Here is a 45,979-nt window from a genome sequence, read left to right as displayed (position 1 = left end):
CCTAGAACCTAGAACCTAGAACCTAGAACCTAGAACCTAGAACCTAGAACCTAGAACCTAGAACCTAGAACCTAGAACCTAGAACCTAGAGAGACACAGCACCAAACACCCACACCGCGCAGCTGACGGCTGAAAGCTGATAGCTCTGTGTTGGGTTTCGCTTCGCTCTACCCAACCTACGCAATATTTCCAAACTTTACTCTTTCAACTTTCCCCTCGCTAACGTTACTCTTGCTAACTCACTACTCCCGTTTATAACACTTATTCCCCTTGCCTTTGCTCTGCTTTGGCAAGCTGAATGTATTTTGTTTCGACTAGTTGTGAGAGGGGAACAAGTTCGAAGCCTTGTTGTTGTAGTTTAGGGAGTGCTTGCTGAAGAAATGCAACGGTTTCTGGGTAGGGGTGGGCGATTGCGATTGCGTAGTTGAAGTGTTCAGCTTTGGATTTTAGTTCTTCAAGTTGATGTTGTAGCTGGCTTTGGGCGACATTGTTATCAAGAAATACATGGCGAGATACGTTTGCAACACCATATAGGTTAGCAACGTTTTGTGCTTCACTTTGGCTCGTTGTACGGCTGTCTAGGAAGTACAAACCACGTTTCTTTAAAACTTCCATCGTCCATTTCATTGGCTCTGTAAGCTGTGTTAGCTCAGATCCCATGTGGTTATTGACCCCTTTTACTTGTGGTAAAGAGGCTAACGCGTGACCAAGGGTTGTTTGTAACTCTGACTTAGTCATGGTGTCCGTGAGTGCACCAGGACCAAGCGCCTTAGTTTTATCAAGCGCTTGCATTGGTACATGTAAAAGTAATTCTTTATGAGTTTTACTGGCACGTTCAGCAAATATTTGTGAATAGGGAGTATGGGGCAAGATAGAGAAAGTCACTTGCCCTGGTAAGTTTAATATTTCAAGATCGCGCTGATGATTGCCTATATCATCGATTACTATAGCTATTTGCTTTGCTTGGCAAAATAGCGGTAGGCAACATACTGCGAGTAATAAGCCTGTTTTTAGATTCACTTTTTGTAATTATTATATCCGTTGTGAGCATTTACTTACTGCATAATAACGAGTTGCTTTGCTGTAAGTTGCTTTTTGTCTTGTCTATCTAGAAGTGAGCTAAAAAGCGCCAATTCTTGGATGTTTTTTATTATAACGCCTTGGTCAATTTCTGAAAGCATTGTTTGATTAATACTCACATCTGGGGTGATCCCTTTCCCATCGATAGATTGACCCGAAGGTGTGTAATAACGTGCGGTAGTCAGTTTTAATGCGGTATTACCGTTACCTAATGGTATCAACGATTGCACTGAGCCTTTACCAAATGAGGTTTCGCCAATTAACACCGCCCGTTGATTATCTCTCAGTGCTGCTGCAAGTATTTCAGCCGCAGAGGCTGAGTTTTCGTTAATCAGAACAGCAATAGGCGCGCCACTGAGTATGTCGCCCTTGTGAGCTTGGTATTTCTGATTAGCTTCATTGAAGCGACCTTTGGTTGATACTATGGTGCCGTTATCTAAAAACAGATCGGCGACTTCAACGGCCCCTTGCAATGTACCGCCGGGGTTATCGCGTAAATCAATAATTAAACCTGAAAGTGGGAAGCTATTGGTGATTTGCATTTTCGCAATTTCGCGAGCAACATCATGCAATGTGTGATTGTTAAATGCGTTGATACTGATAAGCGCAACGCCTGTATCTGCTAAATGGCCACGCACGCTTTCTAGGTTAATTTGCTGACGCTTAATAGAGAAGTTTAACTCGGTTTCTTTCTCTCTTTTAACAGCAACATCAACAGCGCTTTGACCGCTTTGACGAATTAACTTGGCCACTTCTTCGATGCTTTTGTCCAAAATAGGCTGTTGATTGATCGCTATGACTTCATCATTCACTTGAAGGCCCGCAAGCGCTGCCGGTGAATTATTTATAGTATTCACAATATATACACGACCCTCTTCGACTTTTACCTCTATACCGAGCCCGGTGTATCTACCATTTGTGCTACTGAAAATAGCATCGAGCTCCGTTTCATCCAGATACTTTGAGTATGGGTCAAGGCGTGAAAATAACGCTTCAACTTGTAAGTTATCTGGCTGAGTTACAAATGAGTTTTGCAGCTTAAGATCATCAACATAGTAGGTGTGAATATTAAACAGGATTTCGTTTAATTGCTGATGCTGTAGTGACTTTAACGAGGGTTTTGCAATAGCTTGAAACGATTGCAGCATCAGCCATAGCAAGCCGACAAGTAATATAAAAGACAGCTGAGTGACATACTTAGCTGGGGATAAATGCGCTTTGTAAGAGTAAGTTGTGTTTAGCATCAGCTGCTCCTCATTGGGTGCAGCTATTTAATCAATTAAATGCGTCTGCACCATTTTACAGGATTTACTGCGCGTCCTTTGTGGCGTATTTCAAAGTATAGACCAGGATCGGGTTGTCCGCCGCTTTGACCGACTAAAGCTATCGTTTCGCCTTCTCTAACAAGGTCGCCAACATCGCGAAGCAACGTTTGAGCGTGGCCGTACAAGCTCATGAAGCCATCGCCATGATCAATAGCGATAACCCAACCAAAGCCATTTAGCCAATCAGCGTAAACTACTTGGCCGTTCTGAACACTTTTAACATTACTGCCTTCTTTTGCACTGATCAGCACGCCTTTCCAATCTAGGTTGCCGTGTTTACGTTGCCCAAAACGATGGCGCAAATCACCTTTGGTTGGCCAGTCGAGTTTACCTTTGCTACTTTGTAAACCGAGTAACTCAACTTTTTCATTTCGCTCTTGTTCAAGCTCTTCGATGGCGGTAATTAGGGTTTGCTCATTTTCTTTTAAGTAATCAATTGAGCTCTTCGTTTCTTTTAACGCTGACTGGAGTTTATTAAGGTTAGTTTTACGTTCTTGTTGTGCATTGACTAAAGCTTGCTGACGTCTATTTTGTTCGTCGTATAGGGCTAGTAGGCGTTGTTTGGTTTTCTCAAGTTCAGCTTGATTATCCGCAATTTCTTGCTGTAGTGCTTTGAGCTCTTCGATTTGTTCGATTCGCGCTTTATTGAGGTAATTGTAATAACTTAGTGTGCGCTCAATTTTGGCCGTGTCTTGCTGGCTAAGTAGCATCTTTGAGTAATCGTGGCTACCTGCCATGTAGGCACTTTTTAGTTGTGCAGCTAATAAGGTCTGTCGCTGTGCTTGCTGCTCTTTAAGTTGTTCAGCTTTAGCTTGTTGTTCGCGTTGTTGTTGTTCGTTTTCTTTAACTGACTGTGCTGCCAAATTTAATGCTTTGGCATTTTTAGCGATGTCGAGTTCATGAGCGCGCAGATCTTTGCGCATCTGGGCAATAGACTTGCGTTGACCTTTAAGTTCAGCCTCTGTTTTTTGTAAAGCTGATTGAATATCAGATAAGTCTTTTTTGGTTTGATCTTCATTAGCAACAACTGATGTTGCTGCTAATGAAGTCAGTATTAAACCAGTTTTAAGGAAGTGGTTAATACATTTACTCATAGCTTATTTCAGCGTCATGATTGGTTTACCAGTCATTTCACTTGGCTGCTCTAAGCCGAGTAGGTGAAGCATGGTTGGTGCTACATCACTTAATGTTTTACCGTCATGTGGTGTTGCATCACGGCCAACATAAATAAATGGCACTGGCTCACTTGTGTGTGCGGTATGTGCTTGCCCTGTAGCCGGGTTAGCCATTTGTTCGGCATTACCATGATCGGCTGTGATCAGCGCTTCACCGCCATGTTCTTCAAGTGCAGCAATCACTCGACCAATACAGTGATCGACTGCCTCACATGCTTTCACTGCAGCTTCGAATACCCCTGAGTGACCTACCATGTCTCCGTTAGGGTAGTTACAGATGATGGCATCGTATTTACCGCTAGCGATTGCTTCAACAAGTTTATCGGTTAGCATTTCTGAGTTCATTTCTGGTTGCAGATCATATGTTGCAACTTGAGGTGAAGGGATAAGTTCGCGCGTTTCACCAACAAATTCATCTTCACGGCCACCACTAAAGAAAAAGGTCACGTGTGCGTATTTTTCTGTTTCAGAAATACGTAGCTGTGTTTTACCTTGTTTCTCTAACCATTCGCCTAATACATTTGTTAGAGGTTCTGGTGCAAACGCAATCGGTGCTTTGATGTCTGCTGCATACTCAGTCATCATTACAAATGCGCTTAACTGTGGTGATTTTTTCTTATCAAAACCACTGAAGTCAGCATCAACAAAGGCACGAGTCATTTCACGTGCTCGGTCTGCTCTAAAGTTAGCAAAGATAACAGTGTCGCCGTCATTGATCTCGGCTGCTGTTTGGCCTTCTGGTATTACTGTTGTTGCAGCAACAAATTCATCATTCTCGTCACGTGCATAAGCAGCTTCTAGTGCGGTTACACCATCTGTGTAGCTATATTCAGCAATGCCACTTACCATAACGTCATAAGCAAGCTCGACACGATTCCAACGATTATCGCGGTCCATTGCATAATAACGACCAACAAGCGTTGCTAAACGGCCACAGCCAAGTTCAGCAAATACAGCTTCGATACGCTCAATTGAGGCTTTTGCACTGCGTGGTGGCGTGTCTCGACCGTCTAAGAAACCATGGAAGTAAACTTCTTTTGCACCGCGCTTAGCAGCTAGTTCGATCGTCGCAACAATGTGGTCTTCGTGACTATGAACGCCACCTGGGCTTAAAAGGCCCATGATATGCACGGCTTTACCTGCATTTACTGCTTTGTCGATATTATCAACAAGTGCTGGGTTGCTATCGAACTCACCATCATCAATGGCTTTAGTGATACGCGTGAAATCTTGATAAACGATACGGCCAGCACCTAAATTTACGTGGCCTACTTCAGAGTTACCCATTTGTCCTGCAGGTAAACCAACATCAAGTCCCGAACCTGAAATTAATGTATGTGGACGCGTTGCCCAAAGGTTGTCGAGTACTGGGGTATTAGCAGCAAGTATGGCGTTACTTTCTGTGTCTTCACGGTATCCCCAACCGTCTAAGATCATTAATACCAATGGTTTTTTATGCTCTGTCATTATAGCTCCTGAAGATTGGCACTTATATATCACTAGCATACCGTGTTTTATGGTTTTGATCAGCTATCAATATGTCATATTAAAATATTTCACGCCCTAGCATTTTCAATTCAAGCACGTATACTTGCGTGGCAAATTTTAATTAACCCATGGCTATGCGCTGTGGTACCTAATTTCTTAGTGGAAAACGCATGGATCAATATATTGAATTTATCTCAAATCATCCGGTTCTGAGTATTATCTGGCTAGCATTAGTTGCAATGCTGATCAGCAGTTGGTTTAAAAGTAAATTTTCGGCTATTCGTCAAATCAACCCACAGCAACTTACCTTGCTAATTAATCGTGAAGATGGTCAAGTGGTTGATATGCGTGCACAAAAAGAGTTTAACTCTGGCCGTATTGCTGGTGCTACTCACTTAAATCCAGAAAAAGCAAAACAATCTGATTTTTCAAGCCTTGAAAAGTTTAAGAGTAAACCCATTATACTAGTATGTACCACGGGCATGACTGCCTCAGGTATCGCAACTGCAATGCATAAAGCAGGTTTTGAGCGTGTTTATGTATTAGCGGGCGGCATGGGTGCTTGGCAATCAGCTAGCTTACCTACAACAACCGGTCGTTAATCAACACTGCTAACAGCCCGATAGAGGAATTATTATGAGTAATGTTGTTCTTTACACAAAAGCATATTGTCCATACTGCCAACGCGCTTTGGCTTTATTAGATAGCAAAGGTGTAGACTACACGAATATCGATATTGGTGTTCACCCTGAGCGTCGTGATGAAATGATCGACAAAGCAAATGGTGGTTACACGGTTCCGCAAATTTTCATTAATGATGAACATATCGGCGGTTGTGACGACATGATGGCAATTGAAGCGCAAGGCCTTTTAGACGCAAAGCTTAACGCTTAATAAATTAAATTATAAAAACGAATACAAGTTAGGAATTACAATGAACGAAGAAATCCAAAACGCAGCAGCAGAACAACAAGCAGGCGCTCAATTCTCAATCCAACGCATTTATACTAAAGATGTTTCTTTTGAGACGCCTAATTCACCTGCTATTTTCCAAAAAGAATGGACACCAGAAGTTAAACTTGACTTAGATACTCGTTCTAACAAATTAGAAGAAGGTGTGTTTGAAGTTGTTCTTGCGTTAACCGTAACGGCTTCAATCGGTGAAGAAACTGCATTCCTTTGTGAAATCCAACAAGCAGGTATCTTCACTATCGGTGAAGTAGAAGAAATTCAACTTGCGCACATGTTAGGTGCTTTCTGCCCGAACGTACTTTTCCCTTACGCTCGTGAAGCTGTATCAAACTTAGTTAACCGTGGTACTTTCCCACAATTAAACTTAGCGCCAGTTAACTTTGACGCACTATTTGCTCAATACATGCAACAACGTGCTGCTCAAGACCAACAGGCAACTGCAGACGCATAAGCTATGAGTACAGCACAATCAGCTGTTACAGTATTAGGGGCGGGGTCTTATGGCACCGCCCTTGCTATTTGCTTTGCCAGAAATGGCCACCCAGTTACTTTGTGGGGCCGCAATAGCGATGACGTTGCCACGCTTGCAGCTGAGCGAAAGAATCAACGTTATGTTCCTGATGTCAGCTTTCCTGACACGCTTCAACTAGAAGCTGATTTAGAAACGGCAGTTAAAGCAAGCAAGATCATTCTTGTTGTTGTGCCAAGTCATGCTTTTGCTGGCACACTTGAAAAAATTAAACCTTGGTTGTTAGAAGGCGCCGAAGTTGCGTGGGCGACAAAGGGTTTAGAACCTAATACTGGCCGTTTACTGCAAGAAGTAGCAGTGCAAGAGTTAGGGGATGATATTCCACTGGCTGTGCTTTCTGGGCCTACTTTTGCCAAAGAAATGGCAATGGGTTTACCAACCGCTATTTCAGTATCGTCGACCTCGAAAGATTTTGCTAAACAGCTGGCTGACCTTTTACACTGTGGTCGTTCATTTAGGGTGTATAACAATGATGATTTCATTGGTATACAGCTTGGTGGTGCAGTTAAAAATGTTATTGCGATTGGCGCAGGCATGTCTGACGGCTTTGGCTTTGGTGCCAACGCTCGTACAGCGTTGATCACACGCGGTTTAGCTGAGCTGTGTCGTTTAGGTTGTGCATTGGGTGCTCGTTCAGATACCTTCATGGGTATGGCTGGCCTCGGTGACTTGATCTTAACCTGTACAGATAACCAATCTCGTAACCGTCGTTTTGGCCTTGCTCTTGGCAAAGGTGAAGGCGTAGAAGCCGCGATTGAATCTATTGGTCAGGTTGTCGAAGGCTATAGAAATACTAAAGAAGTGTATTTACTTGCTGAACGTACTGGTATTGAAATGCCAATAACGGAGCAAATTTACAAAGTGCTTTATGAAAATAAAGATGTAAAAGAAGCTGCGATGGCACTACTTGGCCGTGAGCAAAAATCTGAATAATTTAGATTGTGCACTGTTAAATAAAAAACGCGATTTATTAATCGCGTTTTTTATTTAATGTACAGTTGCAACCACTAGCTAGACTGCTGCTTTTCAAGCGTATCATTAATAAATTCGCTGACTTGCTCAGCTTTTAGTGGTTTACAGTAATAATAACCTTGTTGAAAATGACAGCCCATAATATGCAGCATGTAGGCTTGCTCTTCAGTTTCTACTCCTTCAGCTACCACATTAATATCCAAATATTTAGCTAGCCGTACTATGGTGGCGGTGATGTTGCGATCTTGCTCATTCTTATCGATATCTTTTACGAAGGACTTGTCAATTTTTAGCGTATCGATCGGAAAACGCTTTAAGTAACTGAGTGATGAATGACCCGTACCAAAGTCATCCAACGCGATGTTCACACCAATTGATTTAATGCGCTTCATTTGCTGCTCTGCAAATTCAGGGTTATCCATCATGGCGCTTTCTGTGATCTCAAGCTCTAAGCAATGTGCCGGTACGTCAAATTTTGCTAAGTTGTCGATGAGTGTTTCAATAAGACTACTTTGCTGAAAGTGTAAGGCTGAAATATTAATTGCGACATTACCAAACGAAATGTTTTGTTTGCGCCACTGTGCTAGTTGATTAAGCAGCTGCTCCATTAGTAACTGGGTCAGCGGAATAATGGCACCATTTTGTTCGGCTAGCGGAATGAACTCATCGGGGTTAATCACACTGCCATCTTCTTGAGGCCAGCGAACTAAGGCTTCAAAGCCGTATAGCTGATTATGCTGGGCATCAAACTTAGGCTGAAAATAAAGCTCAAACTCATTGTTGGTAATAGCTCTAAATAAAGCGCTTTCTTTGGTTAACTCGGTTGGGTCGAGGGTATGACGGTCTTTATCAAAAAATTGATATGTGTTACGACCCATTTTCTTCGCATGATTCAAAGCGCTATTTGCACTGCGCATTAAGTTTTCGCAGTTGTAGGCGTTGTCTGGGTAGATAGCAAGGCCGCAGCAAGCTGATAGCGAGGTCTCAAAACCATCTAACATAAAAGGGGTTTTAAACTGCTGAAGCACGATGTCAGCGGTCTTTTTGGCGAAGAACACCGTTTTGCCTGAATAAAGATAGGGCGGCACGAGTACCGCAAATTCATCTGCACCGAGTCTTGCAATGGTAAAGCCTGAATTTAGTGAGTCAGTTAAACGACATGCCACTTCTTTTAGTAGTACATCACCAACTGTGTGACCCAGGGAGTCGTTAATCTTTTTGAAATTGTCTATGTCGATAAAGATGATCAACAGGCTAGGGTAAGTGTCGTTACAGGCTTTAATTGCTTTTTCAAGTGACTCTATAAAAATAGCGCGGTTTGATAATCCCGTGACACTGTCTTTGGTGGTGAGCTTGAGCATAGTTCGCTCATTATTCTTACGTGCAGTGACATCAGAAAACATGCCAACGTAACGTACAGAGCTTTTTGCAAAGCGTGGTGTGGTTACTTTTGTTATACATAAATCAATGGCGTAAGGTTGCCCATCTTTGCGTAAATTCCAAATTTCGCCAGACCAATAACCGTCGTTACTTAGCTCTTGTTGAATGATTTCTTCAAGTTGTTTATCGCGACCAGCTTGCGTTAATGCTTTGAATTTTTTGCCAAGTACGTCGGCTTTTTTATACCCCGATATTTCACTAAATGCGTTATTGATTTCGATAATCCGAAACTGTTCATCGGTGACCCAAATACCATCTTTAGATTGAGAAAGTAGGGCATCCATCAGCGTCATCTTTTGGTTTCTTTGATAATAGATAACCGCACCAATGAGGATGACAATTGCTAAAAGGAGCAGCAGTAACAGGGGCGTTGTATTGGGGGCTTGCGAGGTAGAGGAATTCTGCACAGCAGCAGAAGCAGCACTAGAAAAGTACTGCATCAGCAAAATAATACTGTATACTCGGGCGAAAAAGCGCATTAAAATCCATCTTTAGGAACAAACTCACCTATTTAGGTTAGTCCATAAAAAATGGTCGTGCTAAACAATTAGTAAATATTTATTACAAGCGCTTTTTCAATGAGTTATTGGCCGTTCACAAACCCCAGCTGACGCCAAGATTCATAAACAAATACAGCAACTGAGTTAGATAAGTTCATACTACGGCTGTCTTTTTGCATTGGAATGCGTACACGTTGTTCTTTCGGCAACGATTGAATGAGTTCATCAGGTAAGCCACGTGTTTCAGGGCCAAACACTAAACAATCGCCGGGTTGGTATTGTGCTTGATGATGAAATTGACTGCCCTTGGTGGTGCAAGCATAGACTTTTTTCGGTTGGCATTTTTCAAGATATGCTTCAAACGAGGCATGGCGCTGTACATGGCTAAACTCATGATAATCAAGACCTGCACGTTTTACGCGTTTATCATCCCACTCAAAACCAAGTGGTTCAATTAGGTGTAACGCATAACCTGTGTTTGCGCATAAGCGAATGATATTACCCGTGTTTGGTGGAATTTCTGGTTGGTACAACACAATATCAAGCATGTGAATCTCATTTAAAAGGATTTTATCTGCTGCTGAGTATACACGAACTAGAATTAAAAGATGATATACTCAACACAGTTACTCACTAAAGGTAAGTTGTTGTGCAGCATCGTAGTTATGAGTTTTGGGTTAAAATAGCCAGCCTAGTCACCATTGTTATGGTGAGTTTAATGATTGCGGCAAAAAGCTGGGCATGGCTTGCATCTGGCTCGGCGTCAATGCTGGGTTCATTGACTGATTCGTTAATGGATATCACCGCATCGCTGATGAGTTTTTTAGTGCTTGGCTATGCACTGCGTCCTGCTGATGACGACCATCGCTTTGGTCACGGAAAAGCTGAAGCGTTAGCTGGGCTTGCACAGGCCGCTTTTATAGCAGGCTCAGGTTGTTTCTTAGCGTTTCATGGGATTGAGCGCTTATTTAATCCGGTAACCTTAAAGCATTCTGATCTTGGTATTTGGGTTAGTATCTTTGCTATTGTTTGTACGCTCGTGGTGGTCTTTGTACAAACTAAGGTGATCAACCACACCGAATCAATCGCCATTAAAGCTGACTCGATTCACTATAAAGGCGATCTAATCTTAAATTTGGCCGTACTACTGGCAATTGTGTTAGCGAAGTACGGTGTCGCTTATGCCGATCCATTGTTTGCTATAGGTGTGGCTGTTTATTTACTTTATAACAGCTGGGATATTGCCCGCGAAAGTGCTGATCACTTAATGGATAAAGAGCTTCCTGATGAAGAGAAACAACAAATACTGGCCATTGTGAATAGTCATCAAGACGTATTTGGTGCCCATGATATTCGTACTCGCCAGGGTGGTAAAATTAAGTTTATTCAGATGCATTTAGAGTTAGAAGATTCTCTATCTTTGATAAGAGCCCATCAAGTTGCAGATGAAGTAGAAGCATTAATTCAAACGCATTTTGATTGTGAAATGGATGTTCTGATGCACCTAGACCCACTTTCTGTGGTTAAGAAAACACGTCAAAGTTCTGCACAAAATTGATAAAAATCGCTGAGTACTGCTTTTCTAATTTCGTCGCGTTCACACAATAACTCGTGGCGAGCGCCCGCATAGGTTTTCAGTTGTGCTTTTTGCCTATGGCTAAGTGCAAATTGTGCAGCGTTATCGACTACAGTATCTTGCTCGGCGCTGGCGATAAATAAAGGAATATCGACTTTTTTATCGACTAAAGAAGCAATAAAATCAAATGATGCATTAAGCCAACCATAGGTTACGCCACCTAGCTGTAAATCAGCTTCTGCTGCATACAGCTCTCTAAACAATTTATAACGAATTTCACTACTGGTTAGCTCATTGGCTGCAAAGTCGACTGGTAAATAATCGCGTTGGCCAAATGCGTAGCTGCGGCCGAGACCAAGTAAGGATGCAATTTTAGCAGCCAGTTTTGCTACAGGTTTAGGTGTCCCTTTGGTATAGATATCAAACATCGGCGCTGATAAAAAAGCCCCTGCAAATTGATGTTGATAACGCGACAGGTAATCATAGGCAATGGCACTGCCCATTGAGTGACCAAGCAAAATCTGCTTTCCCTGCCAGTGCTGTTGCACCACTTTTTCTATAAATACAGCAAAGTCATCAGCGTAATCAGTAAAGCGGTTTACATAGCCCTTATGAGCGTTTTTTAAATGACGATAAGAGCGACCTTGCCCCTGGTGATCAACACTAAAAACAGCAAAGCCATTTTGATATAGCTCCCATAGCAACTCTTTGTATTTAATCAGAGACTCAATTCGGCCACTACTGATGACGATAGCCGTTTTTGCTTGCTGAGGGATCGCATAGCCGTAAAAAAGCTTACCATGAGCAGTGCTCAGAAAGTCTTGCTGTAATTGCTCAGAGAAAAACTGATTAATATTAGGTAGGTTACTGACAAGACTTACTTCGCTACTGTAAAACATTTACTCACTCTTAAAAGGTAGACGGATGTTTACGCACAATCCGCCATGTTCTTGGTTTTCAAGTGTTAGTGTACCATCATGTGCAGAGATAGCATTCTTTGCAATCGCAAGACCTAAGCCCGTGCCCCCGGTGTTTCTATCACGAGCATGCTCTTGGCGAAAAAAAGGTTCACAGAGCCTTGCAAGATTTGCCTCATCAACGCCTTTACCATCGTCACAAACGGTGATGTAAATAGCGTCTGATTCAACTAGGCCTATTGAGATTGAATGTTCAGCGTATTTAATGGCATTACGTAGTACATTCTCAAGCGCGCTGGCAATTAAGGTTTCGTCACACTTCAAATCGGCTGTTAGTGTACCATTTATAATAAGTTCTTTATTACTTTGCTTAGCTTCAAATTGAGCATCGTTGAGTACATGATCAACAATCACTTGTAAAGATTGTGTGCTTAACGCCAGAGTCTGGCTTTTGGCTTCTAAACGTGAAACTTGAAGGACATCGGCAATCATTTTATCGAGCTGATTAGCCTCTTTTTCAATACGCTCTAAATAAGCGTGTTGAGCGTCATCGGCTTGCATTTGTGCAAGGCCTGTTGCCATTTTTAAGCGCGTTAATGGTGAGCGTAGTTCATGGGAAATATCTGCTAGTAATCGTTTTTGAGCGCTAATAAGCTGCTCAAGTTGTACTGCCATAGTATTAAAGTCACGACCAAGTACACCTAACTCATCTTGACGCGTAGGAGATACATCGGCACGGGCAGTTAAGTCACCATGAGCCAGTTTTTTTGCAGTTTCTTTTAAACTATTAATGGGAGCTATTAAGTTACGACTAAAGAAGAAACTCAGCATTAATGAGGCGATTAAAGCAATAAGTAGCTTTAGCCAAATTGGCATTAGCCATAAGCTGACAAAAAACGGCTTTTTACGTTTTTCATCAATCTCATAAAGATAAAACTTACCCTCTGGCACATTCAAAACGACAGGTCCATAAGCTTGGTATTCGTCGGTAAAAATAATTTGTGGGCGCATATATTTGGTGAAGTTAAGCAAGCTTAAATCAATCTCTTTGGATACTGGTTGGCTGAGCATTTCAACGCCATGCACCTCACCATTCAAGTACAGCAACTTATGTTTAGATAAGCGTGGGTGTGACAGTACATCTTGCGTTGAGCCACCGTGTTTAGCAACAATACGCTCAATACTTTTAGCAGTGTACTCTAGGTTCTTAAGCATGGGTCCTCGCAGCTCATCATTACCCACGTTACTCGTTAGTTGGCTTAAAAATACCAATAGTGTGATAGTGGCGATAACGGTGACCCAAAACCAAGCAAATATTTTTAAAAATAAATAGTGGCGGGGATGCTTCAACCAGCTTGGAGTTTGCATATTATTCGCCTTGTATTAATACATAACCACTGCCACGCATGGTTTTGATTCGTTCATTACTAACGTGTTCTGCAATCTTTTTACGGATGTTGCTGACATGCATATCGATTGAACGGTCAAAAGGGGCAAGGCGTCTACCAAGGACTTGCTCACTTATTTGTTCTTTGCTGATCACTTCACCGGCATGTTGTACTAGCATGGCAAGGATCTCATACTCAGTGCCGGTTAGACTAAGTACATTGTCTTTAACAGAAGCTTCTCGCGTGGCAAAATTAACATTGATGCTGTTGACACTCAATGAGCTGGCCTGTTGGCTCGATAAGCTATTGATATGTTCGATGCGACGGGTAATTGCTTTAACGCGAGCTAGTAGTTCTCTGTGGTTAAATGGCTTAGGAATATAATCATCTGCGCCTAGTTCTAAACCAAAGATACGATCAAAGTCTTCGCCTTTCGCGGTTAGCATGATCACTGGAGTAAGCTTATGTTGTCTTAACTGCTTTAGCACCTCAAAGCCATCCATAGAGGGTAGCATCACATCGAGCAATATAAGCTCGTAGTTATGCTTTATAGCTTGTTTTAGGCCTTCAGCGCCATCATGAACACACTCTACTGTAAAACCTTGTGCTGATAAGTACTCGCTGAGTAATTCGCACAATCCTGTATCGTCGTCGATCATTAATAGTTTCATTCTGACACCTAGCTATTTATTTCTTTAAGGTTATTTTACTCAGTAAATTGTGTAAAAGTGAATCTTTACACAACCTTTACACTGGTTTGCGTTCCTTTGCATTGAATTAGTTATAGTTAACCCATCAGTCGGAAACGACAACAGAGCACAACCCAACAAAAGGTAATGATTATGACTATTTCAAATAAGCTTTCTAAATTCGTACTTGTTTGTGGTTTAGCAGCAGCCAGTGTAGGTGCTACTTCAGCAATGGCGAAAGGTGACTTCAACCGTGGTATGAATCCACAGGCTCGTTTTTTACTTTCTGAGCGTGGTATTGATAAATTACAACTTACCGAAGATCAGCAAACGCAACTTAAAGCGATTTTTGCACAGCAGAAAACACAATTTGAAGCACTGCGTGGCGATAAAGGTGCTATGAAAGCCGCTCGTGCAGCACATAAAGACAAGATGGATGCATTATTAACAGCGAAATCATTCGATGAAACTGCAGCATTAGAACTGATTAAAGCGCGTCAAGAAAAAGGCGAGCAGTTTGCAATGCTAAAAATGAAATCTGACCATGCGATTTGGCAGGTTTTGAATGCTGAACAGCGCGAAAGTTATCAAGAGATTAAAAAGCACCTTCGTAAAAAAGGTCACAAAAAGGGCCACCATGGTCCACGTGGCGAGCAAGGAGATGAAAGCTCAGAAGGTTAAAAGCGAATTGGTATTACTATTAAAAAATGCGGCAAATGCCGCATTTTTTATTGTTCCGCTTTATTCTTTGAAGAATGAATCATCGTTTTTCGCCAGCATCGCTTCGATATCCTCAATCATATCTTGGCTCAGATCATTAGCATTGCTAATTGGGCTAGAAATTTTATTGTTTTCAAACGACCACTCGCCTAAATCTATCAGCTGGCAGCGTTTTGAGCAAAATGGACGATGCGGACTTTGCTCTGACCATTCAACTTTGGCTTTGCATGTTGGGCAGTTTACAACTGTTGGCATGATATCACTCTCAAATAAGCACTTTTGTCAGATCTTACTGAACAGCTGGCTGATAATCCAGTCACGAATTTGTATTAGAAACTCGTTACTCGGTTTATTTCTGCCAGTGAAGTAACACCATCAGCGGCTTTCTTCAGGCCAGATAAACGCAGGTTATTAAAACCTGAACGAAGTGATACTTCAGCGATTTCGAGTGAGTTACCACCACGCATGATAATTTGTGCTATTTCAGGGGTAATCTGCATGACTTCGTAAATACCCACTCGACCTTTATAGCCTTCAGTACAGCTATCACAACCTTTTGGTGCAAACAGTTGTATCTCGCTAAGCTTGTCTTTATCAAAGCCTTGGCGAATAAGTTCTTCATCAGGTAGTTTTTCTGGCGTTTTACACTTAGGACAAAGTCGTCTTGCAAGACGCTGCGCAATAATAAGACTGATTGAACTTGCTACGTTGTAAGCAGGAACACCCATATTTAAAAGACGGGTAAGAGTTTCTGGCGCTGAGTTGGTATGCAGGGTTGATAAAACTAAGTGACCCGTTTGCGCCGCTTTAATTGCTATTTCAGCGGTTTCAAGGTCACGGATCTCACCCACCATAACCACATCAGGATCTTGTCGTAAGAAAGCCTTTAATGCATTGGCAAAGGTCATATCTGCCTTTGGATTAATTTGTACTTGGTTAATCCCTTCAAGGTTGATCTCTACTGGATCCTCGGCAGTACTGATATTACGCTCTGGTTGGTTAAGAATATTTAAACCCGTATAAAGTGATACCGTTTTACCAGAGCCCGTTGGACCGGTTACTAAGATCATGCCTTGCGGTTGATCAAGTGCATCCATGTAAAGCTTTTTCTGCTCTGGCTCATAGCCAAGTACATCGATACCAAGCATAGCACTTGATGAGTCGAGAATACGCATAACGATTTTCTCGCCCCAAAGAGTAGGCAAGGTACTAACACGGAAGTCGATACTTTTACGTTCAGTGATTTTAAGCTTAATACGGCCGTCTTGAGGTTTTCGCTTTTCTGCTATATCTAGTCGTGACATAACTTTTATACGCGCTGATAAGCGGCTCGCTAAGCTATTCGGTGGACTTGCCATTTCATGCAAAATACCATCGATACGAAAACGTACGCGGTAACGATGTTCATAAGGCTCAAAGTGTAGATCCGAGGCACCTTTTTTTATCGCATCCATCAAAATTTTATTGATGTAGACAATAATAGGGGCATCGTCTTTGTCTTCATCTTTGCTGGCTAAGTCACGAGGTGCTTCTGTTTCAAGCTCACCCAGTTCTTTAAACTCATCTTCACTTAAATGTAAGCCACCTGCGGCATCAAGTAATTGCTCGATTTTGTTTTCAAGTTGCGTGTAATCAACAACGACCACTTCACATGAAAGGCCCGTACTAAATTCAAAGTTTTCAAAGGCACCGTAGTCGGTTGGATCTGAGGCGGCAATGTAAAGCTTACGGCCTTTTTTAACGAGAGGTAGAATGTGGTGCTCACGAATGAGTTTGTCTTTAACAAGTTCTTCGCTAATGTTCGCAACGTCAAAGTCTTTGATGTCAAAATAAGGCACACGAAAAAGATCTGTACATTGCTCTGCGAGCTCATGTCCAGCCATTCCACATGTTTTAGAAATAAGCTCTGCTGTAGAGTTATATTCGCGCTGCTTTGATTTTACGGTCTCTGCATCAATGCGACCGAGTGTAATAAATTTTCGAAGTAGCGGTGAGTTTATATTCATTGCGCACCTAGATTGATCCTTTATTGCCACAATCTAACAGAAAAAGTAAGGCTATTACATCAGTCTTGTCTGATTTTAGGAAAATTGCAAAATAAATTCACCTAAAACTCAGTTGTTTAGAATGCGGTTTGGTACTTTTGTATTGGTTTTTATGGGTTCTAATTTATGAGAATCTATAAATAAAATTAATACCTAGTGAGAGTGCATTAGGTACTTTTTGTGCAGCTTTTGCACATCAGCTTTTACTTCTTCAAGAGGGCGGTTGTTATCCAAAATATCACACGCTTTTTGTTTTTTATCAGCTCTGCTCATTTGTGAGGCTATGATTTGCTTGGCTAATTCATCAGATACGTTATCTCGGGCTGTTGTTCTTGTTATTTGTACATCAACCGGAACATCAATTAGTAAGGTATGATTGCAGTATTTTTCTAAGCCGTTTTCAAAAAGTAAGGGAGCAACTAAGATGACATAGTGGCTGGTGGCCAGCTTTAATTGGCTCAGCATTGTTTCTCGAATAAGTGGGTGCAATAAGTTATTAAGCCATTGCTTTTGTGATTCATCAGCAAAGATAATTGCTCTTAGTTTTGCGCGATCAAGCGTGCCGTTACTCGTGAGTATCTCATCACCAAAATATTCAGTAATTTTTTTAAGGCCAAGTGAGCCAGGCTCGACGACTTCTCTGGCTACAATATCGGCATCAACCACCTGAATGCCAAACTCTTCAAACATGGCGCTTACCGCACTTTTACCTGAACCAATACCGCCAGTTAGCCCTAAAACCCAGTTTGCCATAATTAGTAACCTAAATAGTTAAAGTAATAGCTTTGAATTTGCTCACCCCAAAGTAAGGTTAGCCATCCAGCGATGGCAAGGTAGGGCCCAAATGGGATTGGCGTAGTTTTGTCTTTACCTTGAATGATGATTTGTGCAATGCCGATGATGGCACCTACGACACTTGATAACAGCACGATAGTTAAAATATCTTGCCAGCCAAGTAGTGCACCAAATACGGCTAAAAGTTTAAAGTCGCCATAACCCATGCCTTCTTTACCCGTAGCAAGCTTAAACAACCAGTAAACACTCCATAAACTCAGGTAGCCAACCGCAGCGCCGATAATTGCATCGCTCGGCGCAATAGTAATATCCATAGTGGCCGCAATCAGCGCAAGCCAAACGAGTGGCAGGGTGAGTTGGTCGGGCAGTAACATATGATCTATATCGATAAAGGTTAAAGCGACTAAAACCCAAGTAATCAATATATAAAGAAGAGCTAGCTTAGTTGGTCCAAAAACAGCAGCGACAACTAAACTTAAAACTGCTGTAAGCATTTCAACAATAGGGTAGCGCACAGAAATCGGTGTCTGACAATTTGCACAGCGACCTTTTAGCAGTAGCCAACTTATCACAGGAATATTTTGCCAAGCTTTAATCGGTGCTTTGCATTTAGGGCAGGTCGAATTAGGTTTTACTAAATTAAAGGGAGCTTGTTCTGTTTGCTGTTTTGAATTGAGCTCATCGGCCAATACAATACGACACTCAGTTTGCCATTCTCTTTTCATCATCAGTGGCAAACGAAAAATCACCACATTCAAAAAGCTACCAATACACAGGCTTACTAAGCCCACAGTCAAAAAATAAAACCACTGCTGACTTTGCATCGCAGTGGTTATATCAAGAAAAAAGTTTTCCATTAAAATACCTAACTTCTGGCCATTTCAAGGCCGATTTTATTTCGCTGTATTGAACTATTCTTATTATTTATTTTATGTTTCAAGCTATCAACTAGTGTTTGGAATTTAACTTGCAAGTTGCAACTTACAACAATGTTTAAATCACCGAACCTAATTGGAATATAGGCAAGTACATAGCAACAATTAAACCACCAACAAGCACACCTAAAACCGCCATAATCAGTGGCTCAAGTAAGCTTGATAAACCATCTACGGCATCATCGACTTCTTGCTCATATATCGTTGCCACCTTAGCAAGCATGCCATCAAGTGAACCAGACTCTTCACCTATGGCCACCATTTGCACCACCATATCAGGAAAGATCTTAGAGTTTTTCATCGCCCAGTTCATTAAGTTACCTGAACTTACTTCAGCCTTTATTTCTAAAATTGCATAACGATACACCGCATTACCAGAAGCGCCTGCAGCAGAGTCTAGGGCATCGACGAGGGGCACGCCAGCAGCAAAAGTAGTTGAGAGAGTTCGAGCATAGCGAGCAACCGCCGCTTTATTCAAAATCATACCAATAACAGGCAGTTTTAATATGGCTCTATCGTTGGCATCTCTAAGTTTTTTGCTTCTAAGTAAAGCTTCTTTGTATGCATAGCCTGCAGCGATAATCGCAATCAGCATCATCCACCAGTATTCTTGCATAAAATCAGAAATACCAATCACCATCAAAGTAAATGCAGGTAACTCAGCACCAAAGCCATTAAAAATATCTTGAAATTGTGGTACTACAAATATAAGAAGAATAGATGTCACAATAACTGCAACAACCAAAACAGCAATCGGATAAAACATAGCTTTTTTAATTTTTGATTTTAAAGCCTCTGCTTTTTCTTTATAAAGCGCAACACGGTCAAAAATTTTATCAAGGGCGCCTGACTGCTCACCTGAGGCCACTAAGTCGCAATATAAATCATCAAAATAGCGAGGGTGCTTTCTTAGGCTTTGTGATAAGGGCATACCAGATTTAACATCATCACCAATACTTTCCATTAGTTTAGCGACACTTTTATTTTTTGCACCTGAGCCGATCATTTCTATTGATTGAATTAGTGGCACACCAGCCAATAGCATAGTTGCTATTTGGCGGGTTATTAAAGCAATATCTTTAGGTGTTATTTTTTGAACTCTTGAGCCAAATAGGGGTTTCGCTTTACGTTTGACTTTAGAGGGAGTAATACCTTGCTTTCTGAGTTGTGCTTTGACTAAAGCAATGCTTTGACCTGACAGTTCACCTTCAAGCTTTTTACCTCGAGAGTTAACACCTATCCACTGAAAGGTATCTAAGCTTTGATTGTTTTGTTGTTTAGTCATTAGAAGTCCTAAAAAGAAAAATTGCAATACTCTATGGAAAACTGACCATGCGCCCAATAATTTGGCCCCAAGAAGCTATTATCTTTACATTTATAGGTTATAAAAGCAGAAGCTAAGTATATTATCAGTGTTGATGTAAGTATAATCTTCAACCAATAACTTCCGGTAAAAAAAATATCACTTCTAGAACCCGCATTTTCCGAGTTACTAATCAGTACGCCAAGAAATATTAGCATAAATGTTTGTGGAATAGGCATAACAATCACACCGGAAAAAAAAGAAAGAGTGAGCATACTTAAAAGTGCAAGTAGGCAAGTTTCGTGTTCTGGCGAAATTTCACCATCTTTATTTTTTTTTATATTTTTGTAGATTACTCTTAATACAAATCCCACAATGGTAAATGCAGGAATGGCACCTAATTCATACACCAATTGAAGAATGCTATTGTGAGGGTGTCGAACACCAAAGTTATAATTTATATAGCTACCGATGCCATTACCTAAAAAAATTTCCTTTACACTCAAGTTTCTTAATAAATTTAACCAGATTTCGATGCGAGAAGAGCTTGATGTTCTAAACGTATAACCTATTGTTTGATTTGATTCTATAAAAAGACTGTACAGGAAGAATAGTATTAATGCTGATAGTGTGGCTTTTAATATAATCTTAAAATTATCTCGGTTAATTATTTTTAAGTTAATACCTAATAAGGTTGTTATCATACAAGATATAATGGCGCCTCTTGCACCTGTTATGAATAAGAATGTGATGTTTAACAATAAAATGATAAAGGCTATTCGAGAAAGCTTGTTGTTGTTTAAATAATATATTAGTACAGGAAAAGATAGAGCTTGAAATTGGTTGAAAAATCTAATGTTATTAAATCCATAAATAATGTCATCAGCTTTAACGGTATTATCAAAAAATGCGTATATGGATAAATTTAGAATAGAACATGAAATTATTAATAAGTTTAAAAATAATATACTTAAGAAGGTTGTTTTTAACTTTTTTTTTATCTTATAACCTAAAATTATTAAGCTAAAGAGAAGGGTGTAATGTAATAAATATAAAAGAGTTTCAATGGTGAAATTTTTAATTGATAGAATGGCGAAAGTTAAGAGAAATGTTGTAAGATAAAGGTTGTTTTTGGACAGCTTTAAAGGGCTGAAGATAAAGATTGTAGTTATGGTGAGTAAAAAAAATATTTGAATAATTCGCTTAGAGTCGTACAAAGCTGGGGAATGTAACGAAAATAAGAATATACATAAAGAGAATAATGCAGGAGTTAAACTTAACAGCTCAATGGAGTTGTCAGGGGCTTTGTGAAAGCCCCTGTATTTAAAACTAGCTACCACGGCAGTTAGAAGGTAGGTACTTAGCATCTACAGTGCCAGCGTTACAGGTCCATTTTATAGAACCAGTGCCCGCAACACTTGGTGTAAATACAACAGTTTTTCCACTTTCAACTTTATCGTTGTAAGTCACAGTGATTACTCCGTCATCAACTTCTACACTTGTAACCGCATTACCTGTGATTGTTGTAGAAACAGGCATTCCTGCAGCAGCATTATCAGCAGGCCAACCTGCTTCAGAAACATAATACTCAGTTACAGCTGCTTTTGCTGAAGCACCAAGTGTAATACCTTCACTGACGTGTGCACGTTTTGTGTAGTCTTGATAAGCAGGCAGTGCTACCGCTGCCAAGATACCGATGATTGCAACTACAATCATTAATTCAATTAGGGTGAAACCCTGTTGCTTTTGTTGTGTCATTTGTTCCTCTCCTAAAGGATATGATGATTTAGTAAGTTTAGCTGTAACTTAAGCGTTGTAAAACCATTGCTTAATTTACAGGATAAATCTTACAGTTTTACTTAAAACAACTTTTATTAACGCTTAAATGTTAACAAAGTAGTAAAAACCTTACTGGTTAAGCGTGTATAAATTTACTTTAGCATCAATAAATGTTTTTGGAAGCTATTTTCCTGTTCAGTAAGCAGTTTTTCAGAACTTTCCTACCTTTGTTTGATGTAAAATAAGCTTAGTTACACATATTTGTACTATTTATAGACACCGCATCCTTGCAGGAACTTATTGAATTGATTGCAATCTTGTGTAGGTTCAGGACGTGCGTATACAAAATAGTCAAAAGCGCTAAAAAGATATTGATTTTTTGTTATCTGTTCAGGCTTTTTACGTATTTAATGCTTTTTTTATTTTCTTGTCAACGAATTAGGTAAAACATTAAATACGTATAAAAGAATTTTTAGCCGTTAAATCGCATTGAAAGATCGATTGATTGTAAATTTTTTGTAAGTGCGCCACTTGAAATAAAGTCAACACCGGCCTGTGAATAGGCTTTTAAAGTTTCAAGTGTCATGTTGCCTGATACTTCAAGCTTTGCTCGCTTATCTGTAAGCACAACTGCTTGTTGAATTTGCTCTACTGTAAAGTTATCAAGCATGATGATATCAGCCCCCGCAGTGATCGCTTGTTCAAGTTCATCAAGTGATTCTACTTCTACTTCAACTGGCTTGGCAGGATGGTTTATTTTAGCTTGAGCGACGGCTTTATCAATACCCCCGCAGGCTGCAATGTGGTTTTCTTTAATTAAAAAGGCATCAAAAAGGCCGATACGATGATTCGCGCCACCACCACATTTTACTGCGTATTTTTGAAGTGCACGTAAACCTGGAATTGTTTTACGCGTGTCGAGTAGCTGCGTAGTCGTGCCCTCAAGCTCTTTTACATAATGAGCAGTTGTTGTTGCTGTACCAGAGAGGGTTTGTACAAAGTTAAGAGCTGTGCGCTCTGCGGTTAAAATTGCGCGAGCTGAGCCTGATGCTGTAAATAGTGTGCTATTTGCAGCTACTTTGTCACCGTCATTTACGACTACGTCAACTTCAACTGAAGGATCAACTTGCTTAAATACTTCTAAAATAATGTCTTTACCACAAAATACACAGTCTTCACGAGTAATTACCTTAGCATTAGCTAGCTCATTTTCTGGAATTAGTTGCGCGGTAATATCACCGTCATTTGCGCTTTGGTAATCTAAATCTTCATCAAGGGCGAGTTTTACCAGTTGGCTAATTAAAGTGTGAGGGACTGACATGTCGAAAGCTCATTGTTTATTAATAAATTGGCGAAATTTTACTATGTTTAACCCCTTAATAGAAGACAAAGATCGGTCATAGTAAAGTATCCTTACCCTTACTTTAAGTGATTGAATCAAAGCAACTAGACCCTAAGATTTTAACCCTTTACACTATTTAACTTTATTGTCATCGTTAGTTTTTAATATGCATATAAATGAATTGGGCCAATTAAACAATGTGTTACTAAGGCACTGTACACATTATGATGAGCGCCCTGAGGGCGAGGTGTCATTACTTGTTATTCATAATATTTCATTGCCAGCAGGGCAGTTTGCAACGCCTTATGTGGATGATTTATTTATGGGGACGATTGATTGTGCAGCGCACGAAAGCTTTACTGATTTAAAAGGCTTAAGAGTCTCTGCGCATTGCTTTATTCGCCGCACTGGTGAAGTTATTCAGTACGTGCCCTTTGAAAAACGAGCTTGGCATGCTGGTATCTCAATGTTTGAAGGTCGAGAGCGCTGCAATGATTTTAGTGTGGGCATTGAGCTAGAAGGTACCGACACCTTGGCGTATACCCAAGCTCAGTATAATGCATTACACTTAGTTACTAAGGCGTTGATGGCAAAGTACCCTGAGATAAACCGTTCGCGCATTGTTGGCCATTGTGATATTGCACCGGGCAGAAAAACTGACCCTGGAGCGAGTTTTGATTGGCAATACTATTTTGATTTAGTGTTTTAGTTAAAGGATATAGGTAAAAGCATGATCTTAATTTCAATAATTATTGCTTTGGTAATTGAGCGTTTAGGGGCTCGAGCTAACTACTGGCAAATCGGTTTTTATGCCAATACCTATCTTAAGCACTCGCAAAAACAACTCTCAGAAAAAGGCTTATTTAATTCGCCAATTGGTTTTTTGATTTGGTTAATGTTGCCTGTCGTGGCTGTTGCATTAATTTATCAACTATCCGAATTTATTATCTGGCAACTGGCTGTGAATGTTGCTGTACTGCTGGTTTGTTTTGGCTGTGCTAAGCAACGTGCTTTATATAAGTCTTACTTAAATGCGTTAACCCGCAACGACCAAGAGGCTGCAACCCTATTTGCGTTACAAATGGGCCAAAAGAAGACTGAAGATGATCCTCATGGTGAAACTTTTGGCCAAACTTTAGCTTGGTTAAATTTTCGCTTTTATTGTGCAGTTATTTTTTGGTTTGTGGTCTTAGGTGTACCTGGCGCGGTGCTTTACGCATTAGTTCGTACTTTTGCTGACAAAGTAAGGGATGATCACAGTGTTGCTTATGCTAAGCGTTTTAAACTAGTACATAGCTTATTGTTCTGGCTCGATTGGTTACCAGCTCGGGTTGCAAGCTTTGGTTATTTAGTGATCGGTAACTTTAATAAAGGTACCAGTTGTTGGCTGAAGTATGTGCTCGACTTTTCAGTGAGTAACCGAAAAGTAGTTACGCAAACTGCACTTGCCGCTGAGCAAATTGAGCAGCAACATTTTGGCTGTACTTATGAAGCCACCTGTATGATGAAACTTGTAAAAAGAAATGTATTGTTCTTTTTAGTGATCATCGCAGCACTTACTTTATTTGGTGGCTTGGCGTAGCGTGTAAAGTTAGCAAGTTACAAGAGTAAAGCTTGTTGTATAACTTTATTCATTAATCGCTCTACTAATGCACTTCGATTGAGTTTTAATTTTTCAGCACTGAAGTGCATCCTACTTCGAATTCAATTCAACGATGCGAGGTAAACCCGCTGCTACAAAGCTACTCAATTCATCTAACATCTAATACCTGACCACTAAAAGCTCTGTCGTTCAATCTGGTCTGACCATTTCTTTTTTATTGTTTTTTCCTTCAGAAAAAGCCACTTTAATCCATACTGTTTAATCTTTAGTCGAATTACGTTAGGGTGTAACTAGGCGCTGAACGTAGTGAAATTGACAGAAATACGGGTTTTTGATAACTTATGCGACAAATTTGGTATGACCAATTTACCTTTTTGGTCAAAGCACAAGGCTAAATACCCGATATTTATGGGGTTAGCGCATAACAATGCGGACGTTAATAAATGTCTTTAAAGATTAAAGCAGCAAAATTATCTGATGTAATTTTACAACAACTTGAGAATATGATTCTTGAGGGGTCGTTAGCGCCAGGCGAAAAGCTGCCTCCGGAACGTGAATTAGCGAAACAATTTGAAGTATCGCGACCTTCACTGCGTGAGGCGATTCAAAAGCTAGAAGCCAAGGGGTTAGTAACGCGTCGCCAAGGAGGCGGAACGTTCGTAAAAAATCAGCTTGAAGAGGGGCTCACTGATCCGCTTTTTGATTTGATTAGTAAGCATCCAGAGTCACAATTTGATTTACTCGAATTTCGTCATGCCCTTGAAGGAATTGCAGCATATTATGCAGCTATGCGCGGCACGACGAATGATTTCAAAAAAGTAAAACAAAGCTTTGACAACATTGCGCTCGTTAATGACGACATTGTGCAAAAAGCAAAAGCAATAAATGCATTTCATTTTAGTGTGGCAGAAGCGTCTCATAACGTTGTATTGCTACATTTAGTGCGTGGTATGCAGGCCTTGCTAGAGCAAAATGTATTACAGAATTTAACTGTACTGTTAAAAAAACCACAGATCAGCCAGCAGCTCGCAGAACATAGACGACTGTTGATGGATGCGGTTATTGAAGGAAACCCAGAGCAAGCACGTCTTGCTAGTAATGCTCACTTAGCCTTTATCGAAGAAGCCTTACTTGAGGCTGGCAAGGAGCATTCGCGGATTGAACGTAGTTTAAGACGCACCAAACAACATTAAGCAAGTGATTAGCTAAGTTTAGTTAACTACTTAACTTTAAGATTTATTAAAATAATTAGTATTTTAAACATAAGGAAACCTCCATATGTCTGAAGTCAATAAAATTGACGTAGACGCGCTAGAAACACAAGAGTGGTTACAAGCCCTTGAGTCTGTTGTGCGTGAAGAAGGTGTTGAACGTGCTCAATTCTTACTTGAGCAAGTGTTAGAGCAAGCCCGTTTAGACGGTGTTGATATGCCTACTGGCACAACCACTAACTACGTTAATACCATTCCGGTAGATCAAGAACCTGCTTACCCAGGTGACGTAAACATTGAACGTCGAATTCGTTCAATCATCCGTTGGAATGCGATCATGATCGTATTACGTGCGTCGAAAAAAGATCTAGACTTAGGCGGCCATATGGCGTCTTACCAGTCTTCAGCGGCATTCTATGAAGTATGTTTTAACCACTTCTTCAAAGCACCAAACGATGTAGACGGCGGTGACTTAGTGTATTACCAAGGCCACATTTCACCAGGTATCTATGCACGTGCATTTGTTGAAGGTCGTTTAACTGCTGAGCAACTTGATAACTTCCGTCAAGAAGTTGATGGTAAAGGTCTTCCTTCATACCCACACCCTAAATTAATGCCTGAATTCTGGCAGTTCCCTACGGTATCTATGGGTCTTGGTCCAATTGCCTCAATCTACCAAGCTCGTTTCTTAAAATACCTAGATGGCCGTGGCTTAAAAGACACTAAAAACCAACGTGTGTACGCTTTCTTAGGCGACGGTGAGATGGATGAGCCAGAATCACGTGGTGCAATTTCATTCGCTGCGCGTGAGAAGCTAGATAACCTATGTTACCTAATCAACTGTAACCTACAGCGTTTAGATGGCCCAGTAATGGGTAACGGTAAGATCATTCAAGAGCTTGAAGGCCTATTCAAAGGCGCTGGCTGGAACGTGATTAAAGTTGTATGGGGTAGTGGTTGGGATATCCTACTTGCTAAAGATACAACAGGTAAATTACTGCAGTTAATGAACGAAACGATTGACGGTGATTACCAAACTTATAAAGCAAAAGATGGTGCATACGTTCGTGAACACTTCTTTGGTCGTTACCCAGAAACAGCAGCGCTTGTTGCTGATATGACTGATGAAGAGATCTTCGCACTTAAGCGTGGTGGTCATGAGCCTTCAAAACTTTACGCTGCATTCAAAAAAGCGGAAGAAACCAAAGACCGTCCAACTGTAATCCTTGCTAAAACTGTAAAAGGTTACGGCATGGGTGAAGCGGCTGAAGGTAAAAACATTGCACACCAAGTTAAGAAAATGGACATGACTCACGTAGCACACCTACGTTCACGTCTAGGTTTACAAGATCTTGTCTCTGATGACCAGTTAGCTGATCTACCATACTTAACGCTTGAAGAAGGTTCAGAAGAGCACAAGTACCTTCACGCTCGCCGTGAAGCACTACAAGGTTACACGCCTAAGCGTATTCCTAACTTCTCTGAAAAATTAGTATTACCAGAAGTTGACGCGTTCAAGCCGTTACTTGAAGAGCAAAAACGTGACATCTCTACAACAATGGGCTTTGTTCGTGCACTTAACGTGTTACTAAAAGACAAAGGCATTGGTAAAAACATCGTGCCTATCATTGCCGATGAAGCGCGTACATTTGGTATGGAAGGTTTATTCCGTCAAATCGGTATTTATAACCCACATGGCCAAAACTATACGCCGCAAGACCGCGACATCGTTTCTTACTATAAAGAAGCAACATCAGGTCAGGTACTACAAGAAGGTATCAATGAGTTAGGTGCAATGTCATCATGGGTTGCTGCTGCAACATCATACAGCACTAACGATTTACCGATGATCCCATTCTACATCTACTACTCAATGTTTGGTTTCCAACGTGTAGGTGATATGGCGTGGATGGCTGGTGACCAGCAAGCACGTGGTTTCTTATTAGGTGCTACAGCAGGTCGTACTACACTAAACGGTGAAGGTTTACAGCACGAAGATGGTCACAGCCACATTCTTGCTAACACAGTACCTAACTGTATCTCTTATGACCCAACATTCGCATACGAAGTAGCGGTAATCATGCAAGACGGTATTCGTCGCATGTACGGTGAAGACCAAGAAAACGTGTTCTACTACCTAACGCTAATGAACGAAAACTACCATCAACCAGCAATGCCAGAAGGCGCTGAAGAAGGTATTCGTAAAGGTATCTACAAACTTGAAACTGTTGCTGGCGAGAAAGCGAAAGTACAGTTACTTGGTTCAGGTACTATCATGATGGAAGTGCGTAAAGCGGCACAAATCCTAAGCGAAGAGTATGGCATTGGTTCAGATGTATTCTCTGTAACATCATTCAACGAGTTAACACGTGACGGTCAAGATGTTGAACGTTTCAACATGCTTAACCCTGAAGCAGAGCAAAAGACTGCTTACATCACAAATGCATTAACAGATGCAGTGACTGTTGCTGCAACAGACTACATGAAGAACTACGCAGAACAAGTTCGTTCATTTGTACCAAGCAGCAACTATAAAGTGTTGGGTACTGATGGTTATGGTCGTTCTGATAGCCGTGAAAACTTACGTCGTCACTTCGAAGTTAATGCGGGCTATGTTGTGGTTGCAACATTATCTGAGCTTGCTAAACGTGGTGAAGTTGAGAAGTCAGTGGTTGTTGAAGCAATCAAGAAATTCGACATCGACACAAACAAAGTTAACCCGCTATACGCATAAGAGGTTCCAATGAGTATTGAAATTAAAGTACCAGATATCGGTGGCGATGACGTTGAAGTAACCGAAATCCTTGTTAGCGTTGGTGATAAGGTTGAGGTTGACCAATCGTTATTAACGGTTGAAGGCGACAAAGCATCAATGGAAGTACCTGCTGCACAAGCAGGTACGGTTAAAGAAATTAAAGTAGCTGAAGGTGATACGGTAACGACGGGTTCACTTATCATGATCTTCGAAGGTGAAGAACAAGCTGCTGCGCCAGCACAAGCGAAAGAAGAAGCACCTGCTCCAGCAGCTGCATCTTCAGCTTCTGCTACACAGGAAGTGACTGTACCAGATATCGGCGATGATGAAGTTGAAGTAACTGAAATCATGGTTGCGGTAGGTGACACGGTTGAAGAAGAGCAATCTTTATTAAGCGTTGAAGGCGATAAAGCATCAATGGAAGTACCTGCACCATTTGCTGGTACTGTTAAAGAGATCAAAATCGCGACTGGCGATAAAGTGAAAACTGGCTCTTTAATCTTCGTTTTTGAAACAGCATCAAGCGGCTCTGAAGCACCTGCAACAGAAGCAGCGCCAGCTGAAGCGGCTCCGGCAGCAACGGCATCTGGTACTAAAGAAGTAAACGTGCCTGATATCGGTGGTGATGAAGTTGAAGTAACCGAAGTGATGGTTGCTGTTGGCGATAAGGTTGAAGAAGATCAATCAATCTTAAACGTTGAAGGCGATAAAGCATCAATGGAAGTACCTGCACCATTTGCCGGTACTGTTAAAGAAATCAAAGTAGCAGCTGGCGATAAAGTATCAACTGGCTCACTTATCTTTGTATTTGAAGTAGCTGGTAGTGCACCAGCTGCAGCGGCACCTGCTCCTGCAAAAACTGAAGCAGCGCCTGCACCTGCAGCAAAAGCGCCAGCGGCTGAAAAGCCAGCGTCAGCACCTGCAAGCAACGAAGGTTTTGCAGATAACAAAGCCTATGCACATGCATCGCCAGTTGTACGTCGTTTAGCGCGTGAGTTTGGTATTAACCTAGCGAACGTAAAAGGCACTGGTCGTAAGAATCGTGTCGTGAAAGAAGACGTACAAAACTACGTGAAAGACCTTGTGAAGAAAGTTGAGTCAGGTCAACTATCTGCAGGTAAAGGTAATGCCGGTGGCGGCGAGCTAGGACTTATTCCTTGGCCTAAGGTTGATTTTGCTAAGTTTGGTGAAATCGAAGAGAAAAAACTTTCTCGTATTCAAAAGCTATCAGGCGCTAACTTACACCGTAACTGGGTGCAAATCCCGCATGTTACACAGTTTGACGAAGCTGATATCACAAGCCTTGAAGTATTCCGTAAAGAGCAAAATGCGCTTGCTGAGAAGAAAAAGTTGGGTGTTAAAATCACGCCACTTGTGTTTGTGATGAAAGCAGCGGCGAAAGCACTTGCTGAATTCCCAACGTTTAACTCTTCACTGTCTGAAGATGGCGAAAGCTTAATCTTGAAGAAGTACATCAATATCGGTGTTGCTGTTGATACGCCAAACGGTTTGGTTGTTCCAGTATTCAAAGATGTAGATAAGAAAGGCATCATTGAGCTTTCTCGTGAGTTAATGGAAATTTCTGCGAAAGCACGTGACGGCAAGCTAACGTCATCTGATATGCAAGGCGGTTGTTTCACAATCTCAAGCCTTGGTGGTATCGGTGGTACAGCGTTCACGCCAATTGTGAATGCGCCTGAAGTTGCTATCTTAGGTGTATCTAAGTCAGAAATGAAACCTAAGTGGAATGGCAAAGAGTTTGAACCTAAATTAATGGTTCCATTATCAATGTCATACGACCATAGGGTTATTGACGGTGCCCTAGCAGCACGCTTTACTGTGACGCTAGCAAGCTACATGAGCGATATTCGTCAACTAGTGATGTAATCGTCTCGTAAATTATAAGAATCAAATCCCAGCAAGGTGTTTTTTGCTGGGATTTTTACCATTGGCAATGATACAATCTTTGCCATAGAACAATCTTGGTATAGATATCTGCTCTCCCTTTCTGCCTTGCAGAAACATGGCAGTTAAACATAGGGGCAGTGTCCCGTTCAAACATTTAAGGTAATAGCATGAGCAACGAATTAAAAACTCAAGTTGTTGTACTAGGCGGTGGTCCTGGTGGTTATTCTGCGGCTTTCCGTGCTGCTGACTTGGGCTTAGAAGTAACATTGGTAGAATCTCGCAACACATTAGGCGGTGTATGTCTAAATGTGGGTTGTATTCCTTCAAAAGCACTTTTACACGTAGCTAAAGTGATCGATGACGCTGCAGAAATGTCATCTCACGGCGTTACTTTTGGCAAGCCTGAAATCGACCTAGACAAAATCCGTTCTTGGAAAGAGTCTGTAATCGGTCAATTAACTGGCGGCCTAGACGGCATGGCTAAAATGCGTAAAGTGAAAGTTGTTAACGGTTACGGTAAATTCACAGGCAGCAACACAATTGCTGTTGAAGGTACTGACGGTACAACAACAATCACTTTTGACAATGCTATTATTGCAGCAGGTTCTCAACCTGTTAACTTACCTTTCATCCCTGAAGATGACCGTGTAATTGACTCAACAGGTGCACTAGAGCTTAAAGACGTTCCTGAGAAACTACTTGTTTTAGGTGGTGGTATCATCGGTCTTGAGATGGGTACTGTATACCGTGCGCTAGGTTCTGAAATTGACGTAGTTGAGTTTGCTGATCAATTAGTTCCAGCAGCTGATAAAGACGTTATTAAAATCTACCAACGTTACGTTAAAGACAAGTTCAACGTAATGCTTTCTACTAAAGTTGTTGGTGTTGAAGCGAAAGAAGACGGTCTATACGTTTCATTCGAAGGTAAAAATGCACCAGCTGACGCAGTACGTTACGACAAAGTACTTGTTGCAGTAGGTCGTACACCTAACGGTAAGCTTGTTGATGCTGATAAAGCAGGCGTTAATGTTGATGAGCGTGGTTTCATCAATGTTGATAAGCAGCTTAAAACAAACGTTGGTCACATCTTCGCTATCGGTGATATCGTTGGTCAACCAATGCTTGCACATAAAGCGGTTCACGAAGGTCATGTTGCTGCAGAAGTTATCTCTGGTCAGAAACACTTCTTCGATCCTAAGTGCATCCCTTCAATCGCATACACAGATCCAGAAATCGCATGGGTTGGTGTAACTGAGAAAGAAGCTAAAGAGCAAGGCTTAAGCATCGAAACTGCTGTATTCCCTTGGGCTGCTTCTGGTCGTGCAATCGCTTCAGCACGTACTGAAGGTCAAACTAAGCTAATCTTCGATAAAGACTCAGGTCGTGTTATCGGTGGTGCTATGGTTGGTATCAACGCAGGTGAAATGCTAGGTGAAATCGGCTTAGCAGTTGAAATGGGCGCAGACGGTGAAGACCTAGCGTTAACTATTCACGCTCACCCAACATTAAACGAATCAATCGGTCTAGCTGCTGAAATCTTCGAAGGTTCAATCACTGACCTTCCAAACAAAAAAGCAGTTAAAAAGAAGTAAGTTCTTTTGACTAATCGTTTTAAAAACCCAGCTTTGGCTGGGTTTTTGTTTTCTTAGAGGTTAGATATCAGATGTCAGTCGTTAGTTGATCGAGAGAGTTGTTTTATTTTTTGCAATTGAACAAAAGCTTGTTATACATGAAATGAATTATACTTGTTTAACCACTAACCACTAACCACTAACCACTAACCACTAACCACTAACCACTAACCACTAACCACTTAGATTAATATCTATTCCCCATATTTTTAGCTACAATACGCGCCGTTTAATTTTCTGGTAAATACAGTGGCTACTATCTCAAATAATTCCGTGTTAGTGCTTCGCACTCAACAAATGGCTGAGTCTCGTCGTGAATTTAAAGCGCGAGGAGCAAAACTAACACGTTGTGAGCGATGTTTATTAGCCGAGCACTATTGTATTTGTGAAGGCGTTGAGCAGGCAAAGTGCGATGCCGCAGTCTGTTTACTTATGTATCACAATGAGAGTTTTAAGCCGTCAAATACTGGCCGTTTAATTGCTGAAATCGTGCCAGAAAACTATGCCTTTAAATGGGATCGAACGAATCCTGATGATGCCTTACTGAGCTTGTTGGCAGATCCTCAGTATCAACCTATGGTTATTTTCCCTGCCAGCGATGTTGACGACGAAGAGCGGGTGATCACCGAAGTAACTCCTGTTGAAGGTAAGCGTCCGTTGTTTATCTTCTTAGATGGTACTTGGCGCGAAGCAAAGAAAATGATCCGTAAAAGTCCTTATCTGGATAATTTACCTGTGCTTTCAATCACACCTGAAAAACTTTCGGATTATCGATTACGTGTTGCTCCACACGAACATCAACTTGGCACCGCTGAGGTGGCTATTATGGTACTTGCGCTTGCGGGTGAGAAAGACGCTACTCAAAAGCTAGAACAACATTTTATTAAGTTCAGAGATGCCTACCTGCTAGGTAAGCGAAATAAGGGGCGACCGGAGTAATAGTACCAATCCGCAATAATACTTAATCATTTTGAGGGATTAAACCTGTCGCTACCTGCGTTAAAAATTACTGATTTAGAACAACTAAATAACGAAATTTTTGCCTTGTTATCGACGAGGTTTTATTGCCTCAAAATAGACCACTTAATTAAGCGAATTGGTATAACTCTTTACTAAATTATAGGCAAAAGAAAAGCGCGTACTATCACTAGTCGCGCTTGCGGAATCTTCTTAATTTTTTGCATCCTGCAATTGAATCTAATCAACTCCCTAAACTTTGCCAATCCATGCGATTACACTTTACTTATTGGTTCTGTGCAATATAAGGCAATCCAGCCTTGTTTCCTTATTAGTCCTTTACATCCTTGCTGGTAATTACTTTACCATTCCCTTACGTGCCATCCTGACACTATCCCTTTACTTGCAAATCCATTGCGATGCCCTAACGGCCTGTCCTTTATTCCACTTTTTGAACTTCCTGTATAACAACGTCCTGCTGTTATGCCATTCCACATCATCCTGATGTTGTCCGTAGGTTGTCACTCCATTGCGTTACTCTTCCTGAGCCTGTCCTTGATTCCTTATTCTCCTAATGAACCTTATTCCGCGGTTTTATGAGTAATGCTTCCTTATCCATCTACTCATTAAGCTTCTTGCTTAGTTGATGTAAGTAATTATAGAGAAATAGGAAGCGCTGAGTAGGTCAAAATCTTGTTTAAACTGCTGGTTATTTTATTGTCATTTAAACTAAGTTGTTTTATTTCAAATGGTTATGGTTTTTTGTGCAGTGTTTGCTGGTGCTTTTTACTCAATAACTGCCATGCGGGTGAGATATGTCTTACATGTAAATTCCCAAATGGCAGCTTGGTTAGTTTATTTATGAGTTTAAACGGGTGCACTTTGCCCTAACTCTAGGTAAAATATTTTGATAATTGTTATTATTTAGGTGTAATAAAATGAAAAAAACAGCCTTTGTATTACTTAGCGCATTTTTAACTGCGCCAGCATTTGCTGCTGATGTAGTAAATATTTACTCGTTTCGCCAACCGTTCTTAATTCAACCTATTTTGGACGATTTCACCAAGCAAACAGGCATTAAAACTAATGTGGTATTTGCAAAAAAAGGGCTGATTGAGCGTGTTAAGCGCGAAGGTAAACACAGTAAGGCTGATTTAGTATTAACTTCAAATTTTAGTGCACTTATTCAACTAGAAGATTTAGGTTTAACGCAGTCAATCAATAGTGATGTGGTAAACGCGAATGTGCCAAGCACCTTTCGCGATGCAGATGGTCAGTGGATAGCACTTACTAAACGCGTACGTAATGTTTACTCTTCAAAAGAGCGCGTTGGTGCACTTGCAGAGCTAACTTACGAAGATTTAGCGGACCCAAAATACAAAGGTAAAATCTGTACTCGCTCTGGCAAACATCCATACAATTTAGGTTTAGTTGCTTCTATGGTCGCTCACCATGGCGAAGCAAAAACTAAGCAATGGCTTGAGGGGGTTAAAGCCAATTTAGCACGTAAGCCGCAAGGGAATGACAGAGCGCAAGTCAAAGCAGTAAAAGAAGGTTTATGTGATCTGGCGTTAGGTAACAGCTACTATTTTGGTAAAATGATGCAAGATGAGCAGCAAAAATCATGGGCTGAAGCGGTTTATATTAACTTTCCTAACCAAACAAACCGAGGTTCTCATATCAATGTATCGGGCGTTGTTATGACCCGTTATGCTAAAAACCCTGAAAATGCCTTGAAACTGATTGAGTATATGACCGACAATAAGGCGCAAAATATGTATGCTTCAGTGAATATGGAATACCCTGTAAAGCAAGGGGTTGCATTATCTGAGATGGTTGCATCATGGGGTGAGTTTAAAGAAGACAGTCTTCCTCTTGATGAGATAAGCAAATATCGCCCTGTGGCACTGAAGCTGATTGATGAAGTAAAGTTTGATTTATAACGAGAACATTCCTCGTTACACAATTTTATAAAAGCTGTTTTTTAACAGCTTTTATTTTATCTGGTATTAATCCACTTATGCATGTGAAGTTTTCGCTGTCGCGTTGGCAGCTTACAGCCTGGCTTATTGGCCTGTTGCTTGTTACGCCATTAGGCTTTTTGTTATTTGAATCTCTGCAAGGGGATTCAGATGTATTTCAGCACCTTTTCGATACGGTGCTGTGGGATTATACCCGTAATACGCTAATTCTCATTGCAGGGGTAGGGCTGTTAAGCTGTATAATTGCATTGCCGCTAGCTTGGTTAACTGCATACTGTGACTTTCCCGGGCGTAAGCAATTTGAATGGGCGTTAATGCTGCCTTTAGCAATGCCAACTTATCTTATCGCCTACGTGTATACCGACTTACTTGATTACGCAGGGCCTGTACAGATCGCACTCAGAGACTGGTTTGGTTGGCAATCACCAGACGATTACTGGTTTTTTGATATTCGTACATTGACTGGGGCTATTTTTATGATTGCCTTGGTACTCTATCCTTACTTATACCTAATTTTTAAAACTGCACTCAGAGAGCAGTCTTTTAAACTAGTACAAGCTAGTCAGCTGATGGGTTTATCGCCATTACAGAGTTTTTTGCGCGTTAGTCTGCCTCTTGGTCGTGGGGCGATTGTGGCAGGGGTTACATTGATCAGTATGGAAGCTATGGCTGATTTTGCTACTGTTAACTACTTTGCTGTGAGCACACTGACGACCGCTGTTTACGATACATGGCTTGGCTATTACTCATTAACTGCTGCGGCGAAAATCTCAGGTATCATGTTACTGATTTTGTTTTTAACCATCATGGTTGAACGCTTTAGTCGTCGCAATCAAGCCGTGTATGAACGTCAGTCAAGCGTAAACAGCGCAACCTTGTATCGCTTAAAAGGCGGTGCGGCGTGGGCTGCAAGCTTTGCTTGTACAGTTGTGCTGGTATTGGCTTTTATCCTACCGGTTGGGGTGTTAGTTAAATACGCCATTGTCTATGCAGATGAAGCATGGAATGGGGCATTTTTTAATTACGCTTGGCAAAGTTTTAAAGTGGCTGTTGTGGTGAGCATTGCAACTATCCTATTGAGCTTATTAGTATTGTTTTATCAGCGCATTGCTAAACAAGCTTACCCTTTGCTCCCAGGGCGTTTAGCAAGTACTGGCTACGCCTTACCTGGTACTGTGTTAGCGATTGCCGTATTACTGCCATTAACACAGCTGGATGATGCATTAAATAATTGGCTTGAGCCTTTTGGTTTATCACCGGGGTTACTTTTAAGTGGCACTTTATTTGCGATGATCTTTGCTTACGTTGTGCGTTTTTATGCGATTGCACATGGCGCACTTGAAAGCAGTTTTTTACGTATTAGCCCATCACTTGATATGGCCAGCCAATCAATGGGCAAGGGGCCCTTACAAACACTTTGGCGAGTACATTTACCGCTATTAAAACGCGGCATTCTAACAGCTGGCTTATTAGTGTTTATTGAGTGTATGAAAGAATTACCGGCCGCTTTATTACTTAGGCCTTTTAATTTTGAAACGCTGGCCACCCATGTTTTTCAATATGTTAGTGATGAGCAATTGGAGCTTGCGTCAATTTCGGCCTTGTTTATCGTGTTAGTTGGGTTAATCCCTTTGTATTTCGTTAATCGTTCGATGGAGCAAAATCACTCATGAGTCATTTGATAATTAAAGACTTAGCTTATCAGTACAATGCGACTCAGGTGTTGAGTGAACTAAACCTCAATGTTGAACAAGATGAAATCGTCTGTTTGCTTGGCGCAAGTGGCTGCGGCAAAACCACAACCTTAAAGGCAATTGCCGGGATTTTACAGCCTGAGCAAGGCTATATGAGTATTGATTCAAAAGTGGTTAACGATAGTGGGCTATTTGTTGCACCGGAAAAACGTAATATTGGCATGATGTTCCAAGACTATGCGCTATTTCCTCATTTAACGGTGAGCGACAACATTGCGTTTGGCCTTAGCAACATGAGCAAAGCACAAAAGCGAGAGCGTGTAGATGAAATGCTTAGCCTTGTTAAACTCGATGGTTGTGCACAGCGATACCCGCATCAGCTTTCAGGTGGCCAGCAGCAACGAGTGGCAATAGCCCGTGCACTTGCTTACAAACCAAGTTTATTATTACTTGATGAGCCATTTTCGAATATTGATACACAAGTACGTTTTGAGCTTATCGCCGATATACGCCGCATTATTAAAGCTCAGCAGGTTTCTGCGGTATTTGTTACCCACTCAAAGGAAGAAGCTTTCGCATTTGCTGACACGCTTGCTGTTATGCATGGTGGAAAAATCGCCCAACAGGGCTCTCCGGAGCAGTTATTTAGTCAACCTAACTCAAAGGTGGTTGCAGAGTTTCTTGGTACGGGCATATACTTAACGGCAAAAGTATTAACGCCAACTGAATACGAAACGGCGTTTGGTGTGGTTCAGTCATTGACGGCAAGCAATACTAATTGCCAGCAAGGTCAAGTGTATATAAGACCGCACCATATTCAGTTGTGTGAAGCTGCGCACAGTGACGCAAACAGTTTAACTATCTTGCAAAGACGTTTTATCGGCACGCGTTATGTGTACCGTATCAATATTGCAGGTCAAGAGTGTGAAGTTGCCGCCGAGCAAGATCGCGTGTTAGCTGTTGAGCAGCCTGTAAAAATAAAAATAATGCCGCACACAGTCAATTTTTTTCATGATTAGTGATAAATAACAATCTTGAATCCTTGGCTTTGTGCAAATAACGAGAAGCTAAGGATTCACTATGGCGCAAGCGCAATCTGGGATTTGTGCTGAAGCAAACTTACATGGTTTGCACCTGTTTTTTAATGTTTACGATGGCCATGATGAGTCATTACGTAAAAAACTAAAACGCGTCAGCGTCATTCAAGATGAGTTTGCTGATCAGTTCTCAGAAGCCATGCTGTCGTGCGTGGTTGCCCTTGGTGCTCAGTATTGGCCGCATATCTTGCCCGAGTTTATTCCTAGTCAATTGCAAAGCTTTCCGAATGTAACTCACAGTGAGCATGTGATTAGTGCCCAGCCATTTGATTTGTTTGTACAAATTCGCTCAGACCGCGAAGATGTCAATCATCTATTTGCCCTGCAAATCCTAAAATTATTAACACCGGATGTTGAGCTGGTGGAGCAGGTTCGTAATTTTCGATTTTTAGACGGGCGTGATTTTAACGGCTTTATCTATGCGGGTGATACGCCACATGGTCGCCAAAAGCGTAGCACAGCACTTATCGATAAACCGGGACACTTTGAAGACCAAGGCAGTTATATCCATGTTCAGCGCTTTGTGCATGATTTGAGTGTCTGGCAGCATTTATCGTTGTCTGAGCAAGAGCAAATCATGGGGCGCACGCGTTTAGATAACAGCTTGATTGTGCCTGCTGTAGAAACCAGTCATGCGGTTCGTAGTGAATTAAAAGATGAGCATGGCCAGCCACTATTGCTAAACCAAAGCATGCCATTTGGTGATGTGCATAAACAGGGAATTTTAATGGTTTCGTGTGCTGCGCAAGGGGATGCGTTTGAACAGGTATTAAAGAGTCGCTTAGGGCAGGGCGATTGCTATGATCATTGGCTCGATTTTACTCAAGCCGATATGGGATCTGCGTTTTTCGCCCCGTCAGTAAACTTTTTAAAGCAGCTTTAAACGGTATCGAATAAAGTGCGCACGCGCTCAAGCGTGACATCGATTTCAGAAATCTTCGCAGGGGCGATAAAAATAGTGTCGTCACCTGCAATCGTACCTAGTACACCATCCGCCTTCCCGAGTGAATCAAGTAACCGAGCAATTAATTGTGCTGCGCCTGGACTGGTGCGAATAATGATCATCATTTCGTTATGCATAATATCGATAACAAGTTGGCGAAGCGGGCTTTTCGCTGTTGGCACACCCATTTCAGCTGGTAAACAATACACCATTTCTTGTTTTGCATTGCGAGTACGTACCGCACCGAACTTGCTTAACATGCGAGAGACTTTACTTTGGCTAATATTATCAAAGCCTTGCTCTTTTAATGCTTCGACAATCTCACCTTGTGAGCCGAAGTTTTCTTCTTTTAATAGCGCTTTAAACGCTTTGATCAGTGCTTCTTGTTTGTCTTGTGGTTGCATGTTGCCGTTTCTTTATTCATAAAATGTAGGGTAATTCTACACAACTCTGCATATTTATGCAGTATTAGTTTACAAAGTCGTCCAAAATGCTGTGTCTTTACAGCCAAGTTTACAACTATGGTCGAAATTATACGCGAAATAAGCAGGATAAATTTGTTTTTAGTCGCTAATTTCATTATCTTTAGGGCCACAAATATTTCCTACCTCAAATTACGGAGAATTCCAATGAAAGTTGCTGTTTTAGGCGCAGCTGGCGGTATCGGCCAAGCATTGTCTTTATTATTAAAAACAAGTTTACCTGCAGGTTCTGAATTATCGTTATACGATGTTGCCCCTGTTGTTCCTGGTGTAGCGGTTGATCTTTCTCACATCCCAACAGACGTTAAAGTTGAAGGCTTTGGTGCTGACAGCCTAGACGCAGCATTAGCTGGTTGTGATATCGTTCTTATCCCAGCGGGTATGCCACGTAAGCCAGGCATGGACCGTGCGGACCTTTTCAACGTAAACGCAGGTATCATCAAAACATTAGCTGAAGGCATCGTTAGAAACTGTCCTAAAGCGTTAGTGGGTATCATCACTAACCCAGTTAACGGCACTGTGCCAATCGTTGCTGAAGTATTCAAAAAAGCAGGTACTTACGATGCTAACCGTGTATTCGGTATCACAACACTTGACGTGATCCGTTCAGAAGCATTTGTTGCTGAACTTAAAGGTTTAAGCGCAACTGACGTTAAAGTTCCAGTGATCGGTGGTCACTCAGGTACTACAATCCTTCCTCTTCTTTCTCAAGTTGAAGGTGTTACTTTCACTGACGAAGAAGTTGCAGCATTAACTCCACGTATCCAAAACGCAGGTACTGAAGTTGTTAACGCTAAAGCGGGTGGCGGTTCAGCGACTCTTTCAATGGGTGCTGCAGCAGCACGCTTCTGTATGTCTTTAGTTAAAGGCTTACAAGGTGAAGAAGTTGTTGATTACGCATACGTTGCAGTTGAAAACGGTGATGCAGCATACTTCGCACACCCAGTTCGTTTAGGTAAAAACGGCGTTGAAGAAATCCTTTCTTACGGTGAGTTAAGTGCATTCGAAGAGCAAGCTAAAAACGACATGCTAGCTACTCTTAACAAAGACATCCAAGAAGGTGTTGATTTCATCAACGGTTAATTCCGACAGATGATAGGCGGTTTTTTAAATCGCCGAAAACAAAAAAGCCTGCATATGCAGGCTTTTTTAATGGCTCGAATAAATAGCGTTTAATGATCGCGGGCAACGGCGATGCGTGCCAAACTCTCTAATGCTTTTTTGTACGGTGTGTCTGGTAAGAAAGCAATGCAAGCAATCGCTTTGTCAGCTTCTTGCTCAGCTTTTTGCATTGCAAACTCAAGCGCTTTAGTATCAGCTAATGCTGCTAGAATGCTCTCTAAGTGATCCATACCATTGCCAAGCTCAATAGCGTCTCTAATTAGCTTCACTTGCTCTGGGGTGCCTTTTTGCATTGCGTAGATAAGCGGTAGGGTAGGTTTACCTTCAGCTAAATCATCGCCAATGTTTTTACCAAGTTGCTCAGCATCGGCGTTGTAATCAAGTACATCATCCACTAATTGAAATGCCGTGCCAAGATGCATACCGTATAAGTTTAATGCTTCAAGGGCTTGCTCATTTTGCTCGGTAATAATTGCAGCAAGGCCAGTTGCAGCTTCGAACAATTTCGCAGTTTTGCTGTAAATAACCTGCATGTAGCTTTGTTCTGTCGTGTCTGGGTCATTACAGTTCATTAGCTGTAATACTTCGCCTTCAGCGATAACATTCGTTGCATCAGCTAGAATTTGCATAATTGGCATTTTACCTAGGCCAACCATCAACTGAAATGAACGTGTATAGATAAAGTCACCCACCAAAACGCTCGCTGCATTACCAAATTCAGCATTGGCTGTTGGTGTACCACGGCGTAAATGTGACTCGTCGACAACGTCGTCATGCAGTAATGTTGCGGTATGAATAAATTCGATGATAGTAGCAAGCGTAATATGGTCTTTGCCCTCATAACCGAGTGCTTTTGCCGCTAAAATGGCTAACATAGGTCGAACGCGCTTACCACCGCTGTTTACTATGTATAAACCGAGTTGGTTAACCAATGCGACATCTGAGCGCATTTGGGCGTGTATAAGTTGATTGACGTCATCCATTTCATTTTCGATTAACGTCTGGATAGCTTTTATATCCATTGATCTCCGAGCCAATATTTATGGGTATACGGGGCTGATTGTACAACAAAAAAAGCGCTTGCTCGATATTTTGTGATGATTCATTAAAAAAACACTGTAAAGTTTTTTATTTCAGATCAATTTTGCTGACATAAATTTATAACCTTGATTAATAAGTGATCAGCTTTTTGAATTTTAAAGGTGCGTATTATTAGCGTAATTTAATTGTCATGAGATCGTAAAAACCGCTTGGCATGTGGTGTTTTTAGGATAGAATAGGGGAAAATATTGAATTGCTCTCAATGCAGCTATTTTTATTCATTTTATCGAAAAAGAGGCTTGCTAGTTTTTGCACATTAGCGTAAACTTCGCGCCCTATTGAAGAATATTTTAGTTGCGTCGATTTGAGGGCGCACAGACGGAGTTAATTATGTACGCGGTTTTCCAAAGTGGTGGTAAACAGCACCGTGTGACTGAAGGTCAAACAATTCGTCTTGAGAAATTAGACGTTGAAACTGGTGCAGCAGTTGAATTTGATTCAGTACTTTTAGTTGCTGATGGTGAGAAAATCGAGATCGGTGTACCGTTCGTAAACGGTGGTAAAGTAACAGCTGAGGTTGTTTCACACGGTCGCGGTGAGAAAGTTAAGATCGTTAAATTTAGACGTCGTAAGCATTCTCGTAAGCAAATGGGCCATCGTCAATGGTTCACTGAAGTTAAAATCACTGGCATTAGCGCTTAATTTAGAGGTACTGAGAAATGGCACATAAAAAAGCAGCTGGTAGTACTCGTAACGGTCGCGATTCAGAAAGCAAACGCCTAGGTGTTAAGCGTTTTGGTGGCGAATCAGTTCTAGCGGGTAGCATCATTGTTCGTCAACGTGGTACTAAGTTCCACGCTGGTGCAAACGTAGGTATCGGTAAAGACCACACTATCTTCGCAAAAGCAGATGGTAAAGTTCAATTCGAACAGAAAGGTCCTTTAAACCGTAAATACGTAAATATCGTAGCTGAGTAATCATCTCGATATTTGAAAAACCCCGCCTTTGCGGGGTTTTTTGTTTTGAGGCGCATACTAATGCGCATAAATATATACCTAAGCTAAGCCTGCAATCAGAAGGGCTTAGGTATATAATAGAGTTATTAACAAGCCAATCTTAAAGTGAGTAATCATGAAGTTTGTAGATGAAGTAGAAATTCGTTGTGACGCGGGTGATGGCGGCAGCGGTGTCGTATCTTTCCGACGTGAAAAATATGTACCAGATGGCGGTCCTGATGGCGGCGACGGCGGCGATGGCGGCAGCGTTTATCTACAAGCCGATGAAAACTTAAATACGTTGATTGACTATCAATTTGAGCGTTTTCATAAAGCCGAGCGCGGCACTAATGGTCAAAGCCGTAACATGACAGGTAAAAAAGGCGCTGATTTAACGCTTAAGGTACCTGTTGGTACGCGTATTACAGACGTTGATACAGAAGAGTCATTAGGTGATCTGACTAAACATGGTCAAAAAATTGTAGTTGCAAAAGGTGGTTTCCATGGCTTGGGAAATGCACGTTTTAAATCAAGTACTAACCGTGCACCTCGCCAAAAGACGTTGGGTACTCCAGGTGAAGTTCGCAGCTTACGCCTTGAGTTAATGCTACTTGCTGATGTTGGCTTGCTGGGTTTACCTAATGCTGGTAAATCAACGTTTATCCGTAGTGTTTCGGCGGCCAAACCAAAAGTGGCTGATTACCCATTTACAACGCTGATTCCTAACCTTGGTGTAGTACGCCCTGATGCGAATAAATCATTTGTTATTGCAGATATTCCTGGTCTTATTGAAGGCGCTTCAGAAGGTGCGGGTCTGGGTATTCGCTTCTTAAAGCACTTAGAGCGTTGTCGTGTATTACTGCATATTATTGATATTATGCCAGTTGATGGTACTAACCCAGTTGATAATGCCTTTGCGATTATTAACGAGCTACACCAATACAGCCCTAAACTTGCTGAAAAGCCGCGTTGGTTAGTATTTAACAAAATCGACTTATTGCCAGAAGATGAAGCCGAAGCACTGTGTAATGAAATTGCCGAAGAGCTAGGTGAAGAGGTTAATGTTTACCGTATCTCTGCTGCAAACAAGCAAAATACCCAAGCATTGTGTCATGACATTATGGCGCTGCTTGATAGTATGCCGAAAGAGAAATTCGCTGAAGAAGAGAAAGAAGAAGTTGAATTTAAGTGGGATACTTACCATCAGAAAGCAACATCTCAAGATGATGATGATTGGGATGACGACTGGGATGATGATGACTACGATGTAGAAGTTATCTACCAACGATAAAATTTTAAACTGAAAAGGAGCCATGCGCTCCTTTTTTATTAATAAGAAAAAAGTATTAAGGTTTAGTGTGGAAATTTCAATGATTGCTGCTATGGCAAATAACCGAGTAATAGGCCAAGACAACCAAATGCCATGGCATTTACCCGCCGATCTACAGCACTTTAAAAAAGTAACTATGGCAAAGCCTGTGATCATGGGCCGTAAGACGTTTGAATCGATTGGTCGTCCTTTACCAGGACGTCAAAATATTATTATCACACGCAATGCTGATTACACAGCTGAAGGGATTGAGGTGGTTACTTCACCAGAGGCTGCGCTGGCATTGGTTGCTGATGTTGAAGAAGTTATGATTATAGGCGGCGGAAATATCTACGAACAATTTCTATCTCAGGCAGATCGACTATACTTAACATTCATCGATCTTGAAGTAAGCGGTGATACGCAGTTCCCAGATTACGAAAGTGTTGCTAATTGGACAGTTGTCGAGCAAGAACAGCATCAGCCTGATAACAAAAACCCTTACTCGTATACGTTTGTAACCCTGTACAAAAATTCGTAACATTATTGCGGTAAAATTAATTAGTTGGTACAATATTACACAATCTTGGTAAGAAGAAAGTATTACATAAGGGCAAAATATGATGAAGTTACCAAATATGTTACTTGCAGCGGCTGTTGTTCAGCTTCAGTTGCGTATACAGCACCAGCAAAAGCTGATGATCAATTAGCGGTTTCAATCTGTGAGTATATTGCAGCAGATGATAAAAACCGTTTACGTGATAAGCTTAAGAGCTCACGTGTTAAAATCCGTAACATCTTTGATGCTGTACAGTGTAATGGTAATAACATGCTTCGTCATGCAATCGAAAGCGGCGCAGCAGATACAGGTGAATACATCGTTAAGAACCTATCTAAAAGTTCTTTAGAAGACGGTGCAGACATCGCATGGGCTGAAGCAAACGGCCACGGTGGTTCACCACTAATCGCTGTTATTAAAGACCGCGCAGGTCTTTAATTTAAAAGCCAATAGAATTTAAGAAACCGCACTCGTTGCGGTTTTTTTATGCCTGAAAAACGCTTCGCTAAATTAATTCCTACTCGCTGTAATACGTAATTATTTGCTATTAAAAAATGCGCCTATTTGGGAGGGGAGGCAGGCTAATATTAAGTGTAGTCAGCTCACAAGATAGGCGAATTGATATGAATACATACAAAAAAGCCGTGTTTGTTTTCACAAACACGGCTTCTATCTTTGTTATCTCGTAACTCGTAACTCGTAACTCGTTTACAGCTTCTTAAACTTTAAACGCATCGACCGATAAACGTAGTTCTTCTGCTAACTTATCAACTTCTGAACTTGAAATATTGGTTTGGTTTGCGCCCTCAGCTGTTTGCTCTGCAATTGCCACAATCGACTCTAAGCGTTCGCTAATTTCTTGTGATACTTGTTGCTGTTCGTGAGCGGCTGTTGAGATCTCTTCACTTACATTATGAGCTTGTGCAACGGCTGCAGTGATTGAATCAAGGGCTGTATTGGCAAGGTCTGATTGCTCAACACACGACTCAGCTTGTTGCTTACCTTTCGACATCGCCGATACAGCAGCCTCAGCGCCAACCTGAAGTGATTCAATCATAGCTTGGATCTCTTGGGTCGACTCTTGAGTCTTGCTTGCTAAAGAGCGAACCTCGTCAGCTACAACAGCGAAGCCTCGACCTTGTTCGCCAGCACGTGCAGCTTCAATTGCAGCATTAAGCGCAAGTAGGTTAGTTTGCTCTGCAATGCCACGAATAACATCTAAGATACCGCCAATTGATGCGCTGTCTTTATGTAGTTGATTGATAACTTGTGATGCATCATCAACTTCACGGGCAAGTTGTTCAATGGTTGCTTTATTTTGTGAAGAAATACCTTTAACACGGTCTGCTTCTTTATCCGCGTTTTTAATTTCACTCAGCGCTTGTTGAGCACTGCTGCTTACCGCTTGTGATGTACTGCTCATTTCAGTGGTTGCAGTTGCAGCTTGTTCAACTTGTGCTTGTTGATTACGAATCGCCTGGCTTGACTCTTCAGTGATTGCAGAAGTTTCCTCAGAAGCCGCAGCAAGCTGTGTAGAGCGAGAAATAATACCTTGAATAAGCGTACGCAAACTTTCGATGAGTGTATTACAGCTTCGTGATAACTCACCAAACTCATCTTTAGCTGAATCATCTAGGCGTTGAGTCATGTCACCGCTAGCAACAATATCAAGAATACGGTTTACTTCAGACAGAGGTTTAGTAATACGGTTTACAGTAAT

The 45,979-nt window shown here is 41.3% G+C and carries 43 protein-coding genes (1 of these 43 cut by a window edge); 23 read left to right on the top strand and 20 right to left on the bottom strand.

The window, feature by feature from the left end; genetic code table 11:
* Positions 1-261: 261 nt before the first annotated feature.
* The 4 genes from C2M25_RS13815 to gpmM are packed head-to-tail and all read right to left on the bottom strand — an operon-like array spanning position 262 to position 5,047.
* Positions 262-1,020, bottom strand: coding sequence for a divergent polysaccharide deacetylase family protein (locus C2M25_RS13815; protein WP_105181352.1), 759 nt, complete (start codon positions 1,018-1,020; stop codon positions 262-264).
* 35 nt (positions 1,021-1,055) lie between these two features.
* Positions 1,056-2,324 carry a S41 family peptidase gene (locus C2M25_RS13810; RefSeq protein WP_082874025.1) on the bottom strand — a complete coding sequence of 423 codons (1,269 nt, stop codon included), beginning with the start codon at positions 2,322-2,324 and terminating at the stop codon, positions 1,056-1,058.
* Between the two features lie 35 nt (positions 2,325-2,359).
* Positions 2,360-3,499, bottom strand: a complete 1,140-nt coding sequence (locus tag C2M25_RS13805; RefSeq protein WP_105181351.1) for a murein hydrolase activator EnvC family protein — start codon at positions 3,497-3,499, stop codon at positions 2,360-2,362.
* A 3-nt stretch (positions 3,500-3,502) separates the two neighbouring features.
* The gene (gene gpmM / locus C2M25_RS13800; RefSeq protein WP_063702902.1) at positions 3,503-5,047 is read right to left on the bottom strand and encodes a 2,3-bisphosphoglycerate-independent phosphoglycerate mutase; all 1,545 of its coding nucleotides are present in this window, start codon (positions 5,045-5,047) and stop codon (positions 3,503-3,505) included.
* Positions 5,048-5,238: 191 nt separating this feature from the next.
* On the opposite strand from gpmM, the gene C2M25_RS13795 reads away from it, so the two are divergent.
* Genes C2M25_RS13795 through gpsA form a run of 4 tightly spaced genes read left to right on the top strand, consistent with a single transcriptional unit; the run spans position 5,239 to position 7,502 of the window.
* Positions 5,239-5,670: a rhodanese-like domain-containing protein gene (locus C2M25_RS13795; protein ID WP_063702904.1), complete on the top strand. Its 432-nt coding sequence runs from the start codon at positions 5,239-5,241 to the stop codon at positions 5,668-5,670.
* Positions 5,671-5,704: 34 nt separating this feature from the next.
* Complete coding sequence (grxC, locus tag C2M25_RS13790) at positions 5,705-5,962, top strand: glutaredoxin 3 (RefSeq protein WP_063702906.1); 258 nt, start codon at positions 5,705-5,707, stop codon at positions 5,960-5,962.
* 40 nt (positions 5,963-6,002) lie between these two features.
* Positions 6,003-6,491, top strand: coding sequence for a protein-export chaperone SecB (gene secB / locus C2M25_RS13785; protein WP_063702908.1), 489 nt, complete (start codon positions 6,003-6,005; stop codon positions 6,489-6,491).
* Positions 6,492-6,494: 3 nt separating this feature from the next.
* Positions 6,495-7,502 carry an NAD(P)H-dependent glycerol-3-phosphate dehydrogenase gene (gene gpsA, locus C2M25_RS13780; protein WP_063702911.1) on the top strand — a complete coding sequence of 336 codons (1,008 nt, stop codon included), beginning with the start codon at positions 6,495-6,497 and terminating at the stop codon, positions 7,500-7,502.
* Between the two features lie 74 nt (positions 7,503-7,576).
* Here gpsA and C2M25_RS13775 read toward each other — a convergent pair whose 3' ends face one another.
* Positions 7,577-9,460 carry a sensor domain-containing protein gene (locus C2M25_RS13775; RefSeq protein ID WP_105181350.1) on the bottom strand — a complete coding sequence of 628 codons (1,884 nt, stop codon included), beginning with the start codon at positions 9,458-9,460 and terminating at the stop codon, positions 7,577-7,579.
* 104 nt (positions 9,461-9,564) lie between these two features.
* Positions 9,565-10,029: a tRNA (uridine(34)/cytosine(34)/5-carboxymethylaminomethyluridine(34)-2'-O)-methyltransferase TrmL gene (gene trmL / locus C2M25_RS13770; protein WP_054550977.1), complete on the bottom strand. Its 465-nt coding sequence runs from the start codon at positions 10,027-10,029 to the stop codon at positions 9,565-9,567.
* A gap of 101 nt (positions 10,030-10,130) precedes the next feature.
* Between trmL and C2M25_RS13765 the strand changes: the two genes are divergently transcribed.
* Complete coding sequence (locus C2M25_RS13765; RefSeq protein ID WP_082874026.1) at positions 10,131-11,039, top strand: cation diffusion facilitator family transporter; 909 nt, start codon at positions 10,131-10,133, stop codon at positions 11,037-11,039.
* Here the strand turns inward: C2M25_RS13765 and C2M25_RS13760 are convergent.
* The 3 genes from C2M25_RS13760 to C2M25_RS13750 are packed head-to-tail and all read right to left on the bottom strand — an operon-like array spanning position 11,018 to position 14,033.
* Positions 11,018-11,956, bottom strand: a complete 939-nt coding sequence (locus C2M25_RS13760; RefSeq protein WP_105181349.1) for an alpha/beta fold hydrolase — start codon at positions 11,954-11,956, stop codon at positions 11,018-11,020. The genes C2M25_RS13765 and C2M25_RS13760 overlap by 22 nt on opposite strands.
* Complete coding sequence (locus tag C2M25_RS13755; protein WP_105174906.1) at positions 11,957-13,342, bottom strand: ATP-binding protein; 1,386 nt, start codon at positions 13,340-13,342, stop codon at positions 11,957-11,959. It lies immediately after the preceding gene.
* Position 13,343: 1 nt separating this feature from the next.
* Positions 13,344-14,033, bottom strand: coding sequence for a response regulator (locus tag C2M25_RS13750; RefSeq protein WP_054550979.1), 690 nt, complete (start codon positions 14,031-14,033; stop codon positions 13,344-13,346).
* A gap of 171 nt (positions 14,034-14,204) precedes the next feature.
* Between C2M25_RS13750 and C2M25_RS13745 the strand changes: the two genes are divergently transcribed.
* Entirely contained in the window at positions 14,205-14,732 is a 528-nt protein-coding gene (locus C2M25_RS13745; RefSeq protein ID WP_105174905.1) for a Spy/CpxP family protein refolding chaperone, read from the top strand.
* Positions 14,733-14,792: 60 nt separating this feature from the next.
* Here C2M25_RS13745 and yacG read toward each other — a convergent pair whose 3' ends face one another.
* The 8 genes from yacG to nadC form a co-directional block, all read right to left on the bottom strand.
* On the bottom strand, positions 14,793-15,026 hold the full coding sequence (gene yacG / locus C2M25_RS13740; protein ID WP_054562797.1) for a DNA gyrase inhibitor YacG: 234 nt from the start codon (positions 15,024-15,026) through the stop codon (positions 14,793-14,795).
* Positions 15,027-15,100: 74 nt separating this feature from the next.
* Positions 15,101-16,777, bottom strand: a complete 1,677-nt coding sequence (gene pilB, locus C2M25_RS13735; RefSeq protein WP_063702922.1) for a type IV-A pilus assembly ATPase PilB — start codon at positions 16,775-16,777, stop codon at positions 15,101-15,103.
* A gap of 192 nt (positions 16,778-16,969) precedes the next feature.
* Positions 16,970-17,569: a dephospho-CoA kinase gene (gene coaE, locus C2M25_RS13730; RefSeq protein ID WP_105181348.1), complete on the bottom strand. Its 600-nt coding sequence runs from the start codon at positions 17,567-17,569 to the stop codon at positions 16,970-16,972.
* Between the two features lie 2 nt (positions 17,570-17,571).
* A complete protein-coding gene (locus tag C2M25_RS13725) occupies positions 17,572-18,468 on the bottom strand; it encodes a prepilin peptidase (protein WP_105181347.1) in 897 nt (298 codons plus the stop codon).
* A 136-nt stretch (positions 18,469-18,604) separates the two neighbouring features.
* Complete coding sequence (locus C2M25_RS13720) at positions 18,605-19,831, bottom strand: type II secretion system F family protein (protein ID WP_105181346.1); 1,227 nt, start codon at positions 19,829-19,831, stop codon at positions 18,605-18,607.
* 8 nt (positions 19,832-19,839) lie between these two features.
* Positions 19,840-21,216 (bottom strand): O-antigen ligase family protein, encoded by a 1,377-nt coding sequence (locus C2M25_RS13715; RefSeq protein ID WP_105181345.1) that lies wholly within the window; start codon positions 21,214-21,216, stop codon positions 19,840-19,842.
* Positions 21,179-21,607: a pilin gene (locus C2M25_RS13710; protein WP_063702933.1), complete on the bottom strand. Its 429-nt coding sequence runs from the start codon at positions 21,605-21,607 to the stop codon at positions 21,179-21,181. Before C2M25_RS13710 ends, C2M25_RS13715 begins: the two co-directional genes overlap by 38 nt.
* Before the next feature lie 493 nt (positions 21,608-22,100).
* On the bottom strand, positions 22,101-22,949 hold the full coding sequence (nadC, locus tag C2M25_RS13705) for a carboxylating nicotinate-nucleotide diphosphorylase (protein ID WP_105181344.1): 849 nt from the start codon (positions 22,947-22,949) through the stop codon (positions 22,101-22,103).
* Positions 22,950-23,136: 187 nt separating this feature from the next.
* Here nadC and ampD point away from each other — a divergent pair, with 187 nt between their 5' ends.
* The 11 genes from ampD (at position 23,137) to C2M25_RS13650 (ending at position 38,691) form a co-directional block, all read left to right on the top strand.
* The gene (ampD, locus tag C2M25_RS13700) at positions 23,137-23,679 is read left to right on the top strand and encodes a 1,6-anhydro-N-acetylmuramyl-L-alanine amidase AmpD (RefSeq protein WP_105181343.1); all 543 of its coding nucleotides are present in this window, start codon (positions 23,137-23,139) and stop codon (positions 23,677-23,679) included.
* Positions 23,680-23,700: 21 nt separating this feature from the next.
* A complete protein-coding gene (gene ampE / locus C2M25_RS13695; protein ID WP_063702940.1) occupies positions 23,701-24,552 on the top strand; it encodes a beta-lactamase regulator AmpE in 852 nt (283 codons plus the stop codon).
* Between the two features lie 464 nt (positions 24,553-25,016).
* The gene (gene pdhR / locus C2M25_RS13690) at positions 25,017-25,766 is read left to right on the top strand and encodes a pyruvate dehydrogenase complex transcriptional repressor PdhR (RefSeq protein WP_036965924.1); all 750 of its coding nucleotides are present in this window, start codon (positions 25,017-25,019) and stop codon (positions 25,764-25,766) included.
* A gap of 85 nt (positions 25,767-25,851) precedes the next feature.
* Positions 25,852-28,518, top strand: coding sequence for a pyruvate dehydrogenase (acetyl-transferring), homodimeric type (aceE, locus tag C2M25_RS13685; RefSeq protein ID WP_105174896.1), 2,667 nt, complete (start codon positions 25,852-25,854; stop codon positions 28,516-28,518).
* 9 nt (positions 28,519-28,527) lie between these two features.
* Positions 28,528-30,426, top strand: coding sequence for a pyruvate dehydrogenase complex dihydrolipoyllysine-residue acetyltransferase (aceF, locus tag C2M25_RS13680; protein ID WP_105181342.1), 1,899 nt, complete (start codon positions 28,528-28,530; stop codon positions 30,424-30,426).
* A gap of 188 nt (positions 30,427-30,614) precedes the next feature.
* Complete coding sequence (lpdA, locus tag C2M25_RS13675) at positions 30,615-32,039, top strand: dihydrolipoyl dehydrogenase (protein ID WP_063702946.1); 1,425 nt, start codon at positions 30,615-30,617, stop codon at positions 32,037-32,039.
* A 336-nt stretch (positions 32,040-32,375) separates the two neighbouring features.
* Positions 32,376-33,017: a tRNA-uridine aminocarboxypropyltransferase gene (locus tag C2M25_RS13670; RefSeq protein WP_063703519.1), complete on the top strand. Its 642-nt coding sequence runs from the start codon at positions 32,376-32,378 to the stop codon at positions 33,015-33,017.
* Positions 33,018-33,973: 956 nt separating this feature from the next.
* Positions 33,974-34,978, top strand: a complete 1,005-nt coding sequence (locus C2M25_RS13665; RefSeq protein WP_063702948.1) for a Fe(3+) ABC transporter substrate-binding protein — start codon at positions 33,974-33,976, stop codon at positions 34,976-34,978.
* Between the two features lie 77 nt (positions 34,979-35,055).
* Positions 35,056-36,690, top strand: coding sequence for an ABC transporter permease (locus tag C2M25_RS13660; RefSeq protein WP_063702950.1), 1,635 nt, complete (start codon positions 35,056-35,058; stop codon positions 36,688-36,690).
* Complete coding sequence (locus C2M25_RS13655; RefSeq protein WP_063702952.1) at positions 36,687-37,730, top strand: ABC transporter ATP-binding protein; 1,044 nt, start codon at positions 36,687-36,689, stop codon at positions 37,728-37,730. The genes C2M25_RS13660 and C2M25_RS13655 overlap by 4 nt, the downstream gene beginning before the upstream one ends.
* A gap of 61 nt (positions 37,731-37,791) precedes the next feature.
* On the top strand, positions 37,792-38,691 hold the full coding sequence (locus C2M25_RS13650; RefSeq protein ID WP_105181341.1) for a Dyp-type peroxidase: 900 nt from the start codon (positions 37,792-37,794) through the stop codon (positions 38,689-38,691).
* On the opposite strand, the gene argR is transcribed toward C2M25_RS13650, so the two are convergent.
* Complete coding sequence (gene argR, locus C2M25_RS13645; protein WP_063702957.1) at positions 38,688-39,155, bottom strand: transcriptional regulator ArgR; 468 nt, start codon at positions 39,153-39,155, stop codon at positions 38,688-38,690. The genes C2M25_RS13650 and argR overlap by 4 nt on opposite strands.
* A gap of 225 nt (positions 39,156-39,380) precedes the next feature.
* Here argR and mdh point away from each other — a divergent pair, with 225 nt between their 5' ends.
* Positions 39,381-40,316, top strand: a complete 936-nt coding sequence (gene mdh, locus C2M25_RS13635; RefSeq protein WP_105181340.1) for a malate dehydrogenase — start codon at positions 39,381-39,383, stop codon at positions 40,314-40,316.
* A gap of 89 nt (positions 40,317-40,405) precedes the next feature.
* On the opposite strand, the gene ispB is transcribed toward mdh, so the two are convergent.
* On the bottom strand, positions 40,406-41,377 hold the full coding sequence (ispB, locus tag C2M25_RS13630; protein ID WP_105181339.1) for an octaprenyl diphosphate synthase: 972 nt from the start codon (positions 41,375-41,377) through the stop codon (positions 40,406-40,408).
* Between the two features lie 409 nt (positions 41,378-41,786).
* Here ispB and rplU point away from each other — a divergent pair, with 409 nt between their 5' ends.
* The 5 genes from rplU (at position 41,787) to C2M25_RS13605 (ending at position 44,697) form a co-directional block, all read left to right on the top strand.
* Complete coding sequence (gene rplU / locus C2M25_RS13625; RefSeq protein WP_036965957.1) at positions 41,787-42,098, top strand: 50S ribosomal protein L21; 312 nt, start codon at positions 41,787-41,789, stop codon at positions 42,096-42,098.
* A gap of 17 nt (positions 42,099-42,115) precedes the next feature.
* On the top strand, positions 42,116-42,373 hold the full coding sequence (gene rpmA / locus C2M25_RS13620) for a 50S ribosomal protein L27 (protein ID WP_036965960.1): 258 nt from the start codon (positions 42,116-42,118) through the stop codon (positions 42,371-42,373).
* A gap of 154 nt (positions 42,374-42,527) precedes the next feature.
* Entirely contained in the window at positions 42,528-43,682 is a 1,155-nt protein-coding gene (cgtA, locus tag C2M25_RS13615) for an Obg family GTPase CgtA (RefSeq protein ID WP_063702966.1), read from the top strand.
* 79 nt (positions 43,683-43,761) lie between these two features.
* Positions 43,762-44,241 (top strand): type 3 dihydrofolate reductase, encoded by a 480-nt coding sequence (gene folA, locus C2M25_RS13610; protein ID WP_105181338.1) that lies wholly within the window; start codon positions 43,762-43,764, stop codon positions 44,239-44,241.
* Between the two features lie 66 nt (positions 44,242-44,307).
* Positions 44,308-44,697 carry a DUF3718 domain-containing protein gene (locus C2M25_RS13605; protein ID WP_105181363.1) on the top strand — a complete coding sequence of 130 codons (390 nt, stop codon included), beginning with the start codon at positions 44,308-44,310 and terminating at the stop codon, positions 44,695-44,697.
* Positions 44,698-44,977: 280 nt separating this feature from the next.
* Here the strand turns inward: C2M25_RS13605 and C2M25_RS13600 are convergent, their stop codons facing one another.
* Positions 44,978-45,979: the 3' portion of a methyl-accepting chemotaxis protein gene (locus tag C2M25_RS13600; protein ID WP_105181337.1), read on the bottom strand. It continues 1,014 nt past the right edge of the window; 1,002 of the gene's 2,016 nt are visible here — the last part of the coding sequence; its start codon lies off the right edge, out of view; it ends in the stop codon at positions 44,978-44,980.

Origin of the sequence: Pseudoalteromonas sp. T1lg21 (assembly GCF_002964625.1) — a bacterium.
Classification (GTDB): Bacteria; Pseudomonadota; Gammaproteobacteria; order Enterobacterales; family Alteromonadaceae; genus Pseudoalteromonas; species Pseudoalteromonas gelatinilytica.
Note: the sequence above shows the minus strand (reverse complement) of the source record. Positions and strands in the feature narration are given on the sequence as shown.

What these genes read in the sequence shown, in the direction of transcription:
- C2M25_RS13810 (WP_082874025.1), bottom strand. Translation starts at nt 2,324, where the DNA reads ATGCTAAACACAACTTACTCTTACAAAGCGCATTTATCCCCAGCTAAG.
- C2M25_RS13805 (WP_105181351.1), bottom strand. Translation starts at nt 3,499, where the DNA reads ATGAGTAAATGTATTAACCACTTCCTTAAAACTGGTTTAATACTGACT.
- gpmM (WP_063702902.1), bottom strand. Translation starts at nt 5,047, where the DNA reads ATGACAGAGCATAAAAAACCATTGGTATTAATGATCTTAGACGGTTGG.
- C2M25_RS13795 (WP_063702904.1), top strand. Translation starts at nt 5,239, where the DNA reads ATGGATCAATATATTGAATTTATCTCAAATCATCCGGTTCTGAGTATT.
- grxC (WP_063702906.1), top strand. Translation starts at nt 5,705, where the DNA reads ATGAGTAATGTTGTTCTTTACACAAAAGCATATTGTCCATACTGCCAA.
- secB (WP_063702908.1), top strand. Translation starts at nt 6,003, where the DNA reads ATGAACGAAGAAATCCAAAACGCAGCAGCAGAACAACAAGCAGGCGCT.
- gpsA (WP_063702911.1), top strand. Translation starts at nt 6,495, where the DNA reads ATGAGTACAGCACAATCAGCTGTTACAGTATTAGGGGCGGGGTCTTAT.
- C2M25_RS13775 (WP_105181350.1), bottom strand. Translation starts at nt 9,460, where the DNA reads ATGCGCTTTTTCGCCCGAGTATACAGTATTATTTTGCTGATGCAGTAC.
- trmL (WP_054550977.1), bottom strand. Translation starts at nt 10,029, where the DNA reads ATGCTTGATATTGTGTTGTACCAACCAGAAATTCCACCAAACACGGGT.
- C2M25_RS13760 (WP_105181349.1), bottom strand. Translation starts at nt 11,956, where the DNA reads ATGTTTTACAGTAGCGAAGTAAGTCTTGTCAGTAACCTACCTAATATT.
- C2M25_RS13755 (WP_105174906.1), bottom strand. Translation starts at nt 13,342, where the DNA reads ATGCAAACTCCAAGCTGGTTGAAGCATCCCCGCCACTATTTATTTTTA.
- C2M25_RS13750 (WP_054550979.1), bottom strand. Translation starts at nt 14,033, where the DNA reads ATGAAACTATTAATGATCGACGACGATACAGGATTGTGCGAATTACTC.
- C2M25_RS13745 (WP_105174905.1), top strand. Translation starts at nt 14,205, where the DNA reads ATGACTATTTCAAATAAGCTTTCTAAATTCGTACTTGTTTGTGGTTTA.
- yacG (WP_054562797.1), bottom strand. Translation starts at nt 15,026, where the DNA reads ATGCCAACAGTTGTAAACTGCCCAACATGCAAAGCCAAAGTTGAATGG.
- pilB (WP_063702922.1), bottom strand. Translation starts at nt 16,777, where the DNA reads ATGAATATAAACTCACCGCTACTTCGAAAATTTATTACACTCGGTCGC.
- coaE (WP_105181348.1), bottom strand. Translation starts at nt 17,569, where the DNA reads ATGGCAAACTGGGTTTTAGGGCTAACTGGCGGTATTGGTTCAGGTAAA.
- C2M25_RS13725 (WP_105181347.1), bottom strand. Translation starts at nt 18,468, where the DNA reads ATGGAAAACTTTTTTCTTGATATAACCACTGCGATGCAAAGTCAGCAG.
- C2M25_RS13720 (WP_105181346.1), bottom strand. Translation starts at nt 19,831, where the DNA reads ATGACTAAACAACAAAACAATCAAAGCTTAGATACCTTTCAGTGGATA.
- C2M25_RS13715 (WP_105181345.1), bottom strand. Translation starts at nt 21,216, where the DNA reads ATGCTAAGTACCTACCTTCTAACTGCCGTGGTAGCTAGTTTTAAATAC.
- C2M25_RS13710 (WP_063702933.1), bottom strand. Translation starts at nt 21,607, where the DNA reads ATGACACAACAAAAGCAACAGGGTTTCACCCTAATTGAATTAATGATT.
- nadC (WP_105181344.1), bottom strand. Translation starts at nt 22,949, where the DNA reads ATGTCAGTCCCTCACACTTTAATTAGCCAACTGGTAAAACTCGCCCTT.
- ampD (WP_105181343.1), top strand. Translation starts at nt 23,137, where the DNA reads ATGCATATAAATGAATTGGGCCAATTAAACAATGTGTTACTAAGGCAC.
- ampE (WP_063702940.1), top strand. Translation starts at nt 23,701, where the DNA reads ATGATCTTAATTTCAATAATTATTGCTTTGGTAATTGAGCGTTTAGGG.
- pdhR (WP_036965924.1), top strand. Translation starts at nt 25,017, where the DNA reads ATGTCTTTAAAGATTAAAGCAGCAAAATTATCTGATGTAATTTTACAA.
- aceE (WP_105174896.1), top strand. Translation starts at nt 25,852, where the DNA reads ATGTCTGAAGTCAATAAAATTGACGTAGACGCGCTAGAAACACAAGAG.
- aceF (WP_105181342.1), top strand. Translation starts at nt 28,528, where the DNA reads ATGAGTATTGAAATTAAAGTACCAGATATCGGTGGCGATGACGTTGAA.
- lpdA (WP_063702946.1), top strand. Translation starts at nt 30,615, where the DNA reads ATGAGCAACGAATTAAAAACTCAAGTTGTTGTACTAGGCGGTGGTCCT.
- C2M25_RS13670 (WP_063703519.1), top strand. Translation starts at nt 32,376, where the DNA reads ATGGCTGAGTCTCGTCGTGAATTTAAAGCGCGAGGAGCAAAACTAACA.
- C2M25_RS13665 (WP_063702948.1), top strand. Translation starts at nt 33,974, where the DNA reads ATGAAAAAAACAGCCTTTGTATTACTTAGCGCATTTTTAACTGCGCCA.
- C2M25_RS13660 (WP_063702950.1), top strand. Translation starts at nt 35,056, where the DNA reads ATGCATGTGAAGTTTTCGCTGTCGCGTTGGCAGCTTACAGCCTGGCTT.
- C2M25_RS13655 (WP_063702952.1), top strand. Translation starts at nt 36,687, where the DNA reads ATGAGTCATTTGATAATTAAAGACTTAGCTTATCAGTACAATGCGACT.
- C2M25_RS13650 (WP_105181341.1), top strand. Translation starts at nt 37,792, where the DNA reads ATGGCGCAAGCGCAATCTGGGATTTGTGCTGAAGCAAACTTACATGGT.
- argR (WP_063702957.1), bottom strand. Translation starts at nt 39,155, where the DNA reads ATGCAACCACAAGACAAACAAGAAGCACTGATCAAAGCGTTTAAAGCG.
- mdh (WP_105181340.1), top strand. Translation starts at nt 39,381, where the DNA reads ATGAAAGTTGCTGTTTTAGGCGCAGCTGGCGGTATCGGCCAAGCATTG.
- ispB (WP_105181339.1), bottom strand. Translation starts at nt 41,377, where the DNA reads ATGGATATAAAAGCTATCCAGACGTTAATCGAAAATGAAATGGATGAC.
- rplU (WP_036965957.1), top strand. Translation starts at nt 41,787, where the DNA reads ATGTACGCGGTTTTCCAAAGTGGTGGTAAACAGCACCGTGTGACTGAA.
- rpmA (WP_036965960.1), top strand. Translation starts at nt 42,116, where the DNA reads ATGGCACATAAAAAAGCAGCTGGTAGTACTCGTAACGGTCGCGATTCA.
- cgtA (WP_063702966.1), top strand. Translation starts at nt 42,528, where the DNA reads ATGAAGTTTGTAGATGAAGTAGAAATTCGTTGTGACGCGGGTGATGGC.
- folA (WP_105181338.1), top strand. Translation starts at nt 43,762, where the DNA reads ATGATTGCTGCTATGGCAAATAACCGAGTAATAGGCCAAGACAACCAA.